The organism is Streptomyces diastatochromogenes (genome assembly GCF_002242805.1).
Taxonomy (GTDB): Bacteria; Actinomycetota; Actinomycetes; order Streptomycetales; family Streptomycetaceae; genus Streptomyces; species Streptomyces diastatochromogenes.
Genome location: NZ_MCGQ01000034.1, coordinates 57672 through 113539 on the forward strand (window position 1 = coordinate 57672; position 55868 = coordinate 113539).

A 55868-nucleotide genomic window follows, 5' to 3' on the forward strand; every position below is an offset into this window, starting at 1 on the left:
GGACCAGGGCGTGATGCAGATCGTCGCCGTCACGGACCCGCTCACCGTGGGCTTCCGCAGGCAGGCGATGGTCGGGATCAACGTCGAGGGCGATGTCGAGTCGATCGCGGATGTGCTGACCGGCATGTCGGAAGTCGAGTACGTGGTGATGACCGCGGGCTCGTTCGACATCCTCGCCGAGATCGTGTGCGAGGACGACGACCACCTGCTGGACGTCATCAACAAACGCATCCGGGCACTGCCCGGCGTGCGCTCCACCGAAAGCTTCGTCTACCTGAAGCTGAAGAAGCAGACCTACATGTGGGGAACCCGATAACCGTGACCGAGAAGGACCTCAGCCGCAGCGCGTACGACCACTTGTGGATGCACTTCACCCGCATGTCCTCGTACGAGAACTCCCCCGTCCCGACCATCGTCCGGGGCGAGGGCACCTACATCTACGACGACAAGGGCAGGCGCTACCTCGACGGTCTCGCGGGTCTGTTCGTGGTCCAGGCCGGTCACGGCCGCACGGAACTCGCCGAGACCGCCTTCAAGCAGGCCCAGGAGCTGGCCTTCTTCCCGGTGTGGTCCTACGCCCACCCCAAGGCCGTCGAGCTGGCCGAGCGCCTGGCCGACTACGCCCCGGGCGACCTGAACAAGGTCTTCTTCACCACCGGCGGCGGCGAGGCCGTCGAGACCGCCTGGAAGCTCGCCAAGCAGTACTTCAAGCTGCAGGGCAAGCCGACCAAGTACAAGGTCATCTCGCGTGCGGTCGCCTACCACGGCACCCCGCAGGGCGCCCTGTCCATCACCGGCCTGCCGGGCCTGAAGGCCCCCTTCGAGCCGCTGGTGCCGGGCGCGCACAAGGTGCCGAACACCAACATCTACCGCGCCCCGCTCTTCGGTGACGACCCGGAGGCCTTCGGCCGCTGGGCCGCCGACCAGATCGAGCAGGAGATCCTCTTCGAGGGCCCGGACACCGTCGCCGCGGTCTTCCTGGAGCCCGTGCAGAACGCCGGCGGCTGCTTCCCGCCCCCGCCCGGCTACTTCCAGCGGGTGCGCGAGATCTGCGACAAGTACGACGTGCTGCTCGTGTCGGACGAGGTCATCTGCGCCTTCGGCCGCCTGGGCACGATGTTCGCCTGCGACAAGTTCGGCTACGTCCCGGACATGATCACCTGCGCCAAGGGCATGACCTCGGGCTACTCCCCGATCGGCGCCTGCATCGTCTCCGACAAGATCGCCGAGCCGTTCTACAAGGGCGACAACACCTTCCTGCACGGCTACACCTTCGGCGGCCACCCCGTGTCGGCCGCGGTGGGTCTCGCCAACCTCGACCTGTTCGAGCGCGAGGGCATCAACCAGCACGTGCTCGACAACGAGGGCGCCTTCCTGCAGACCCTGCAGAAGCTGCACGACCTGCCGATCGTCGGCGACGTCCGCGGCAACGGCTTCTTCTACGGCATCGAGCTGGTGAAGGACAAGAACACCAAGGAGTCCTTCAACGAGGAGGAGACCGAGCGCGTCCTGTACGGCTTCCTCTCCAAGGCCCTGTTCGAGAACGGCCTGTACTGCCGTGCCGACGACCGCGGTGACCCGGTCATCCAGCTCGCCCCGCCGCTGATCTCCAACCAGGAGACCTTCGACGAGATCGAGCAGATCCTGCGGGCCACCCTCACGGAGGCGTGGACCAAGCTCTGATCATCCGACTGGATGATCAATACCGGCCCCGGTGCCGTCCGTTCGAGTGAGAACGGCGGCCCGGGGCCGTGTGCTGTCCGGCCTCCCGGTACCGGCTGCCTAGCGTTCCAGTGACCGATCGGCCCAGCCTTCGTTCCCCCGGACGGGGGATGGAGCACGGGAACAACGGATCAGAACCGAGGTGTACGCCCATGGAGGCCCCGCCGGACAACGACGTGATGTGGGCACGCTCCCTGCACTTCACGCACCGCGACGGCTCGCCCGGCCTGGCCGGTGTCTCGCTCGAGGTGCGGCAGAGCGAGATCCTCGCCGTCAGCGGCCCGCGCGGCAGCGGCAAGACCACGCTCCTCAGGTGTCTGTCCGGTCTGGTCAAGGCCCAGCAGGGCGAGGTCTGGTTCAACAGCGCGCCCATGCACACGCTGGGGCCGATGGCCCGTGAGCGGCTGCGCCGCGACCGCTTCTGCTGGATCGACCCGGCCCCCGTGCTCGTACCGGAGCTGAACGTCTGGGAGAACGCCGCCCTCCCGCTGATGCTGCGCGGCACCAGCCGCCGCCGGGCCAAGGTGGCCGCGCTGGAGTGGCTGGAGCGGCTGGACGTCGGCGACCGGGCCCGCAGACGCCCGCACGAGCTGCGGCAGGCGGAACGCCAGCGCGTGTGCATCGCCCGCGCGCTCGCCCCCGGGCCCACGATCCTCTTCGCGGACGAGCCGACGGCCCCGCTGCACCGCGCCGACCGCGCCCATGTGCTGCGCACGCTCACCACGGCGGCCCGCTCGCACGGCATCACCGTCGTGCTGGCCACGCACGACTCCGAGACCGCGGCCCTCGCCGACCGTGCGGTCTCCCTGCTGGACGGGCGGCGCGTGAAGACCGTGCATCTGCCGGAGAGCCCGGAGACGGAGGGCCGGGCCGCGTGCTCGCTCTCCGTCTGACCCGCGCGGCCCGGCCCGCCGTCCAGCTGCGCCGTCTGCTGGTGGCCGCCGCCTCGGGGGGCACCGGCTTCCTCCTGCTCGGCGCCCTGGGCTACGCGCTGGGCCACCCGCAGACCCCGGGCGCGGCCGTGCTGCGGCTGGCCTGGTGCCTGGTTCCGCTCGCCGCAACGGTGTACTTCGCGCTCGCGGTGGCGCGCACGGACCCCGGCACCCGACCCCGCCCGGGCCTGTCGGCGGTGGGCCTGGGCCCGGCCCGCCTGATGGCGATCTCGGCCCTGACGACGGCGCTGTCCGCCACCCTGGGCTCGATGCTGGCGCTGCTGGTCTTCCTGCACCTGCGCGGCGACCTGACGGGCATGCCCTTCGACGGGGCGGCGGCCCAGTTCCTGGCCGCGGACCAGCCCCTCCCGCTGCCGGCGGCCCTGACCCTGCTGACCCTGGTCCCGGTGATCGCCTCGACGACGGTGGCCTTCGCCCTCCGCCCCAGGGACCCCCGCCCACCCGCCAAGGCCACCCGCGCCTTCGGCCGCTTCGGCGCGTACGGCCACTCGGCACAGCGGGAGACGTTCGGGGCGTACGGGAGGTTCGGGGCGCGGTGGCGTACGGCGGCGGGGAGGAAGGGGACCACGCCGGAGCCTCCGCCCGAGGTCACCGATCCCCGGGTCACCGACTCCGGGGACGCCGGCTCCGTGGGCGCCGGCTCCAGGGGCATCGCTTCTCGGGTCACCGGCTCCGGGGTCATCGACTCCCGGGCCACCGGCCCCGGGATCACCGGCCCCGGGATCACCGGCCCCCGGCTCACCAACCCCAGCACCACCAACCCCCGGCTCACCAACCCCGAGGCGCCGGAACAGGACGCCGACCAGGCCGACACCCCCACCCACCTCCCGCCGCCCCGCGAAGCCCCCGTCGGCCTCCCCTGGGGCATCGCCACGATCGCCGCGGGACTCGCCGTGCAGGCCTACGCCGGCCGTACCACTCCCGCCCCCGACCTCACCGACCTCCCCGTCGAGGCCTTCACCGTGCTGGTCGGCTGGGTCCTGACCGCCCTCGGGCTCGTCCTCGCCTCCCCCGGCCTCACCCATCTGTGCGGGCGCCTTCTCCAGGCCGTCCGTCCGGGCGCCCTCAGGCTGCTCGCCGGCCGGGTCCTGATGGGCGAGGCCACCCGGATCGGCCGCCCCCTCGGGGTGGTGTGCGCGGTGGCGTCCGCCACCTACGCCATGACCGCCCTGTACGACGGTCCCACCCCCACCTTCGGCCCGCTGACCACCCTCGGCGCGCTCGTGGTCACCGGCAGCACGGTGGCGACCCTGCTGACGGCGGCCACCGAGGCCCGCCAGTGCCGCGCCGACACCACCGCCGCCCTGCTGCGCCTCGGCGCCCCCGGCTCGATGCTGCGCAGTGCCGCCGCCCTCCGCGCCGCCGCCCTGCTCGCCGTGTTCGGCCCGCTCACGCTGGTGATCGCCAACCTGGCGGCCCTGCCGATGGCCCACTGAGCACCGTACGAGAAAACCCTCCCGGGAAATCTCCCGAGAAAAATCTCCGGCCGCCGATGAGTTCCGCGACGACCCGGCGTCTACCCCAGCGAACCGCAGCAAGCGCACGGACCCGAGGGAGAGACCCCATGTACCAGCAGATGATCTTCGTGAACCTGGCCACTGCCGACGTCGAGGCGTCCAAGAAGTTCTTCACCGCACTCGGCTACACGATCAACCCCCAGTTCAGCAGCGACGACTGCGTCTGCGTCGTGATCAGCGACACGATCATCGCGATGCTGCTCAGCAAGCAGCACTACGCCACCTTCACGAAGAAGGAGATCGTCGACTCGACGGCGTCCAGCGAGGTGCTGGTGTGTCTGAGCGCCGAGAGCCGCGAGAAGGTCGACGAGCTGGTGGACAAGGCGATCGCGGCGGGCGGGAAGCCCAGCGGCGAGACGCAGGACCACGGCTTCATGTACGGACGTGCCTTCGACGACCTCGACGGCCACACCTGGGAGGTCATGTGGATGGACCCGGCGGCGGTTCAGGGCTGACCCCTCCCGGACCGAACATCCGTGCCTAGCATGGGCGGGTGCAACCGACACCCGCCCAGCCACACCCGGCCGCCCGCGACCGCGAGATCGAGTCACTCGCCGAGTTCGACGAGGTCGTCGCCGCGCACGGGTCACTGGCCCAGTTCCGTGTCCAAGCCGTCGATCTGACGGGCCGTACGGAGGCACTGCTCGGCCTCGACACCACCGGCGCCGTCTTCCTCGGCTGCCCGATGGACCCCGAGGCAGCCGCCCGCGTCCGGTCGTCCGGCGCCCTGGTGTTCCCGCCGGTTCCGGGGCTCCCCTTCGACCCGTACCGCGGATTCGTCTACACACCCGACGAGTTGTTCGAGTCGCTGGAGGAGGGCTACGAGGCGACACCGGACGCGCAGGCGTACGCCTGGTTCCAGCGCACCAAGGCCGACGGTGACATCTACGCCTCGATGCTGCGCGCCATCCACGACGACGCGGTCTCCGACGCCCTGGACGAACTCCTCGTCGGCGCCCGGGTGGTGGGCGTCATGGGCGGTCACGCGATGGCGCGGGGCACGGCCGAGTACGCGGGAGCCGCCCGGCTGGGCCGGGAGCTGACGCGCGCCGGGTTCACGGTCGCCACCGGCGGCGGACCCGGCGCGATGGAGGCGGCGAACCTCGGCGCGTACGCCGCCCCCTTCGCCGACGGCATGCTGGAGGACGCGCTCCAACTCCTCGCCAAGGCGCCCTCGTTCCGGCCGTCCGTCACCGACTGGGCGCGGGCGGCCTTCGAGGTGCGCGAACGCTGGCCGGGAGGTGCGGAGTCGGTGGGCATCCCCACCTGGTTCTACGGCCACGAGCCGCCGAACGCCTTCGCCGCGCACATAGCCAAGTACTTCGCCAACGCCACCCGTGAGGACGGCCTACTGGCCCGCTCCACCGCCGGGGTGGTGTTCCTGCCGGGCGCCGCCGGCACCGTACAGGAGATCTTCGACAACGCGACGCCGAACTACTACGAGTCGCGGGGCGAGCCCACGCCCATGGTGCTGGTGAACGAGGAGCACTGGACGCGGGAACTGCCGACCTGGCCGCTGCTGCGGTCGCTGGCCCGGGGGCGGTCGATGGAGTCCCGTATCGCCCTCGTTGACCGGATCGACCAGGCTCCGGAGGCGTTGAAACGTCTCGGTGGTTAATAAGCAGGCAAAGCCAACCGCCGTCGTGGGCATATGCATTGACACTCCTTATGGAGCGCTTATAAACCTGTGAGCCTCTTGGGGGTGCTGGGGCTTCACCTCATCCGTCGCCCCATCTCCCCTCTCAGCCCCCCGCAGTTCTGCACTCTGTAAAGGACAAACGTTGTCCATAACCCGCCGCAGCGCACGCCGTTCCGTGCGCGTCCTGGGTGTCGCCTCCGCCTCCGCCGCACTGGCCCTCGGTGTCGCCGGCCAGGCGCTCGCCTGCAACATCACTGAGTTCTCCGCCGAAGCCCAGTGCGACGGCAACAAGGGCGTCATCGTCGTCACCGACAAGGACGGCTCCGGCACCCCGGCCACCATCACCGTCTTCTCGAAGAACGCCGCAGGCGTCGAGAAGCAGGTCGGTGAGCCGCAGGACGTCAAGGGCTCCGCCCAGGGCACCACGGTGACCTTCCAGGAGGACTGGAAGCCCAACGCCACCTACCGCGTCCACGTCAAGGCCGGCAACCTGGTCGACGAGGACGTCAAGCCCGACCTGGTGACCCCGTCGACGGCCTGCAAGAAGGAGGAGTCCCAGACTCCGACTCCCCCGGCCACCCCGACGCCGAAGCCGTCGGCGTCCACCTCCACCCCGACTCCGTCGGCCTCCGAGAGCAGCTCCGCCCCGGCGACCACGCCGAGCAACGCGCCGTCCCCGGCTGCCGGTGACGGCAACCTCGCCGAGACCGGTGCCAACTCCAACACCGGTCTGATCGCCGGTGTCGCGGGCGCCCTCGTCGTCGCCGGCGGTGGCGCGGTCTACTTCGGCATGCGCCGCCGTGGGGCGAACAGCAGCCGCTGACGCCTCACTTCGCACATCGCCGCGGCCCGTCCCCGTATCCCCGGGGGACGGGCCGCGGTCGTGTTCGGCGTTCAGCACTCGGCGTTCAGCACTCGGCACTCGGCCTTCGGCCGTCAGCCGAAGCTGGTCCGCTCCAGCCAGAACTCCAGCACCTCGCGCTCGCCCAGCACCTCCAGGCCGGGGGTGTCCAGCGGCAGCCGCCGGAAGAAGGCGAGCATCACCGGGGTGAGCGGGCCGCGCAGGGCGACCGTGGCCTTCTCGTGGCCCCGGCGCCAACTGACGCCCTCCTCGCCCAGCTCGACGAGCCACTCGGCGTTCAGGGCCGGGGCGGTGTCCGTGGCGTGCAGGTGGATGCTGCGACCGTCTCCGCGCAGCTCCCCGGCCGCCGGGAGCGCCGCGTTCCGCTGCACCCACTCCACGAGCTGCAGCCACTCGTCCAGGGCGTCGGCGGCGATGTCGGGCGCGACCTCGTAGAGCAGCCCGGCCGTGAGCGCGGCGTCGGCGCGGTGCACGGTGATCTCGTGCGTCATGCGCCGGGCCCAGAAGCCGGAGTCGAGGATCCCGGCCCAGGCCCAGACCGTGGTGTCGGGCCCGGCCTCGCGCAGCGCCGCCACGACCAGCTCGCCGGTCTCCGCCAGCCACTTGTCCAGGGCCGCCGCGTCACCCCGCTCCTCGGGTCCCGCAGCGAGCGGGATCTGCTCCTGCGGGATGTTCTCCTGTGCCCGGCTGCGCACCAGGGTGTCCACCCAGCGCAGGGCGCCACCCATATGGCGTACGAGGTCCTCCAGCGACCAGTCCGGGCAGGTCGGCACGGTGGTGGCGAGGTCCGTGCCGGAGGTCAGCACGGCCCTCAACTGCCCTACCTGAAGGGCGATTTCGTCGCAGTAACGGTCATGGGCGAGCAAAGTCATGCCTTCACCCTAGGCGCGGGGTGATCAGCCGAGCACGACGATTTCGGCCACGTCGAACTCGACTCCCACCTCCGCCCCGGCCTCCGGCGCGTCCCGGAGTGCGCAGGCCGCCTCCAGGCGCGGGCCGCCGTCCCGGGGCCGGAGGTGGACGGTCACATGGGTGCCCTTGAAGGTGCGGGCGGTCACCGTGCAGGGCAGGCCCTCGTCGGACGCGACGAGCCGGACCCCGGCGGGCCGGACCAGCAGCGGGCGGCCGCCCTGGGGCGAACCGTCGGGCACGGGCAGCTTGCCCCAGGGGGTGTCCGCCGCCGTGTCGGCGACGGTCGCCGGGACCACGTTGTCGAAGCCGAGGAAGCGCGCCACGAACTCGTCGGCGGGCCGCTGCCAGACCTCCAGCGGCGTCCCGGACTGGGCGATCCGCCCGTCCCGCATCACCACCACCCGGTCGGCCAGTGCGAAGGCCTCGCCCTGGTCGTGGGTGACCGCGAGCACGGTCGTACCCAACCGGCCGAACAGTTCGCGGAGTTCGACCACCAGGCGTTCGCGCAGCGAGCGGTCGAGCTGGCCGAGGGGTTCGTCCAGCATGAGCAGCCGGGGCCGGGGTGCGAGCGCCCGGGCGAGGGCCACGCGCTGCTGCTCGCCGCCGGACAGCCCGGCGACGGCCCGCCCGGCGGCGCCCGGCAGCCCGACCAGCTCCAGCAACTGCCCGACCTCCGCGTCCCGTCCGCCCTTCGGCACGCCGTGCATGCGCAGCCCGAAGGCCACGTTGCCGCCGACGTCCCGCTGCGGGAAGAGCTGGTGGTCCTGGAACATCAGCCCGACGCCCCGCCGGTGCGCGGGCACGCCCGCCTGGTCCCGGCCGTCGAGCAGCACCCGCCCGGAGTCCAGGGGCTGCAGCCCGGCCACCGCCCTGAGCAGCGTCGACTTTCCGCTGCCGCTGGGCCCGAGCACGCACACCACCTCGTGCTCGGCGACGTCGAGGTCGACCGTGTCGAGCACCGGCCGCCCGCCGAAGCGCACGGTCGCGGCCGCGAGGCTCAGCAGCATCAGAACTCCCCCGTCCGGTCGGTGCGCAGCCGCTCCAGGACCAGCAGCGCGGCCGCGCAGACCACCATCAGAATCGTCGACAGGGCCATCGCCTGCCCGTAGTTGAGGTCCCCGGGCCGGCTCAGCAGCCGGGCCACGGCGACCGGGAGCGTCGGGTTGTCGGGCCGGGCGATGAACACGGTCGCCCCGAACTCCCCGAGGGAGACGGCGAACGCGAACCCGGCCGCGATCAGCAGCGCCCGCCGCACCAGCGGCAGGTCGACCTCCCGCCACACCCGCCAGGGCGAGGCCCCGAGCACGGCCGCCGCCTCCCTGAGCCGTCCGTCCACCGCCCGCAGCACGGGCAGCATGGTCCGTACGACGAAGGGGGCGCCCACCAGCGCCTGCGCGAGCGGGACGAGGATCCAGGACTGGCGCAGGTCCAGCGGGGGCTTGTCCAGCGAGATGAGGAAGCCGAAGCCGACCGTCACCGCGGAGACGCCGAGCGGCAGCATCAGCAGCGCGTCGAAGCCGCGCATCAGCCGGCCCGCGTCCCGGCGGGCCAGCGCTGCCGCGGCGAGACCTCCGATCAGCACGGCGACGGCGGTGGCGGCGACGGCGTACTCCAGGGAGGTCCACACGGCGTGCAGCGGCGCGACGAGGAAGGTGCCGCCGTCGGCGTCGGTCAGGGCGCGGTAGTAGCCGAAGCCGGGCGCGTCGAGGGAGCGCTGTACGAGCACCGCGAGCGGCAGAACCAGCAGCAGGGCGATGGTGACCAGGACCCCGGCGAGCAGCGCCCACTGCCCGGCGCCGCGCGGCCGGCGGGCGGTCACCTTCGGGTCGACGAGCCGCAGGGCGGTCTCCCGCCGCCGTACCGTCCAGGCGTGCACGGCGAGGATCGCGCCCACCGCGACGAACTGGACGAGGGTGAGGACGGCGGCCGTGGACAGGTCGAAGACCTCTGAGGTCTGGCGGTAGATCTCCACTTCGAGGGTGGAGAAGGTGGGCCCGCCGAGGATCTGCACCACGCCGAAGGAGGTGAAGGTGAACAGGAACACCATCAGCGCGGCGGCGGCCACGGCGGGTGCGAGGGCGGGGAGCGTCACCTTCCGCCAGGCCCGCAGCGCGGACGCGCCGAGCATCCGGGCGGCCTGCTCCTGCCGGGGGTCGAGCTGGGCCCACAGGCCGCCGACCGTGCGGACGACGACCGCGTAGTTGAAGAAGACGTGCGCCAGCAGGATCGCCCACACGGTGGTGTCGAGCCGTACGCCCCACAGGTCGTCGAGGAGCCCGCCGCGGCCGACGAGCGCGAGGAACGCGGTACCGACGACGACGGTCGGCAGCACGAAGGGGACCGTGACGACGGCCCGCAGCAGCTGTCTGCCGGGGAAGTCCAGGCGGGCGAAGACGTAGGCGGCGGGCAGGGCGAGCAGCAGGGTGAGCGCGGTGGAGGCGAGCGCCTGCCAGGTGGTGAACCACAGCACGTGCCGGATGTCGGGCTGGGTGACGACGTCCGCCATCCGCCCGAACTGCCAGACGCCGTCGACCTTCAACCCGCGCGCGACGATCGCGGCGACGGGCCAGGCGAAGAAGACGGCGAAGAACGCGACGGGCAGGGCCATGAGCCCCAGCCGCGCCGCGCTCCCGCGCGTCCGTCTCGTGGCTACTTCAGTACGAGTGACGTCCACGACTTGACCCACTGGTCGCGGTTGGCGGCGATCTTGGCGGGGGCCATGGTCTCGGGGTCCTTGGCGGCCGGCCCGTACTCGGTGAAGTCGGCGGGCACCGCGGCGCCCTTCACCACCGGGTACACGAACATGTTCAGCGGCATGTCCTGCTGGAACTCCTTGGAGAGCAGGAAGTCGATGAACGCCTTGCCGCCCTTGGTGTTCTTCGCGTTGCTCAGCAGCCCGGCGAACTCGATCTGCCGGAAGCAGGTGCCGGTGGCCACACCGGTCGGGGCGGTGCTGGGCCGCTTCTTGGCGTAGATCACCTCGGCGGGCGGGGAGGAGGCGTACGACACGACGAGCGGCCGGTCACCCCCCGCCTTCTTGCCCTCCGACGACCCGGAGAACTCCTGGTAGTAGGCCTGCTCCCAGCCGTCGACGACCTTGACGCCGTTGGCCTTGAGCTTGTTCCAGTAGCCCTGCCAGCCGTTGTCGCCGTACTGCGCGGCGCTGCCGAGCAGGAAGCCGAGGCCGGGCGAGGAGGTGGCCGCGTTCTCGGTGACGAGGAGGTTCTTGTACGCGGGCTTGGCCAGGTCGGCGAAGGTCTGCGGCGGGGTCAGCTTGTGCTCGCTGAAGTACGCCTTGTCGTAGTTGACGCAGATGTCGCCGTAGTCGATGGGCGTGACCCGGTGCTTGTCCTGGTCGAGCTGGTAGGCGGCGCCGACGGTGCCGAGGCCCTTCGCCTCGTACGGCTGGAAGAGACCGTTGTCGAGGGCCCGGGACAGCAGCGTGTTGTCGACGCCGAAGAAGACGTCGCCCTGCGGGTTGTCCTTGGTCAGGATCGCCTTGTTGACGGCCTGGCCCGCGTCGCCGCCCTTCAGGACCCTGACCTTGTACCCGGACTGCTTCTCGAAGTCCTTGAGCACGTTCTTCGAGACGGCCCACGAGTCGTGGCTGACGAGGGTGACGGTCTTGGAGTCCGCGGAGCCCTTGGTGTCCGTCGATCCGCACGCGGACAAGGTGAGCAGGCCGAGGCCGACCGCCGCGGCCACGAGGGTCTTGGTGTGCACGTGAGTGTCCTCCTGGGGTTGGCCAGGAAGAACGCGGCCCCGCCCGGTCCTTCGGGGAAGGATCCGGGCAGGGCGCAACAGCATGAGTGGTGACCGAACTTCCTACCCAGAATGACCTGGGCGAGGTTCAGAGGGTCTGCGGCCCGCTTGCCGCACTCTCAGCGCTGTGGCGCTCCCCTGTCGGAATATGAAGATGTGATTGACGTGGCCAGATTACCGCTCGGTGGCCGCGAGCTGACCACAAGCCCCGTCGATCTCCTGCCCCCGCGTATCCCTGATGGTGACCGGCACGCCATGGGCGGCGATCGCCTCGACGAACGCCTTCTCGTCCTCGGGCCGCGAGGCGGTCCACTTGGACCCCGGCGTCGGGTTCAGCGGGATGAGATTGACGTGCACGGGCTTGCCCTTGAGCAGCCGTCCGAGCCGGTCACCGCGCCAGGCCTGGTCGTTGATGTCGCGGATGAGCGCATACTCGATCGACAGCCGGCGCCCGGACTTCTCGACGTACTCGAACCCGGCGTCCAGCACCTCACGCACCTTCCAGCGCGTGTTCACGGGGACGAGGGTGTCGCGCAGTTCGTCGTCGGGGGCGTGCAGGGAGACCGCGAGCCGGCACTTGAAGCCCTCGTCGGCGAACCGGTGGATGGCGGGCACGAGCCCGACCGTCGACACGGTGATCCCGCGCTGCGAGAGCCCTAGCCCGTCCGGCGCGGGATCGGTGAGCGCGCGGATGGCTCCGACGACCCGGTTGTAGTTGGCGAGCGGCTCGCCCATCCCCATGAAGACGATGTTGGACAGCCGTGCCGGCCCACCGGGAACCTCACCGTCCCGCAGCGCCCGCATCCCGTCGACGATCTGATGGACGATCTCGGCGGTCGACAGATTCCGGTCGAGCCCCGCCTGCCCAGTGGCACAGAAGGGACAGTTCATCCCACACCCGGCCTGTGAGCTGATGCACATGGTCACCCGGTCCGGGTACCGCATCAGCACCGACTCCACGAGCGTGCCGTCGAACAGCCGCCACAGCGTCTTGCGCGTGTCCCCCTGGTCGGTCGACAGATGCCGCACGACGGTCATCAGCTCCGGGAACAGCGCCTCACGCAGCCTGTCCCGCGAGCCGGCCGGGATGTCGGTCCACTGCTCGGGGTCGTGCGCGTACCGCGCGAAGTAGTGCTGCGAGAGCTGCTTGGCGCGAAACGGCTTCTCGCCGATCTCGGCCACCGCGTCCTTGCGCTGGGCAGGCGTGAGATCGGCAAGGTGCCGCGGCGGCTTCTTGGCTCCGCGCGGGGCGACGAAAGTGAGTTCTCCGGGCTTAGGCATGGCTGTACCAGTGTCGCAGATCCAATCGGGTGACCTGAGGGGGTCGCTCGCTACGACTGCCGTCAGTAGGCGTCACCGGTCGTCACTGAGCGGCGTCGGACGGCCCAGGGACGGCCCGGAGAGGGCGCGGGATAACGCGTTGACCTGGCTGTGGAGGTGGGGTGTGATCACCCTATGGGTCCTGACGATAGCGAGACGGATGCGGGCGTGGCCGACGACACGATCGTCGCTGGGCGGATCGTCCTCGGGATAAAGACGCTACGCGATCACCTCGGCTGCTCTCTGCATGAAGCCCTCGACGCCTACGTCGCACGCTACGAGGTGCTGCGACGGGAACGTCCGGCCGACTTCACCAAGAGTCACGACGAGTACTGGGCGAACTTCTACTCATGACCCAATAGACGCGATCTTGAAAACCGTCGTGGCAGCGATGTCACCGTGGGTTCACACGACGGTATCGAGCGGGGACGGCAGTAGCTGTTCAGCAGTTGGTTGCGCCGGTTTGTCCGCGGCTGGGGTTCACACAGGTGTTGTGGCCCGGGCCGCCGTCATTGGTGTTGGTGCCCTGCTGGCCGTTGAGGCTGTCGTTGCCGGCTTCGCCGAAGCTGTTGTCATTGCCGGTGCCGCCGAGGATGGCGTCGTTGCCCGCATCCCCGTGGAGGGTGTCGTCGCCGGCGTTGCCGTTGATGGCGTCGTTGCCGTTGCCGCCCTCGATACGGTCGTTTCCGTCACCGCCGTTGAGAAGGTCGTTGCCGTCACCGCCGCACAGCAGGTCGTTGCCGCCGAGTCCGTTGATGGCGTCGTTGCCGCCGAGACCGAAGATCGCGTCGGGGCCGGGGGTTCCGTTGAGGGTGTCGGAGCGGTTGGTACCGGTGATGATGTTGAACCCTTGTGGGTTGGCCGAGGTGACGTTCGCGCACGTGGGCGGGGCCGCCACCGTGTAGGAGAGGGTGAAGGTCGGGACCCCGGTGGTGTCGGCGGTTGCAACCGCGCCGGACACGGCGGCCGATGCGAACGACGATCCCGCACCACCGCCCCCGCCGTTGCCGGCGCCTCCCCCGCCGAAGTAGCCGCCGCCACCGCCACCTCCTTGTACGACCCCGGCGCCGCCGGCACCGGCGCCCCCAGAAGCTCCATTGCCACTGGGGTGAACTCCGCCGCCGCCCCCGGTGGAGCCGCCGCCACCGCCACCACCACTGGTGGCGCCGCCGCCCCCTCCACCGCCGGCCGTGTCAGGGCTGGCACTGCTGCCGGCGCCCGGAGCGGAACCTGGGGTGACTCCTGTGCCACCGGCACCACCCGGGCTGTTGAAGCCGCCCCCGGTGCTGCCTGGTCCACCGCCCAATGCGCCAGCGCCTCCTGGGCCGCTGCCGTTGCCTCCGCCGGCGACGGCCGCCGCTCCGCCGCCACTGGCAACGAGAAGGCGGGGCTCGCTTGTGGTGCCATAAAGGCTCGTGCAGGCACTGCCCGCCTTGGCGGCACACGTTTGCACGCTCGTAGCACCTCCGCCCCCGCTGCCACTCGTGTCGGAGCCGCCGCCGCCGTTGTAGCCGCCGGTGTTGTTGGCCATCCCGCCGGCGCCTCCGATCTCGAAGTACAGGGGCAGCCCCGTGGTGACGCCGAGGGCGGTGGCTGTGACGGTGCCGCCCTTGCCGCCGGTGCCGAGCAGGTCGCCGCCCGGAGCACCGGTGGCGGTGATGTTGTCGAGTTGGCTGACACCGCTGGGTGGGGTGAAGGTGAATTCGCCGCCTGCGTTGCCACTGACGGTGTAGGTGCAGGTGACGGTGTTGCCGTTCTGGGTGGCCGTGATTCCCGTTGTGCTGTTGTCGGCCGTGTTGGTGCCGCAGTAGGGGGTCTGCGCATGAGCGGCCGTGGCCAGGGCGGGCGTGACACCGGCTGTGGACAGCACCACCGCCGCGGCTGCCAGGACGGTACGGCGGAGGGAGGCACCGGTCCGCTCGGAAGCCGAGGTACTGATCCTGGGCATGACTCTGTCGCGTGTCATAACGTCAGGCCTTTCTCGGGCCTTCTGCCACACACGATGCATGGCGCAGAACGGTTCGGGCCCGCAGCTACTGCGGCTACCTTGGATTACCGAGCCTCAGTCACAGCGAAGCCAGAGTTGACGACACGTCAGAAATACCCGGACGGATTCGCCCGGCGGAGCGGAGCGCAGCCGGGGCTTGATCGCGGAGGCCGGGGCGGACGGCAAGCACGAGTCCGCTCGTGAGCACGGCATGCACGCCCTGATTCACAGGCCAGGATCATCGAACTGGTCGAGAAGAAAGTCGACCGGGGCGAGGCCCAGGGCGGCGGATGCGCCGTCCTCGAGAAGCTGCTCCGTCCAGATGACCTTGCCGTGCGTGGTGTACCGCGTCCCCCATCGCTGGGCGAACTGCGCCACCAGGAACAGCCCCCGCCCGCCTTCGTCGGTGGTCGCCGCCCGCCGCATGCGCGGCGAGGTACCGCTTCCGTCCGACACCTCGCACATCAGACAGCGTCCGTGGAGCAGCCGTACGCTGACCGGCGGCGAGCCGTACCGGACCGCGTTCGTGACCAACTCGCTGACGATCAGCTCCGTGGCGAATGCGGTCTCCTCCAGCCCCCACTCCAGCAACGTCTCCCGGCAGCGCGCCCGCACCGAGGGAACCACCGCCGGGTCCGGCGGCACGTCCCACATGGCCACACCCGAGCGCGGGAACCTCCGGGTACGTGCCGTCAACAGCGCGATGTCGTCGGAGGAGTGTGACGGCTTCAACGAGTCGATCACCGCCTGACACGTCTCCTCCGGCGTGCGGCCCCCGGACCCACCCAACGCCCGGCGCAGCCGCTCCATCCCGACGTCGATGTCCTGGGTACGGTCCTCCACGAGGCCGTCGGTGTACAGCACCAGTTGCGAACCCTCCGGCAGGGACAGTTCCACGGTCTCGAAGGGGTAGCCGCCCAGGCCGAGCGGCGCCGAGGCCGGCACGTCAGCACAGGTGACCGTCCCGTCCGGGCGCACCACCACCGGCTCCGGATGCCCCGCACGAGCCATCGTGCAGGCCTCCGTCACCGGGTCGTAGACCGCGTAGAGGCAGGTCGCCCCGGTCACGCCTTCCCCCTCGTGGCCCTCTCCGGCGTCCCCCGTGTGCTCCTCGTTGTCCATGCGGACGACCAGGTCGTCCAGGTTCCCGAGCACCTCGTCCACCGGCAGGTCCAGGGTGGAGAAGTTGTGCACGGCGGTGCGCAGCCGGCCCATCGTCGCCGCCGCGTGCAGCCCGTGACCGACGACGTCACCCATCACCAGAGCCACACGGGCGCCCGGAAGCGGGATGACGTCGAACCAGTCCCCGCCCACCCCCGCCTCCCCGGGCAGATACCGCCAGGCCACCTCCAGCGCGTCCTGCTCCGGTTGCCTCCGCGGCAGCAGACTGCGCTGCAACGTCACCGCCATCGCGTGCTCCCGGGTGAACCTTCTGGCGTTGTCGATGGCCACCGCCGCCCGCGCGGCCAGTTCCTCCGCGAAGGTGAGATCGTCCGGCTCGAACGCCGGGGAATCCGCCGTCCGGTAGAAGTTCGCCACGCCCAGCGGTACGTTCCGCGCCTGCAGCGGCACGGCCACCAGCGAACGCAGCCCGGACTCCAGGGCCCTCCTGGCACGCTCCGGATCCTGTTCCCGCCAGCCCTGTGCCTGCCGCAGGTCCGCCTCGAGCATCACCCGCTGCTCCTGGAGCGCCCGCATCTGCGGCGTCAGGCGCGAGAACGAGATCATCTGGCCCAGCGGATACACCGGAATCATCCGCCGGTCGCCGCCGATCGCCGCCCGGCGCAGATGCCGCCAGCCCTCCGCCGTGGGCTCCCACCCCCGCAGCACCGCCTCGAGCAGGTCCACCGTCACGAGGTCGGCGAACTGCGGCACCGCCACGTCGGCCAGCTCCTGGGCCGTACGCTCCACATCCAGCGTGGTCCCGATTCCCACCCCGGCCTTGTACAGCAGCTTCAGCCGCACCCGCGCGACCTCGGCCCGCCCCGAGACCGCCGCCAGCTCCGTGGTGTCCCGCAGAGTCACCACGCTGCCCTCCGGGTCGGCCTGCGGGTACGTCGGCCGCTTGTTCACCACCAGCAACCGGTCCCCCGCGAGACGGACCTCATCAGTGGCTGCCTCCGGCGACGACAGCAGACGCGTGATCGGCTCCGGCAGTCCCAGCTCCCGCACCGGGCGCCCCCGCACGTCCGCCGGCAGTCCGAGCAGCCGTGTCGCCTCGTCGTTGGCCAGCAGCAGTCGTCCGTCGGCGTCGGTGATCAACACTCCTTCCCGCACCGCGTGCAGGACCGCGTCGTGGTGCTTGTACAGCTCCGCCAGCTCCGCCGGGGCCATGCCGTACGTCTGCCGCCGCAGCCGCCGGGACACCAGCGTCGTTCCCGTCACGGCCAGCGCCAGCGCGGCCGCACCGCTGCCCAGGATGATCGGCAGCTCCGGCAGCCACAGCACCGCCACGTTCCTGACCGTGATTCCGGCGGAGACCAGGCCGACCACCTTGCCGTGCGCGTCGGTCACCGGGACCACCGCCTGCACGTCCGTCCCCTTGCCCGCGGGCAGCGGCGGCCCGCCGGCCTGCTCGACGACGGTACGGCCCTTCAGCGCCGGTTCGATGGTGCCGACGAACTTCTTCCCGATCTCCCGCGGGTAGGGATACGTATAGCGAATCCCGTCCGTGTTCATGGCGATGACGAAGTCCACGCCCGCGCGCTTCCGTGCCTCCTCGGCCCGAGGCTGGAGCACCGCCGTCGGATCCGGGCTCTGCAGCGCCTCGGCCACGCCAGGAGCACTCGCGAACGACTGCGCCGCGATGATCGACTCCCTGCGCCCCTGCTGCAAGGCGTCACTTGCCGCCTGGAGCACCATGGCCCCCACCGCGGCCACGACCAGCAGGACCACGATCACGACCTGGAGAAGGAACACCTGACCGGCCGCACTGCGCAGGTCCAGCAGAGAAGCGCGACGTGCGCGCGAGCCCCCGACGGGCGGATGACGTTCCGGACCCCGAGAGCGCCCGGAAAATACTTCCATACAACCTTGATAGCACCGGTTCGAGGAAGCCGACGCTGATGCCGACGTCCCGGGCCGAATCTAGACTGAATGAAGAGTTCCGAATCAGGGAGATGTGCACCATGGCCAAGCGAGGGAACAAGCGACGCGGCCGCAAGAAGAAGAAGGCCAACCACGGAAAGCGCCCCAACGCCTGAGCGAACCATGTGAATTCCCGAAGGCATCCGGGAAAGATGACGCGATCATTCTCGGGGCCGGGTGCCGGAAACCGGCTTGGCCGGGCTCCCGGGCCTCCCTAGTCTGGCCGCATGCCTGCCGCCAAGACGTCGTACGTCTGTCTGTCCTGCCGGGTCTCGTACAAGCAGTGCTACGACCCCTGGCGGGAGCGGACCTGCCCGCGCTGCACGGGTGCGCTGACGTACGCGGGCTCGGCCTTCGCGGCGCCCCCGAAGCGGGACAGAGCCGCCTGGCGGACGCTCACCGTCCTGCTGAACGCGGGCGTCGGTTTCCACAAGAGCTGCTGCGGCGGCCCGGGCTACCGGCCGCGCACGCTGCGCGAGGTGCGCGAGCGGATGGCGTACGCCCGCCGTACCGGTGAGCCGGCCGCGACGGCGCTGCGCCGGGTCGATCTGCCGTGACGGGCCTGAACGCCCTGGTCCGGGCCGTGCCACCGCCGGCCGACCCGGTCGACGCCCGCGGGGACTGGTCCGAGGTGGAGGCGCGGCTCGGGGTACGGCTGCCCGGTGACTACAAGCTGCTGGTGGAGACGTACGGGTGGGGTGAGTTCTGCGACTACCTGTACCTGCGCACACCCTTCGGCACGAGCCCCCACAACGGCCCGGAGTGGCACGACGGCCTGCTGGTCTGGGGCACCACGATGGACGCCGACCGGCTGTGCTGGCGTACCGAGGGGGACCCCGAGGAGTGGCCGGTGGTCATCCGGGGCCGGGGCGTCCGGCAGCGGGAGGAGTTCGGACCGGGTGCGGCCGGGTTCGTCGAGGGCTGGGTGACGCGACAGGTACGCTCCGCGGTCCTGGCCGACATGGAGCCGGACCTGGCGCCCTGGTTCAACGCCTTCCGGCCCCGGCTGCACCGGTGCCTGCGCCTGTCCGAGGGCCCCCGGCCGTACACCGAACGGCTGCGCATACTCCGGGACGTGCTGGCGCCGACCGAGGACCGGGGATCGTGGCAGGACGAGGACGGTGTCCACGGCCAGGACCACTTCGCGACCGTCGACACCGACTGGCACCTCACCTACGACCGCTCCCACCCCCACCAGATCCGCGTCTCCTTCCCGCCCGAAGCTCGCACGCAGGCCCGCGACCGCCTCTTCGCCGCCGTACGCCTCATGGGCTGCACGGTCCTGGAGATCACCTCGACCACGGGCCGGCCATTGCCGGACTGGGACGCCGACGACTCCGACGACTCCGAGGATTCGGACGGCTAGGCGGCCGAGACCGAACGGGCCCCCGTCGGGTACGACAACGGGCCCCGCCCTGTGTTCAGGACGAGGCCCGGAAGTCATAGCGCGGGTCAGCCGCTCCCCACGAAAATCACCAGGAGGAGCCACACCACCGGAGCCGTAGGCAGCAGCGAGTCCAGCCGGTCCATGATGCCGCCGTGCCCGGGAAGCAAGGTGCCCATGTCCTTGATCCCCAGGTCGCGCTTGATCATGGACTCGCCGAGGTCGCCCAGGGTGGCGCTGGCCGCGACCGCGAGGCCCAGCAGCAGGCCCTGCCACCAGCTGCCGTCGTCGATCAGGAACTGCATGCACAGCGCACCCGCGACCATCGCGAACAGCACCGCGCCGAGCAGGCCCTCGCGGGTCTTGCCGGGGCTGATGCGCGGGGCGAGCTTGTGCTTGCCGAAGCGCCAGCCGACCGCGTACGCACCGGTGTCGCTGACGACCGTCAGGAGCAGGAAGGTGAGGACGCGCCAGGGGCCGTCGGCGGCGGTGAGCATCATGGCGACGAACGTCGCCAGGAACGGCACGTAGAACGCCGCGAAGACGCCGGCCGTGACGTCCTTGAGATAGCCCTCCGGCGGTTCGGTCATGCGCCAGACCAGGACAGCCAGCGCCGTCAGGGCCATGGCGACCCAGGCGCCCTCGGCACCCCGCACGTACCCGGCGACCACCATCGCCGCACCGCCGACCGCGAGCGGCACGAGCGGCGCCTTGATGGCCTTGCGCTCCTGCAGCCTGCTGGTCAGCTCCCACAGGCCCACGACCACGGCGACCGCGACCACACCGACGAACACGGCCTTGTAGATGAACAAGGACGCGATGATCAGCACACCGAGCCCGACACCGACCCCTATGGCCGCGCTCAGGTCACGGCCCGCGCTCTTCTTCTGCGGCGCTGGCGCCGGCTGCGGGGCGTCGGGCATGGGCTCCGGATTCTGCGTGTCGGCTCGGAACGTGTCGTCGGGGAACGCGTCGCTGCGGAAGGAGTCGTTGCGGAACGCGCCGTTGTGGAACGTGTCGCCTTGGAACGTCTCGTCTCGGAACAAGGGACCGCCCAGCCGAGCGGCCCCCCGGTCGTTGTCCTGGTCTCCGCCATACGCGGGTACGTCGGGCACGATGGGCATGGGGCGAGTGTGCTGCGCCTCAGGCGCATCGTACGCGGGACCCGCCGGGGCAGCCCCCTGGACAGGCCCACCCTCGGTGGGCCCCCAGTACCCGGCCTGCCCCGCCGACGGCGGTGCCCCCCAGGAAGAGTCGTTCATCAGACTTCGAGCAGCTCCGCTTCCTTGTGCTTCAGGAGCTCGTCCACCTGCGCCACGTACTTGTGGGTGGTGTCGTCCAGCTCCTTCTCCGCACGGCGGCCCTCGTCCTCGCCGATGTCGCCGTCCTTGACCGCCTTGTCGAGGGCGTCCTTGGCCTTGCGGCGCACGGAGCGGATGGAGACCCGGGAGTCCTCGGCCTTGGCCTTGGCGACCTTGATGTAGTCGCGACGACGCTCCTCGGTGAGCTCCGGGAACACCACACGGATGATGTTGCCGTCGTTGCTCGGGTTGACGCCCAGGTCGGAGTCGCGGATCGCCTGCTCGATGTTGCGCAGGGCGGTCTTGTCGAACGGGGTCACGACCGCCATGCGCGGCTCCGGCACGGAGAACGAGGCCAGCTGGTTGATCGGCGTCAGCGCACCGTAGTAGTCGGCCACGATCTTGTTGAACATCGCCGGGTGCGCACGGCCGGTGCGGATCGCGGCGAAGTCCTCCTTGGCGACCACGACGGCCTTCTCCATCTTCTCCTCGGCCTCGAGGAGGGTCTCTTCGATCACCACTTGCTCCTGCGTGTCTTGAGTAAGGCCCGGCTGCGGTTCCTCGTCGGAGCGGCGGCCGGCTGCGTCGCGTCTTCTTCCTGCACGGTTCCCGACCGGCAGGACATTGTCCATCCCCCGGCCAGGGTGCTTCCCGTCCGTCCCCCGGACAGGTGGCCTACCCCGGGTGACGGGGGTGCCGGTCAGGCCCGGCTGTCCTGGTCACCCACCAGCGTGCCGATCTTCTCACCCTTGACGGCCCGCGCGATATTGCCCTCCGCCAGCAGCTCGAACACGAGAATCGGCAGCTTGTTGTCGCGGCACAGCGTGATCGCGGTGGCGTCGGCGACCTTGAGGTCGCGGGTGATGACCTCGCCGTAGCCGAGGGCGTCGAACTTGACGGCGTCGGGGTTGGTCTTGGGGTCGGAGTCGTAGACCCCGTCCACGCCGTTCTTCCCCATGAGCAGTGCCTCGGCGTCGATCTCCAGGGCACGCTGGGCGGCGGTGGTGTCGGTGGAGAAGTACGGCATGCCCATACCGGCGCCGAAGATGACCACGCGGCCCTTCTCCAGGTGGCGCACGGCGCGCAGCGGGATGTACGGCTCGGCGACCTGCCCCATGGTGATGGCGGTCTGCACCCGGCTGTCGATGCCCTCCTTCTCCAGGAAGTCCTGGAGGGCGAGGCAGTTCATCACGGTGCCGAGCATGCCCATGTAGTCGGAGCGGGCGCGGTCCATGCCGCGCTGCTGGAGTTCGGCGCCCCGGAAGAAGTTGCCGCCGCCGATGACGACCGCGATCTCGGCGCCGTCCCGGACGACAGCCGCGATCTCGCGGGCGATCTTGTGCACCACGTCCGGGTCCACGCCCAGGCCCCCGCCACCGGAGAAGGCCTCTCCGGACAGCTTCAGCAGAAACCGGCCGCGTACTTTGCCGTCGTCGCTCTTCTGGGCCTTGGTGGTCATGGAGATCCCGCCTCTTTCACGTGTTGCACATACGAAGAAGGCCATTGCCGGTGGGGTCGCTTTTCGCTCCCATGCGCGGCAATGGCCTCCTCGTCAGATCTGCTGCCGTCCGCCACGTGCCTGGGTGTGGCGGTGTGCGCGGACGACTGCTGTCGACCCTATCGAGAATTCTCCTCGGGTCGCGCGCCGATCGTGGTACGGACTCAGATGCCGACCTTGATGCGCGTGAAGCGCTTCAGGGTGACACCGGCCTCGTCCAGCACCTTCTGGACCGACTTCTTGTTGTCCAGCGCGTAGGGCTGGCCGAGCAGCGTGGCGTCCTTGAAGAAGCCGTTGACGCGACCCTCGACGATCTTGGCGATCGCGGCCTCGGGCTTGCCCTCGGCGCGGGTGGTCTCCTCGGCGACGCGGCGCTCGGTCTCGACGACCTCGGCCGGCACGTCCTCCTTGGAGAGGTACTTCGGCGCGAAGGCGGCGATGTGCTGGGCGATGCCCTTGGCGACCTCGGCGTTCGGCTTGTCCAGCTCGACGAGGACACCGATCTGCGGGGGCAGGTCGGGCATCGTGCGGTGCATGTAGGCCAGCACGAAGCCGTCGGCGAACTGCGCGAAGCGGTCCAGGACGATCTTCTCGCCGAGGTTGGCGTTGGCCTCGTCCACGAACGCCTGGACGGTCTTGCCGGCCTCGATCTCGGAGGCGAGCAGGGCCTCGAGGTCGGCCGGGGAGCTCTTGGCGACGTGCTCGGCGATCGCCGTGGCGACGGCCTGGAACTTGTCGCCCTTGGCGACGAAGTCCGTCTCGCACTTCAGCTCGACCAGGACACCGGAGGAGTTGTCGTCGGCGATGATGGAGACCACGGCGCCGTTCTCGGCGGAGCGGCCCTCGCGCTTGGCGACGCCCTTCTGGCCCTTGATTCGCAGCGCCTCGACGGCCTTCTCGACGTTGCCCTCGGCCTCGTCCAGCGCCTTCTTGCAGTCCATCATGCCGGCGCCGGTCAGCTCACGGAGCTTCTTGACGTCGGCGGCGGTGTAGTTCGCCATGAGTCTGTGAGTCTTTCTCGAAGTCTTGGGAGATCGGAGATCGGTACGGTCTGCGGTCCACATGTGAACGTGGACCGCGGACGGCGTGTCGACCTACAGGTGAACAGCGGGGGCGGACTTCATGTCGCCGCCCCCGCCGTCAACACTGACGTCAGGCCTGCTCGCCCTCGGTGGCCGTCTCGGCCTCGGCCGCGGGGGCCTCGGCGGGAGCGGCCTCGGCGGCCGGAGCAGCCTCGGCCGGAGCCTCGGCAGCGGGAGCCTCGGCAGCCGGAGCCTCGGCGGCCGGAGCCTCGTCCTTCTTCTCACCCTCGAGCAGGTCGCGCTCCCACTCGGCGAGCGGCTCGCCCGCGGCCTTCTCGCCCTTGTCGCCGGTGGCGACGCCGGAACGGGCGATGAGGCCCTCGGCGACGGCGTCGGCGATCACACGGGTGAGCAGGGTGACGGAGCGGATCGCGTCGTCGTTGCCCGGGATCTTGTAGTCGACCTCGTCGGGGTCGCAGTTGGTGTCGAGGATGGCGACGACCGGGATGTTGAGCTTCCGGGCCTCACCGACCGCGATGTGCTCCTTCTTGGTGTCCACGATCCAGACGGCGCTGGGCACCTTCTGCATCTCGCGGATACCACCGAGGGTCTTCTCCAGCTTGGCCTTCTCGCGCGAGAGCACGAGAAGCTCCTTCTTGGTCAGACCGGACGCGGCGACGTCCTCGAAGTCGATCTGCTCGAGCTCCTTGAGGCGCTGCAGACGCTTGTAGACGGTCGAGAAGTTGGTGAGCATGCCGCCCAGCCAGCGCTGGTTGACGAAGGGCATGCCGACGCGGGTGGCCTGCTCGGCGATGGCCTCCTGCGCCTGCTTCTTCGTGCCGACGAACATGACCGTGCCGCCGTGGGCGACGGTCTCCTTGACGAACTCGTAGGCGCGGTCGATGTACGACAGCGACTGGAGCAGGTCGATGATGTAGATGCCGTTGCGCTCGGTGAAGATGAAGCGCTTCATCTTCGGGTTCCAGCGACGGGTCTGGTGACCGAAGTGGACGCCGCTCTCCAGCAGCTCCCGCATCGTGACGACGGCCATGGCCGTATCTCCTTGAAGTTCTCGGTTGTGCCGCGGATGCCGGACGGCTCCCGCGCCTGACGCCCACCTGCGCCGTGCCACAAGGACCGAGAGGCGCTGACACCGGCTTGTGATCACCAGATGTCGGGGCGTGCGAAGTCGACCCGGTGACCCGGATCGCCAGAAGAAGTGTACGGGACCGACGAGGCACCGGGTGACGCCGCTCTCCACAACCGGTGAGTAGTCCACAGATCCCGGCCATGATCGGCGGGGGTGCGGGAGGGTTCTCGCATGCGACGAGTGATGCGATGCGTGGGCGTGTGGGCGGTCTTGCTGCTGGTCTCGGCGGCGACGGCGCCGGCTCCCCCGGCCTGGGCCGCCCTGCCCCCACCGGCCCGTGAGGCACCGGTTCCGGCCATCGCCCGCACCTGGCCGGTGGGCGTCCGCCCACTGGTGCTAAGGGGCTGGCAGCCCCCGGCGACGGTGTACGGCCCCGGCCACCGGGGCGTCGACCTGGCCGCACCACCCGGTGCCCCGGTACGAGCGGTAGCGGCCGGCCGGGTGACCTTCGCGGGCCGCGTGGCCGGGCGTGGCGTGGTGTCGCTCCAACTGACGGGGACGAACCTGCGTACGACATACGAGCCGGTCAGCCCGTCGGTGCGAAAGGGGGACGCGGTGGGGGCGGGCGAGACGATGGGCACGGTCGAGGCAACGGGGTCACACTGCTCCGACACATGCGTGCACTGGGGCCTGCTCAGCGGCGAGACCTACCTGGACCCCTTGTCCTTGCTACCGCCGTGGCTCCTGCAGAGGGGTCCGTCGAGACTGCTGCCGGTACTTACTTAGCTGCGGGCAGTCGTGCCGCTAGGGGCGGCACGGGTGGGCGATGGGGGTCCCCCGCTCGAGCGAAGCCGAGAGTGGGGGAGGCACCCCGCAAGCGCGGGCAAGCGACCCCACCCCCGCCCAGCCGCAGCCGCAGCCGCAGCCGCAGCCGACGTCAGCCCCTCACACCCCGCAGAGCCATAGCCACCGCAGCGTCCGTCACCACAGAAGGATCCTCAGCGGCACCCAACTCGATCCGCCGCACAGCCGCATCCACAACCCCCTGCAGCAACATCGCCGCCAGCCGAGGCTGCCCGTGCCCCATGTCCCCCAACGCCTCGACGACCATCGCGACCAGCCCCCCGTGCGCGGCCCGGATCTTCTCCCGCGCCCCCGCGTCCAGCTCGCTCGCCGAGATGGCCACCACAGCCCGGTGCCGCCGGTCCCCGACCAGCGCCAGCTGCTGCCGCACATACGCCTCGACCTTGCCCTCGGCCGACGGCGCCCGCTCCATCGCCGACGCGACCTCCGCCGCCCAGACGGGGAAGTCGACCTCGCACAGCTCCTCGACCACGGCGGCCCGCGAGCGGAAGTACTCGTACACGGACGACCGCGCCAGCCCCGTCCGCTCGGCGAGGGCCGGGAAGGTCAGCGCCTCCGTCCCGCCCTCGGACAGCAGGGACCGAGCCGCGTCCAGCAGGGCGGCTCGCTGCATCGACCGGTGCTCGGCCACGGAGGCCGCTCGAATCCTTGGCACGTCAACCACTTTACGGACCACCCACCCCGGAAGGGAGGAGTCAGCGCCCGAAGCTCGCCAGCTTGGCCCGCAGCTGCAGCACCGACTTGGTGTGGATCTGGCTGACCCGGCTCTCGGTGACCCCGAGCACGTTGCCGATCTCGGCGAGGGTGAGCCCCTCGTAGTAGTAGAGCGTGACGACGGTCTTCTCCCGCTCGGGCAGCGTGTTGATCGCCCGCGCCAGGAACCGCCGCAGCTCCCGGTCCTCGGCCACCTCCACCGGATTGTCGGCGGCGGTGTCCTCCAGCGTGTCCATGAGGCTGAGCCGGTCCCCGCCCTCGCCGCCGACATGCAGCAGCTCCTCCAGGGCGACCACGTTGGCCAGCGACAACTGGCTGAACACGGCATGGAGTTCGTCGACCTCCATGCCAAGCTCGGTGGCGACCTCCCCTTCCGTCGGCGTCCGCCGCAGCCGCGCCTCCAGGGTGGCGTAGGCCCGCTCGACGTTCCGCGCCTTCTGCCGGACGGACCGGGGGATCCAGTCCAGCGCCCGCAACTCGTCGATCATCGCGCCCCGGATGCGGGTGATCGCGTACGTCTCGAACTTGATCTCCCGGTCGATGTCGAACTTCTCGATCGCGTCGATCAGCCCGAACACCCCCGAGGAGACGAAGTCGGCCTGCTCCACATTGGGCGGCAGGCCGACGCTCACCCGGCCCGCCACGTACTTGACGAGCGGCGAGTAGTGCAGGATCAGCTGCTCCCGCAGCCGGTCGTCCCCCGTCGCCTTGTACGACCGCCACAGCTCGTCGAGCGTCGAGGGAGCGGGCGGCCGCACGCTGCCACCGTCGCGGACGGCTGGGGGGATCGCCGCCCGGTCGGACCCGGAGGTGTGCTGGGGCATTCGTCGCCTTGTGCCGTTCTGCCGTACCTGAGTGAGCTGTCGGTCTGATGTCGAGTTGGCGCGGTCTGCGCCGGGGCTTTCGTGAGCGTAGCGTGACCGAGGAGTCGCGGTGTGCGAACAGTGAGGGTCCACCCCTGCGCGGGCCCCTTCCATTGCTCGCACCACCGCACTCCGCAGCTCGCTCTGCGTGACCGGGCAAAGGGGTCAACTCCGGGAAATCCCAAGGGCGTAGGGGATTCCCCCGGACGGCCGAACCCGCTCGGTCAGCACGGACCGTGACGGCTCCGGGCCGAGATCATCGCCTGGCGTGTCAACTTCCAGCCGTCGCCGTGTCGTTCGACGTAACCAAGTGCTCGGAGTTCGTACAGCCTCGCGATCGCGTCGTCGGGCGTGGTGCGCGCGCCGCACGCGATCTCCCCGACGGGGGCCGCACGGCTGCCGGGCAGGGCGGCGAGGACGGCCCGGGCGGCCGGTTCCAGCAGGTCACGCGGGAGTACGGGGCCTCGTCTGGGCGGGGCCAGCTCGCCGATGTCGCCCACGAGTTCGACGACGTCGGCGGCGTCGGTGACCAGGACGGCCTCGCCGCGCAGCAGCTCGTGCACGCCGGCGGAGAGTCCGCTGGTGACGGGCCCGGGCACGCCCATCGTGTACCTCCCGAGGCGGGCGGCGGCCCGAGCGGTGACCAGCGAGCCGCTGCGGCAGGCGGCCTCCACGACGACGGTGCCCCGGGTGAGCGCCGCGATCACTCTGTTCCGCAGGATGAACCGGCTCGGGGTCGGATGATCACCGGGCGGCAACTCCCCGACCACCAGCCCCTGTTCCGCGATCCTGTTGATCAGGGCGGTGTGGCCGCGGGGGTAGGGCCGGTCGACGCCGCAGGCCAGGACGGCGACGGTGGCTCCGCCGGCGGCGAGGGCGCCGCGGTGGGCCGCTCCGTCGATCCCATAGGCGCCGCCCGACACGACGACCCAGCCCCGCTCGGCCAGCCCGGAGGCGAGGGTGGCCGCGACGTGGGCGCCGTACTCGGTGCAGGCGCGTGCGCCCACGACGGCGACGGACCTGAGCGCCCACATCCGCAGACCGGCCGGCCCGCGCACCCAGAGCCCCGTGGGCCGGGCGTCCCCGAGATCGTCGAGCTGCCTCGGCCACTCCGCGTCCCCGGGACAGACGAACCGCACCCCGGCCGCCCGCGCCACGTCGAGATCACGCTCCGGCTCGGCCCGCCGGGCCCGCCCGACCAGCCCGCCCCACCGGGTCCCGCTCACCCCCGGCAACGGCTCCCCACCGTCCCGCAGCCGCCGCACCACCTCCCCCACCCCGTACTCCCGCAGCCACCGCCCACCGACCTCGTCCCCGGGCTCGATGACCCGGGCGAGGAAGACCCGGGCCATCAGCTCACCCTCTCCGGTCATGTCAGGGCCCCGAGGGCCATGGGCACGCCCCTCGGCACTCCGGTGCGCAGTTGCAGGGCGAGGCAGACGTCGGCGGCGTCCGGGCGGTCGTGGCCGACAAGGTCCGCGACCGTCCAGGCCACGCGCAGCACCCGGTCGATCCCGCGGGCCGTGAGCACGCCCCGCTCGAGGTTGCGTTCGGCCTCGTCCATCGCGCCGGCGGCGGCATGGAAGCGGCTGCGCAGCTCCCGTCCGGGCACCTCGCTATTGGTGCGCCAGGGGGTTCCGGCGAGCCGGACGGCCGCCCGCTCCCGGGCCGCCCCGACCCGGTCGGCGACGGTCGCGGTGGACTCGCCCCGGGCACCGGGTTCGGTGAGCTGGGCGCGGGTGACCGGGTCGACCTCGACCCGCAGGTCGACCCGGTCCAGCAGCGGGCCGGACAGCCGGGCCTGGTAGCGCCGGATCGCCGACGGCGGGCAGTCGCACAGGGAGTCCCGTTGCGAGAAGCGTCCGCAGGGGCAGGGGTTGGCCGCCAGGACCATGAGGAACCGCGCGGGGAACCGGACCACGCCCGCGCTGCGCGCGATCACCACGTGTCCGGACTCCAGCGGCTGCCGCAGGGCGTCCAGGGTCTGGCTGTGGAACTCGGGCGCCTCGTCGAGGAACAGCACGCCCCGGTGCGCGAGGGAGACCGCACCGGGCCGTGCGATGCCCGGGCCGCCGCCGACGAGTGACTGCATCGTGGCCGAGTGGTGCGGGGCGCAGTAGGGCGCGACATCGAGCAGCGGCTTGCCCGGAGGCAGCAGCCCGGCCACCGAGTGGACCGCGGTGACCTCCAGGGACGCCTCCCGGGTGAGCCGGGGAAGGACGGCGGGCAGGCGTTCGGCGAGCATGGTCTTGCCCGCGCCCGCTGGTGCACACTGTTCGAGACAGAAAGGCTCCGTCAGTGATCCCAGCTCAATCCCGCCCGCTTCGCGCCGCTATCTATTGTCGTCTGTCCCGTGACGACGATTCCTCTACCTCTATTACTACGCAGGAGTCTGACGCCCGCGCATGGTGCCAGCTTCGCGGCTATGAAGTGGTCATGGTCCGGCATGACGTCGGCGTGAGCGGCAGTGTCCGGCCGGAGGACCGTGCAGGGTTCGGGGAGATCGTTGGCGCACTCAGCGGCATTGATGTAGTCGTTGCTCGCAGCGTCGACCGCTTTTCGCGCGTTACTTCGCACTTCGCTTCTCTGGTCGAATTGCTCGACAAGCGCAGCACCACCCTGGCCGACGTTCAGGGGCAAGCAGACCTCACGTCGCCGTACGGCCGGTTCGTCGTCACGCTGATGGTTGCCTTTGCCCAGCTCGAACGGGAAACCATCCAACAGCGCATCCTGCGTAGCCGTGTGGAGCTGCGCCAGGGTGGCAAGTGGCTGGGTGGCGCTGCCCCCTACGGGTTCCGCGTGGTACCGGACGGCGAAGGAAACAAGCGGCTCGACGTAGACGAGACTGCCGCCGAAGTGCTCCGCAACGTAATCGAGCGAATCAACGAGGGACACACGCTCAGCGCCGAAGTGGACCGGCTGAATTCGTCCGGCGTGCTCTCCCCGGGCGACTACCGCAAGGTTCAGCGGGGCGAGGCTCTGCCGGAAAAGCGCGCCCAGTGGACCTATTCCGCGATCTATCAGCACCTGCGAAGTGAAGTGCTGCGCGGTTATCGGGTACAGGGCAAGCGCGATTCCCGCCGTGTCGTCCGAGACAGCGAAGGAAAGCCCGTTCGTGTCGGTCCGGCGCTGATCGATGACAAGACATGGCGCACGCTGCAAGCCACGCTGAATGCGAACGGCGTTGAAACGAAGCGCCCGCGCAAGAAAGCAACCATGCTCCTGCACGTCGCCTGGTGCACGGCATGTGACGATGTCATGCACTACAACACGCGCGTCTATAAGGACCGGCGCATGGACCAGTACGCCTGTCCGGCAGCGCGAGACAAGAGCCGTCGAGACAAGTGCGCAGGAATCAGCGTGAATGCCGAACGGGTCGAGGCCGAGGTAGAAACCTGGTTGCTCCGCAACTTCGGCCACATGCCCTACACAGAGCGCGTGCTGATCGGTGGCAACGACACGGCGTCAGTAATCGAAGAACTAGAGGGCGACATTGCCGAACTTGCGGCGAGCCTGGTTGGCCTGCGTGGCGCTGCGAAAGCTGCCGTACTCGCCCAGCTCGAATCCCGCCAGGAAGCGCTAGAAGAGGCACAGGCAGAGCCAGCCAGCGAGCCTGAATGGCGCTGGGTGCCGACCGGCGAAACGGTGGCGGAGCGCTGGCACAACGCCGACACGGCCGGTAAGCGGGTACTCCTGCTATCCATGCACATTCGGGCGGGCATTGCTCCGGCGACAAAGGGACGGCGCTGGGACCCGGAGCGCGTCAGCGTAGGCGTGCACATTGATGACCCAGCGGCTGAGGCTGCTGACGCTGTCCTGCGGGAAGAGTTCTTGTCCGACATGGTCTAGGCGCCCCCGAGCACCCGTACAGACCACTAGGGACGTCCCTATGAAAGGAAGACAATGGAAAACGACCGCGCACTTCCGTACATGCTCACCGCCGAAGGCTGGGATAGCTCGGGCGACACCCACGCTGCCTATGACCAGCGGGCCACGCTGTGCGCCCTCCCGGCGCCGAGGCTGTGGGACGGCCCGGAGCAGGGCGTGCCGACATGCCCGGAGTGCCGGAAGGTACTGGCGGCCGTAGGCAACTGAGCGCCCCTCTGAGCCCCGCTGAGCGGTCCCCTGGTGGATCTGCCCGGCGGGGCTCTTTCATGCCCGCAGACAGGCGCCCAGTAATCGACACGACCGAGGAACTGCGAGCGGGCCGCTAGTCCCTGCTCAGCGCTACGGCCCGCCACTGGGTCAGCAAGTGACCTGGCTCACAAAGTTACCTGGCTGTTATGTGCGGCGAGCCGCTGACCAGGCAAAACAGCAGCCGCGACGATCACCGGTAATCGACTCGACAGTAGAACTATGTGAGGGCAGCGCACGGCGCTAATCGACTCGACAGATAACTAGTGAGGGCAGCGCACGCCCCTCCCACAGATTTCCCCCTGAGCAGGGACACAGAGCAAGGCACTCCGCCTAAACGGCTGGGGTGCCTTTGCTTTGCCCTGCTCACTGCAACACGCATTGCACGAAAGGAGGTAACCACATGGATGACGTCGTACAGCGCATGCGATCAATCGGCGCGCGTCGAAAGAGGCTGCGAGACGAACTCCAGGCCGCTGAATCCGAACTACTCGCGCTCGTGCCTGCCGCTCGTCTGCGCTGCACAGCGGAAGAGATTCGGGGATTCACCGGGCTCAGCCTGCCGACAATCCGCCGGTACACCACTGGCAACTAATCATCTCTGCTCAGGAGGAAACGACGTGCATGACCTAGACACCTACCAGCCGCGCGTAGCTGCAACGCTGGTCCAGGACTACTTCCCCAACGGCAAGTTGGCCGGTGAATCCCGCGTAATCACGTGCCCCTACTGCCGGTTGCAGCACAGCCATGGCGCCGTTCTCGGTCATCGTGCTCCCCATTGCCTTGACGTAGTCGCCAAGCGCAATCAGGTGGTGGACCCGCGCGATACGCGGAGCACCCCGGGATACGTCCTGTGCGAGCCAGACGAGCCGGTGAACTGGCAACTCGAATACGTCTACGGACAGATGGTCGTCCTACGCAACAAGTACCGGCGCCTAAGTGCCGAGCACGAGCGCATGGACCCCTGGACAGCGCGAGAGAAGCGCGTCAAGCAGAACCTACGAGCGGAAATCGACGGCATCGCCACGGTGCTACGAAAGGCCGGAGTGAGCCTCTAATGGACCTGAACAACATTGACCTACAGGCAGTGCTCGGCGCGCTGCTACAGGCGCAGGGAGAGTCCAGCGCGAGCGACGTCGGCACCATGGCGGACGACGACCTAGCCATACACGCGCTCAACAATCGCTTCGGCGGAAACCTGACGTTCGGCAAGCAGCGAGGATGGGCCCACTTTCCGAGCGACGGACACCGCTGGACGGTCGACCTGGACGGGTTCGGCATTACCGCTGAGGTGCAAAGCATGCTCCGTGAGTTGCGGCGCAGCGAGAAAGACCAGCGACGCAGCCAGTACCTGGGCAGCAAGACTCGCCGTGACGCCGTGGTGGACATGCTGAAGGGTCTGCCTGAGACGCGATTCAGCGGGGAATGGGACGCGAACCCGGATCTACTCGCCGTGCCCAATGGCGTGGTGAATCTCCGTACGGGTGCCCTGGACGATGGCCAGCCGGACCAGCGGATTACGCGCGCTGCAACGGTGCCGTACGACCCGGACGCCGAGTGCCCGCGCTGGCTTCGCTTTCTCGAAGAGATCTTCCCCGATGACCCGGACATGCCCGCGTACATTCAGCGACTACTCGGGTACGGAATCACCGGCCGGACGAGTGAGCAGTGTTTCGCTGTGTTCTACGGCGCCGGGTCCAACGGCAAGTCCGTTCTACTGACCGTGCTGCGCAAGATTCTCGGCGAGCACGCTGCCACCGTGCCATTCGACATGTTCACCACTACCGGCGCCAAGCGTGGCGGTCCGGACGCTGAGCTATTGGTAGGCGCACGGCTCGCGCTCGCCAGCGAAACCAACCGATCTGCCGTCCTGGATTCCGCAGCGATCAAGAATGCGACCGGCGGCGAAGAGATGAACGTGAACCCCAAGTACCGGGATCCGTATTCGTTCAACCCACAGGCGCTCATTCTGCTCGCCACGAACTACAAACCCAGCGTGCGCGAGCAGGACACCGGCACCTGGCGCCGTATCAAGTTGATTCCGTTCAGCCGGTACTTTGCGCCGGACGAGCGTGACAACAACCTTCACGAGACGCTTGAGGCCGAATACCCCGGAATTCTCGCGTGGCTCGTACGCGGCGCAATGGACTGGTACCGCGAGGGACTCGCCGACCCTGACAGCGTGCGAAAGGCCGTGAGCGCCTACAAGGACGAGTCAGACACGCTCGCTGGGTTCTTCCCTGGGGCGTTCGTCCTGGATCCCGGTAAGCGGGTGTTCCTCAGTGAGGTATGGACCGAATACCAGGCATGGGCGGACGCTGAAGGGGTCGACCCGTACCGGCAGAGTTCCACGCTGAGTAAGGCCATTCAGGAACGCTCGGGCGGAGAGGTGACCAGCCAGCGCGGAGCGAAGGGTAAGGCCGTCCTGGTGGGCATCCGAAAGGCCAGCGAGCAGGAGCGGAACGGGCCGGGCATCTTCGCTGCCGACTGAGTGCCTCACCCCCTCACCCGAGTTACAGCGCGGTAGGGGGTTCAGAGGCCAGTAATCCCAAGGGTGGGTTACGAGGTGAGGTGAGGTGAGCCTGTTTTCAAAGACCTACAGAAACACAGACATGGCTAAGAGAGTTCCGATAAACAGGCTCGCTCACCCTCACCCCCTCACCCGCTGCTCACGCAAATTCCCACCATTCGCCGGCTCCGGCATCCTGCCTGGTCGGCGTGCTGTAGCGCGTTCCCGCGTCCGTTCACGAAGGTACACATGAGCACCAAATCCGAACCCACCCCGCGTGACATCTATGACGAACTGGTCCTGCTGCGCGAGGCAATCGCAGACCTGATAGGCGCCAATCGCGCTGTCCTTGATTCGCAGACAACCATCATCAAAGCGCTGCCCGTTCGCCGGGTGCGCCGATAGCCCCGAAGGGCACACAATGACGATTCCCACACCAGCTGATCTGAATTCGCCGACTACCAACCGCCCACAGCGCGAACGTCAGATCATCAGCGACCTGATCGAAAAGGTCGGTAACGAGCTGCTCGACCAGGACAATCCCAGCACCGAAGCACTCGGCGTATTCGCTGATCTGGTGCAGGCTCACGCTGACCTACTCGCTGCCCGTACCGGCGCCCAGTCCGCCTATTTCGCCAGCCGGTGACTGCCCATGCTGTACGCCCTATCCGTACCTCTCATGGCAATACACAGCGCTGAGGACGCACCGGCCAATGGGGCGCCATTCATGTGCCCTCGCTGCCATTCCCGCGTAATCCTGCGCCCTGCGTCAGCAACTCAGCGCCCCCACTGGTCGCACGGAAACACCCACACAGTCCCCTGCGCACTGCGCCGTGACGCTGTATCCGGCCCCGGCCACGCCAAGCGAACTGCCGCTGAAATCAACACCTATGCGCCTACCGGCGCCCCCTGATCGGAGATCAACAATGGATATCAACCACCTACCCGCTGGCATCACCATTCCGGCGGCTGTTACCAAGGCTCAGGCCGCCCTGGACAAGCTCTGGGACGCCTACGGAGACGCCCAGATCGAATATGCCGATGCGCTCGGCGAAGGCTGGCAGGAGCGGGCTCAGGCCCGTGACGCTGCTGCCGCCAAGGCTGCCGTCCTGGCTGGCAAGCCTGCCCCCAAGTCCACGGAGATTGCCCGCGTAACTGCCATGCGCGGTACGGCACTTGGCGTCATTGAGGCGTATGAGCAGCAGATCCGGGCCGCTGGTGCTGTCGTGCATCGAGCCTGGGCGGCGAGCATGCCCGAGGTGCGCGAGCAGGTTGTGTCGGCGCTCAAGGCTGCCGAGAGTGACTACGACGAGGCGGTGAACCGCTTTTACGCGGCCCGTGGCGCTGTCCGCCGTGCCGTCTCTGCGCTGGCTGCTGTCGACCACATGGAGCGCGGGCGACCCGGTAATGCGCCTGCATTCACCGAGCGGCACACCGACGACTTCACGCTTGTTCAGTTCGGCCGTGCCTGGCTCGCTGACCATCGCGTGAGCGTCGACCCCGGGGACATCGTCAAGGTGCGCGTTCACGCCGACGAGTGGGGCACGTCGAAGGTCGTCAAGGAATTCCCAGCGGAGGACGCTGAGAGGTTCATCGCTGCCGGTATCGCCGAGCGGGTCTGATCGCATGCCCGATAACCCAACTGAATTCCCGCCGCCCGGCATCACGCAGAGCGAGTGGTACGAGCTGACGCCATCCGAGCGCGCTGCTCTGGTCAATCAGCCTGAGCCACACGACGACGTGCAGCACTGACGCTTGCCTGTTGGGGCCGGTCACCTACCAAAACCGGTAAGTGATTGGCCCCGTGGCGCTGAGAATCGAGGGAATCCCATGGTGCGACTACGCGTTGCCACCTTTTATCAACTGTTCTTCAACGGCGCGCAGTACAACGCTGGCGACGAATTCGAGGTGCCGGACGAGAGCGCCCCCCAGTGGCTGTCCACGGGCCGAGTCATTCCCGCTGACGGCGATTGGCGGGGCGTTGTGCCCGGCCAGCCTGAGCCTGCCCTCAGCGCGCCAGCAAAGCGTCAGCGCAAGCCCAAGGGACGCCGACCAGCGCCCGAATGCCCCTGCCCTGCGCCTGCTCGTCGCAATGGCCGTGCGCTCGCTGTGTGCGCTGTTCCTGGGTGTGGCTGTCAGGTGGTCAGCGGGAAGTGCCGTGCTCACGCTCGAACGTCTACGACCACGGGCCAGGAATACGGCACCGGTCACAGGAATGTGTCGGCCGACCTGCGCCGGAAGTGGGAGCGCGTACGCACTGAATACCTGCGCACCAATCCGTATTGCGAGTGCAGCGAGTGTCTCGCCATCGCTGAACCTTTGCGCCCTGCTGCTGCCGAGGTGGACCACATAGACGGACTCGGCCTGCTCGGGCCTAAGGCATTCGACTGGTCCAACCTGCAAGCACTCACCAAAGGTCATCACTCACGCAAGACAGCGCGCGAATCTTTCGGCTTTTGATTCACGCTGAGTGACATAGGGGGAGGGGAGTAACCCCTAATGATCTTGGGGACCCGAGACGCGGGGGAGGTCTCTGCCTGGTGCGCTCGGGGAAAAATACGCTCCGTGTTCAAAAACTCGTGTCCGCAATCAACCCGTAACCAACTGGAGGTAACTCACCGTGGCCAATTCTGAAAACCTGCGTCGTGGCCGTTCTGCCCCTGGCCAGCGACGCACGACCCTACCCGCTGAATGCACCCTGCCCGTTCCACTACCACCCGCCCGCGCAGAGTCCTGGACCGATGACCAGATATCCCGCTGGGCCGAATTGTGGCGTGGCCCGTCCGCTGTTCTCTGGGACGACTCCTGCCGGGGAATGGTCGCGCTACTGGTCGAGCTAGAGGCACTCGGCACCAACGTGAATGCAGCGCAGCTAACCGAGGTACGCCGCATTTCCGAGACTCTGCTACTGACTCCCGGCTCGCTGGCTGCTGCCGGTTATGCGCTGGAGGGGTGGCCGGTATGAGCCAGGCTCGACGTCGAGCAGCAGCGCAGCAGGATGCGCCGCAATCCGCTGTCCGGCGCCCTCGATTCGGCCCCTGGAACGAGCGCGATAGCTCCGGCTGGACCATCTGCCAGCGCCACAATTACGGCGTGATGCCGGGCGGAACCTGCCTGCGCTGCCGGATGCTAGCTGACGGATTGTCAGATGGCCTTGAAGAATAGAGACCTACTCGGCGCACTCGCCCTGCTCGCTGCCCTGATTGCAACGGCTTCCGCCGAGTACGAGCTAGCCCGTGCTGCCGGATACGGCCAATGGGTCGCCGGATGCATCCCGGGTGCACTCGACATCTATGCCCTGCGTGCATTCAGCGTGAAGCGCGACGTATCCGCTGTGGTGGTTGCGCTGATCGCTACGAATGCACTTGCGCACCTGGTGAGTTCGGGCCTGATTCCCGTATCCGTTCCGCTGGTCGTTGCAGTCAGCGCGATAGCGCCCCTGGTGCTCTGGCGCGTAAAGGCGCTGAGTGCCCCTGTGGGCGCCCCTGAGCCTGCGCCGGTCCCCGAGCCTGCCCCGACCCCTGAGCGCCCCGCACAGCGCCGTACAGCCATTCCCGCCCCTGCACCTGTGGCGAAGCCTGCGCACTCCCCTGACCCGCTGCTTCCCCAGGTGCGCCAATACATCGCCGAGTGCGACAAGGCGCCGAGCCTGCGCGAACTGCAATCGCACTTCCGCATTGGTCAGGCACGCGCCCAGCGCATCCGAATGCAACTAGCTGCGTAAAGGAGCAACACCAAATGCCTATCCGACGTATCCGAGTCCGACTACATGACGACGAGTTCAACGCGCTGGCCCGCATCGCTGAGGCGTCTGGGCGCAGCTTCAACAAGGTCATGCGCGAGGCACTGCGCAGGCTGGCCGACCTGGACGACAGCGAGGAGTGACCACCATGGGAAAGCGACCGGCGCCCCTGGCCGACAAGCGCACCAGGCTGGCCCGCTGAGAGCCTCTGAGAACGACTAAGCCCCGTAGAGACCTGGGAGATATCCCGGAGCCTCTACGGGGCTTCAGTGCGTTCCGGCGCCTACTCGCTGTCGAGCCGTTCCCCGCGCATGCGCGCAACGTCGATGACAGCCGCCAGGGACTCAGCGGTACGGCGCAGCATGAACACGGCTTCCGCTGCTGTCAGTCGAGCTTCCGGCCCGTACATCGGCTCGACCAGACCCAGGATCGTGGAAGCGTTCGTCAGGTGCTGCTCTTCGATCTGATCGGCCATCAGAGACAGCATGCTGTTCGGGTCGTCGGTCGCGAGGAACGCAGGCTTCCCGCTGTCGGTCTTCCAGGGCAACCGGCGGAGCCCGGAAACAGCTTCGGTAGTCTCGCCCATAGGACACGCTCCGTTCGTGTCTCAGCCCCTGAACTGTCCCAGCCCGGATGGTTCAGGGGCGTTTCTGTTTGGCCCTCTCAGACTACCTAGGTACCTGACTACCTCGATAGCCGAATAGCCGATTACGTCGCAGGCTGACTAGGTGGAGATCAACAGGGCGGAACCGCACTGGCCCCAGGTAGCGGCGGAAATCCGGCGACGCATCGAGAACGGCACCTATCGCGCTGGCGAGCGGCTACCGGGCAGCGTCGCTATTGCTGCCGAGTTCGACGTGCCCCAGTCGACAGCATCCCGCGCGCTGGCCAGCCTCCGCCCTGATGGCCTGGTGTACGTGGTCAGCGGACGAGGCTACTTCGTTTCGGGTACATAAGCCCAGGTCAGATGGGGTGCAGCCGTCCCCTGATAGTCTGTCTCCTTCACTGTGTACCGGCGCCCGGCGGGCCTTCGAGGAACAGATGGTGCCCGCCGGCGGCGGCCACCTCCACGGCCGTACGCGCCGAGGTCTGGCCCACGACATCGGCCAGGTCGTGATCCTGTTCGTGCTGTGCGGCACCGACGCTGTGCATACCGGTGGCGGCGCCCGTGCCGGGCATCCGCAGGCCGGCCAGCAGGGGGTCCGGGCGTCCCAGGTCGTCCGGCTCTTCCTCGGGCACGGGCCCGTCGGTCAGCACGGCGATCAGCTGGCGGAGGCTGCGGATGCCGAGCACCGACACGCCGGGAACGAGCGAGGCCTCGGCGGCGGCACACTCCGGTACGACCACCTGTTCGTAGCCCGCGTCGGCGGCCGCGAGGACCGCGGGCAGGATGCCCCGCACCGGCCGCACCCGGCCGTCCAGTCCGAGTTCCCCGATCATGACGATGTCGGCGAGAACCCGCGGGTCGATGCGCTCGGCGGCGCCGAGCACCGCGCAGGCGACAGCCAGGTCGAATCCGGAGCCGGCCTTGGGCACGGACGCCGGGCTGAGTCCGACGGTGAGCTTCTTCTGCGGCCACTCGCCGCCCGAGTTCACCACCGCCGCCCGGACCCGGTCCCTGCTCTCCGTCAGGCTCTTGTCCGGGAGGCCCACCAGGGTGAAGGCGGCCACTCCGGGTTCCAGGTCGGCCTGGACCTCGACGACCACGCCCTCGACGCCGACCAGGGCCACGGAGCACGTACGGGCGAATCCCATCTCAGGCCACCCCCCGCGCGTGCTCGACCACGGGGGCGCCGCGGTCGGGGAGGACGACACCGATCAGGTCGATGCGGACGCCGCCGGGAGGGGCTCCTCCGTGGGTCTGGATCCAGCGTTCGGCGAGGCCGCGCAGCCGCTCCGCCTTGTCCGGCGTCACCGCGGCCATGGGGTGTTCGAAGCACCCGCCCCTGCGGGTCTTCACCTCGCAGACCACCAGGACGTCGCCGTCCTGCGCGACGATGTCGATCTCGCCCGTCCTGCCGCAGCGCCAGTTGCGCTCCAGGACGGTCATTCCGGCCTCGGTCAGCCGCCGCGCGGCCAGTTCCTCGCCGTACTTGCCGAGTGCACCTCGTGCGTTCATGTCGGCACCACCTCCGGCGCCAACCGTCACGCATCCCACCCGGAGAAGTGGATCTTGGTGGATTACTCAGCGGTTGTGGATAACTCCGTCACCCGCCCGGAAGCTCCAGGTCGCTCTTGTTCAGCTCCTCGATGTTCACGTCCTTGAATGTGAGGACACGGACCTGCTTCACGAAACGGGCCGGCCGGTACATGTCCCAGACCCAGGCGTCCGCCATCGACACCTCGAAGAACACCTCGCCCTGGACCGAGTGCACCTGCATCTCGTAGTCGTTGGTGAGGTAGAAGCGCCGCTCGGTCTCGATCACGTATTTGAACAGACCGACGACGTCTCGGTACTCCCGGTAGAGCTTCAGCTCCATCTCGGTCTCGTACTTCTCGAGGTCCTCGGCGCTCATGGCATGTTCCCCTTCAGCCGTGCGATCCCACCATTGTGCGCCAGTCCGACGAGCCCTCAGACGATTTCCGTGTCAAGGGTCACGGGCCTGGCCGGGGGACCTTCGTCGAGCAGCGTACGCAGCAGCTCGGCGAGTCTGGTCGGATACACCGTCTCATGTGCCCGGGTCAGTTCCCGACACGTCCACCAGCGCGCTCCGGCGACGCTGCGCCGCTCCAGCTCCGTGAGCCCCACGGCTTCGGTGGCCGTCTGGGTCGTACGGGCCAGGTAGTACCACTCGTCCTGGTCCCAGCGGCGGCCCGCGAACGGGAAGGAGCACCGCCGGCGCCACAGCACGGGACCGAGTTCGACGTCGGTGATGCCGGTCTCCTCGGCGAGTTCCCTGAGCGCCGCCTCTTCGCGTGTCTCGGTGCCCTCCAGGCCGCCACCGGGGGTGAACCACCAGTCGTCGGCCGGGTCCTCCGGCTCGTGGCCGTGCAGCAGCAGGATGCGGTCCTGGGGGTCGAGCAGGACCACCCGGGCGACCTTGCGCAGACCGCCCTCGTAGGTGTCCTCGCCGGTCCGCGTGGTCTCAGCGGACACCGGCGGGCTCCGTGCTGGTACGGCTGCGGGAGCGCCCCAGCAGCTTGGCGATCGGACCGTAGGCGCCGCCGCCGAGGACCAGGACGGCGCCGGCGACGATCATGAGTTCGATGATCTGGAGCGGGCCCGGCTGGGAGAGGGCACCCAGGGTCTCGAAGCCGGTGGGCCGCTTGAGCATGCCCTTCATGGGCCAGACGACGGAGTCGACGCGGGCGGAGACGGCGTCCCGGGACACGGTGCCCTTGGCGGCGTCGGTGAGGTGGGCGGTGGAGTCCAGGGAGCCCTGGCGTTCGTCGCCGAGGAGGAAGAGCCGGCCCTCGGGGACGGTCACGGTCGGGAAGTTCTGGTTCTCGGCCAGGCTGCCCGCGGGCAGGTACGGCTCGTCGATCTGCTTGCCGTTGACGGTGAGCTTGCCGTTCGTGCAGCAGGAGACGGTGTCGCCGCCGACCGCGACGACCCGCTTGACCACGTTGGCGTCGGTGACCCAGCTCTTGTCCCGGAAGACGACGACGTCACCGCGCCGGACGTCGGTGCCGTCGACGCGCTGGGCCAGCACCCGGTCGCCGATGGCGATCGTGGGGCTCATCGAGCTGGTGGGCACGGTGTACGGCCGGTAGACCAGCGCTGCCCAGCCGAAGCCCGCCAGGAACAGCACCAGGCCCAGCGCCATGGCCACCCCGGACAGCCGGTGCCCGATCCGGCTGCCGCCGGCCTGTGCCGTGCCTGTGCCCGCGCTGCGCGGGGCCGTACGCGTCGTGCTCTCGCCACCCATGGACCCGCACCCTACCCGGCGGTACCGAGCAGGGGCAGCCCCTCTTTCGCGGCCTGGGCCACTGCTTACCGCTTCTTGGACTCCGGGCGGTCCGCCCGCCTGCGCCGCCACACCGCCACCGGCAGGACCGCCGCCACCGCGACACCCTCCGGCGCGACCGACAGGGACGCCGCAGCCGAGGACTTCTGGTCCAGGCCCTGGTCGAAGGTGTCCGGGACGGGCAGGGTGCCCCAGCGGTTGATCGGCCAGGCCTTGACGATGGCGCGGCCGACGACCTTGTCGACGGGGACCATGCCGTGGTGCTTGTCGGACTGGTTGTAGCGCGAGTCGCGGGAGTTCTGGCGGTGGTCGCCCATCACCCAGATGTAGCCCTTGGGGACCTTCACCTTGAACTGGCCGCCCTGGTCGTCCTGGCTGCACGGCGTGTTGCCGGGGTACACGTACGGCTCGTTCAGCGCCTTGCCGTTGACCGTCAGCGGGCCGGTGCCCTTGCACTGGATCGTGTCGCCGCCGACCCCGATCACCCGCTTGATCAGGTCCTTCTCCTCCGCTGACGGCATCAGGCCGATCCAGCTGAGCACCTTCTGCACCGGGTTCGGGTTGGGCGCCGGCTCGCCCGCCAGCCAGTTGTCCGGGTCGTGGAAGACGACGACCTCACCGCGCTCGGGCTCGGAGCCGAACCACGGGGTGAGCTTGTCCACCAGGACGCGGTCACCCTGCTGGAGGGTGTTCTGCATCGAGTCGGACGGAATCGAGAACGCCTGCACCAGGAACGTCTTGATCAGCAGCGCCAGGACCAGCGCGATGACGACCAGGATCGGCAGCTCTTTCCAGAAGGAGCGCGGCTTCTTCGGCGGGGGTGCGGCCTCGTCCGCGCCCTCACTCTCCGTCTGCGCCTGCTCCCCGGGAGCGCCGTCGTCGGCCGCCGAGAAGTCCGAGGTCACGGCTCCGTCCGGAGCCGGAACGTTCCCGTCCCCGGGGTGCCCGCGGTGCTCCTCGCCGTCGTGTCCCGACCGTGCGCCAACCGCCACATCCCCCACGCCAACTCCTTACTCTGTGCCGCCGCCTGCCCCAAGCACGGTGCAGGCCCACCACTCCCATAACGAGCGGGAGTTCCGCAGGGGTCGGGAGTTGGGTCATTGCGTTCGGATCGTCGGAGGCAACCCTATGCGACAGCGGAGGAGCCGCGGACGACCCCGACACGGAGTTGGCAACGCTTGCGAAGGTTTTAGGTTCGTCGAGGCTGGTCCAGTGGCCGACGGGCCAGCCGATGACCATGGCACGGCCGACCACGGAGTCCTCGGAGACCGTGCCGCCGTACGGGGTGTTCTGGTGGGCGCGGGAGTCCGCGGAGTTGTCGCGGTGGTCGCCCATGACCCACAGCCGCCCCTTGGGCACGGTGATGTCGAACGGGGTGGAGGAGGGGTTGTTGCCCGGGTACAGGTAGTCCGCTTCGGTCAGCGGCACGCCGTTGACGGTGACCCGGCCCTGCGCGTCACAGCACTTGACGTGGTCGCCACCGACCCCGATGACCCGTTTGATCAGGTCCTTCTCGTTGTCAGAAGGCAGCAGACCGATGAAGGTCAGGCCCTCCTTGACCTGCTTGACGACGACGGGGTCGTGCTTCTTGGCGGTCTGCTCGTCGGCCAGCCAGCCGCCCGGGTCGTGGAAGACGACGACGTCCCCGCGCTGCGGCTTGGAGCCGAACCACGGGGTGAACTTGTCGACCAGGACCCGGTCGCCGATCCGGATCGTCTGCTCCATGGAGCCCGACGGGATCACGAACGCCTGGACGAGGAAGGTCTTCAGGACCAGCGCTATGAGGACGGCGACACCGACCAGAAGGGGAATCTCCCGAACAGCGGACCGCCTGCGCTTGCGCTTCACCTTTTGCTGGAGCTTGCGCCGCTCCGCGCGCGTGCGGCCACCACCGGGCGTGGAGGTACGGCGCGAGCCGGTGGGCAGCAGGTTGTCGGCGGGCGTGCTGGGCACCCCGCGCGGTTTGCCGCGGTTACCCATGCGCGCCCTCCGCGGAGGCCGCGGGCACGCGCGCGTAGGCGGACGGCCGCGTCAGGTGCGTCCAGTGGTCGTACGGCCAGGCGATCCAGTCGGCCCGGCCGATGACCTCGCCGACGGGGATCATGCCGCCGCCGGGCGAGCCGAGGTGGTCGCGGGAGTCGCTGGAGTCGCTGCGGTGGTCCCCGAGGACGAACAGGCGGCCCGCGGGCACGACGACGTCGAAGGGGACGGAGGACGGGGTGTCCCCGGGATAGAGGAACGCCGTCTCGTCGACCGGCCGGCCGTTCACCTGGAGCCTCCCCTCCTTGTCGCAGCAGACCACATGGTCTCCGCCCACCCCTACAACGCGCTTGATGTAGTCGGCGTCCCCGAAATACCCGGTGCCGTCGAAGACAACCACGTCACCGCGGCGCGGCTCGGCACCGAAACGGTACGCCAACTTATTTACGAGAACGCGGTCGCCGATCCTCAATCCCTGTTCCATGGATCCGCTCGGAATCTGGAACGGTTGCACCACGAAAGTGTTGAGGAGCAGCAAAAACGCCAGGCAGGCGAGGAGGGTGAGGGTGATCCTGCCGCCCGGCAGCCACTCGGCGAGCCGCGACACCAACGCGAAACGCGACCGGCCCTCCGTCCCCGGAGTACCGGGGTGGGAGGAGCGGTCGCGTTCCGTCGGCTGTGCTTCGGTGTCCATCGGGGCCAGATGTTATCCGGCCCCGCTGTGACTCCGGGAAAGCGCTCAGCTCTCGCGCTTCTCCTTGATCTTCGCGGCCTTGCCGCGCAGGTCGCGGAGGTAGTACAGCTTGGCGCGGCGCACGTCACCCTTGGTGACCAGCTCGATCTTCTCGACGATCGGGGTGTGCACCGGGAAGGTGCGCTCGACGCCGACGGAGAACGAGACCTTGCGGACCGTGAAGGTCTCGCGGACACCGGAGCCCTGGCGGCGGATCACAACGCCCTTGAACTGCTGCACACGGGAGCGGTTGCCCTCGATGACGCGGACGTGGACGTTGACAGTGTCACCCGGGCGGAAGGCCGGGATGTCGCTGCGCAGCGACGCGGCGTCGACGGTGTCGAGCAGGTGAGACATTTCGTCTGCTTTCTTCGCTGATGCCACAGGTCATCAACGGGAACTAGGTGTACAAGAGGTCTGCCGTGCGGGTCGGGGCGGGCGTCGTGTCCCCCTGCGGCAGGGGCGCACGCCGGACGGACGCACAGCAACGGCCTATTCTTCCACGCCGTCGGCCCGGCGCCAAAATCGGCCGAACGGCCGACCGCCGGGGTCCGGCTCCCAGCCCAGGATGGAGAGCATCTCGCGGTCCTTCTTGTCGAAGGCCTTGGGGTCGCAGTGCTCGATCAGGTCGGGCCGGTTGGCGGTCGTACGCTTCAGGGCCTCGTCGCGGCGCCAGCGGGCGATCTTGCCGTGGTGGCCGCTGAGCAGCACGTCCGGGATGTCCCGGCCACGCCAGACGGGCGGCTTGGTGTAGACGGGGCCTTCCAGGAGGCTGGCCATCGCGCCGGGCGCGAAGGAGTCGTCCCGGTGGGACTCGGCGTTGCCGAGGACGCCGGGCAGCAGCCGGGCCACGGCCTCCGTGACGACCAGGACGGCCGCCTCACCGCCGGCGAGCACGTAGTCGCCGATGGAGACCTCGTAGACCGGCATCCGGGTGGCGTACTCGTCCATCACACGCCGGTCGATGCCCTCGTAGCGGGCCGGGGTGAAGATCAGCCAGGGGCGCTCGGAGAGTTCGACCGCGAGTTCCTGGGTGAAGGGGCGGCCGCTCGGGGTGGGCACGATCAGCGCGGGGGCCTGGGCACCGGTCTCGTAGCCGTCGGCGAGGACCGTGTCGAGGGCGTCGCCCCAGGGGTCGGTCTTCATGACCATGCCGGGGCCGCCGCCGTACGGCGTGTCGTCGACGGTGTTGTGCCGGTCGTAGGTCCAGGACCGCAGGTCGTGCACGTGCACGTTCAGCTGTCCACGCGCGCGTGCCTTGCCGACCAGGGAGACGTTCAGCGGTTCCAGGTACTCGGGGAAGATCGTGACGACGTCGAGGCGCATCAGGACTCGTCCCGGTTCGAGTCGATCACCGCGCGGTCGTCGATCAGGCCCGGCGGAGGCGCGATGACCGCCTTCTGCTCCTCGAGGTCGATCTCGGTGACGATCTCCTCCACGAAGGGGATCATCACCTCGCTGCCGTCGGGGCGCTCCACGATGAAGAGGTCCTGGGAGGGCAGGTGGGAGATCTCGGTGATCCGGCCGACCTCCGTGCCGTCCTCGGTCACCACGTCGAGGTCGATGAGCTGGTGGTCGTAGTACTCGTCCTCGCCCTCGGGGAGTTCCTCGGGGTCGATCTCGGCGATCAGCAGGGTGTTGCGCAGGGCCTCGGCGCCGGTGCGGTCGCTGACGCCCTCGAAGCGCAGGAGCAGGCGGCCGCTGTGGACGCGGCCGGTGGCGATGGTGAGGGGCCCGGTGGAGGCCGGGTCGGTGGCCAGAACGGCGCCCGGGGCGAGCCGCAGCTCCGGCTCGTCGGTACGTACCTCGACGGTGACCTCGCCCTTGATGCCATGGGCGCGGCCGATCCGTGCGACTACCAGCTGCACGAGTACAGATCTCCTGTCATACGACTGCGGGCCGGGGACGGCCCAGTGGCCCTCCCCGGCCCGAGCCGGTTGCGATGAAGCGTCAGCGGACGTGGTCCACGTCGACGAGGTCGACGCGGACACCGCGGCCGCCGATGGCGCCCACGACGGTACGCAGAGCGCGCGCGGTACGGCCGTTGCGGCCGATCACCTTGCCGAGGTCGTCGGGGTGGACCCGGACCTCCAGCACGCGCCCGCGGCGCAGGTCGCGCGAGGCGACCTGCACATCGTCAGGGTTGTCGACGATGCCCTTCACGAGGTGCTCAAGCGCCTCTTCGAGCATGCTGCTCAGGCCTCGGTCGACTCGGACTCGGCAGCGGCCTCGTCCTTCTTCTCAGCCTTCTTCTTCTGGGTGATCGCCTCACCCTTGCCCTCGTCGTCACCGCCGAGAGCCTCGAACGACGGACGCGCGGCCTTCGGAGCGGCCACGAGCAGCGGCGCCGGGGCGGGCTCGCCCTTGAACTTCTGCCAGTCGCCGGTCTTCTTCAGGATGGCGAGGACGGGCTCGGTCGGCTGCGCGCCGACACCCAGCCAGTACGCCACGCGGTCGGCGTCCACCTCGATGACCGACGGGTTGTAGGTCGGGTGGTACTTGCCGATCTCCTCGATCGCACGGCCGTCACGGCGGGTGCGGGAGTCGGCGACGACGATGCGGTAGTGAGGCGAACGGATCTTGCCCAGACGCTTCAGCTTGATCTTGACTGCCACGGGAGTGGATTCTCCTGGTTTTGACGTGGTTGGGCACGGCGAGACTGCCGCGTGGGGTTGCGGTACCCGAGTGCCCGATGGACGCGTCAGCCGGAGGAGAGAGGGGTCCTGTGCGGCTGTCGAGTACAGCTAGCCATTGTGCCACACCCTGCGGGCCGCTTCCGGCCGAGGGGGTCGGACCGCGTCCGGGCACGCCTGGGGCGCACCCGGCGTGGAGGTGACCTACGTCGGGTGCGCTGCCCGGCGCTGTGAAGTTGCCGTCCGCGCGCACCGCGGCTGCCACGAGCAGCCGCGGTGTCAGCTTGCCGCCGCCCCCACGACCTCCGGGATGCGGAACGGCTTGCCGCAGCCGCCGCACACGATCGGGGCCTGGGCCAGGACCGACGGGACCACCCGGACGTTGCGCCCGCAGTCGCAGACGGCCTTCACGCGGACGCCGCCGCCGGAGGAGCCGTGCCGGGCTGCCGGGCCGCGGAAGGTGCGTGAGGTGTCGGCGGAGGTGGCCACCGTGTGGGCCTTCAGGGCGCGCTGGAGCCGCTCGATGGTCGGGCGGTAGCGGCGCTTGGCCTCGGGGTTGAGCGTGACCAGGGAGAAACCGCTGCTCGGGTGCGGTTCCTCGGGGTGGTCCAGGCCCAGCTCCTCGGCGATCGCGAGGAATCTGCGGTTGTGGTAGCGGCCGGCCCGGGAGGTGTCGCGCACGCCGCGGGCAGCGGCGATGCCGTGGACTGCTTCATGGAGCAGTCGCTCGAAGGAGAGTTCGTGACCGCACGCGGACGACGACTCCCCGATCAGGGACTCTGGCGCGGCAAGGTCCGGCAGCTCGGGGTGGTACCGCTGAATGTCGGCCCACGCCTGCGCCAGCTCTGCGGCGAGAACAGGTGGTGTCTGTGTCGTGCTCACGTAATGACAACGAGCGGGGGTGCCGCTGTGTTCCTATTCCGGGCCATCCCAAATAATTTGCACGTACCCGTCAGTTGCCACTGATGCGTCCTGACGAGGGCGGGTGCGCTGATCTGCGGAGAAGACGCACAGCTCATACCAAGCCGGTGCGTAGTCTGACGTACGGCCCGCCCTGTAGCGGCGAGGACAGCGGTGCCCGGCGGATGCGCAAGAAGTGTTTCGGTCGCTCTCGCACGAGGCCGTCACCTCATACAGCGTCCGTGACGATCGTGACGTTACCGGGTATGCGCGCGCGCCCGGCCACCGGCCCGTCCCGGGCGAGTGGACACCGTACGGTCACCCAGATTGCGTGGATGTGAAATCTCGCCACACTCGGCACCGACCCCCAAGCAGGGGCCCACGACCCCTGGACGGCACCGCGAGCCGGGAGTTACCTGACATACGTGGATAGTGCGAGCGCACGGCATCGGGGGCCACGCAATCGGGCACACGGCGAACTGTCGGCGGAATGGGGCGCTTACCTATGACACCTACGCTCGTGCGGGAACACCTGTCTCACCCGGGCTCCGTACCTCCCCGGGCGAGCCTGTGCGCACGCGCGCGTGACTGGTCCGAGATCCAGGAGCGGATGCTGGTGCCGCTCTACGAGACCGTCTACGAGCGACTTGAAGTAGGCCCTGCCACACGGCTGCTGGGCCTGCGCTGCGGTTCCGGGCTCGCCCTGCTGATGGCGGCCTCCAGAGGTGCCGCGGTCACCGGTGTCGACACCTGCGCCGAACGGCTCGCCCTCGCACGCGAGCGCCTGCTGCCGGACGTTCCGCGCGGCACGCGCGCGCGTACGGGCGCGCGACTCGTCGAGGGCGCCCCCGGGGACGCGGCCGACCCGGACACGCCCGGGTACACCCTGGTGACCGTCTTCGAGCCGATCGGCTCCCTGGCGGGCGACGCCGAGGGGCTCGGCGAGCTGCTGGCGGCCGCGCTGCCGACGGCCGTGCGCGGAGCGGCCGTGGTGCTGGCCGGCTGGGGCCCGCCGGAGCGCTGCGCGACCTCCTCGGTGCTGCGGGTGGCGACGAAACTGGCCGATCCCCTGCGCAGCGCGGGCAGTTGGCGCCCCGCCCGCCGTGACGACCTGGAGGAGGTCGCCCAGCGGGCCGGTCTGAAGCCGGACGGCTCGGGGCGGGTGGCCTGCCCGTTCGGGTACGCCGATCTCGACAACGCCGTACGCGGTCTGCTGTCGACGGGCCTGTTCGACGCGGCGATCGCGGCGACCGACCGCAAGCAGGTGGACAAGGAGCTGACGGAGGCGCTGCATCCGTACCGGCGCCCGGACGGCACCGTGTGGATGCCGAACGTCTTCCGCTACCTGATCGCCCGCGTGCCCTAGGGCTGATCCGCCGGACAGGCCCTAGGCGTCAAGGTCCTTGGTGAGGCGTGTGATGCCGGCGACGCGGTAGGCGTCCGCCTCCTCCAGGGTCTCGTTCTCCAGCAGGGCCTGGGCGAGGGCGTCCAACTGGCCGCGGTGGTCGCGGAGTTTGCGGCAGGCCTCCTCGTAGCACTCGTCGACGATCCGGCGCATCTCGCTGTCGATCACGTCGAGGGTCTGCGGGGCCGCGGCGAGGCCGTAGGCCTGCTGGGCGTCGTTGGGCAGGGCGGAGAGGCGGCCGACCTGGTGGCTCATGCCCCAGCGGGAGACCATCCCGCGCGCGATGTTGGTGACCTGTTCCAGGTCGCTCTCGGAGCCGGTGGTGACCACGCCGTAGACGACCTGCTCGGCCGCCATGCCGCCGAGCGCGCCGATGATCCGGCCGCGCAGGTAGTCCTCGGTGTACGCGTACCGGTCCGCCTCCGGCGTGGACAGCGTGACACCGAGCGCCCGGCCGCGCGGCACGATGGTGATCTTGCGGACCGGGTCGGCGCCGGGCTGGAGCATGCCCAGCAGGGCGTGGCCGCTCTCGTGGTAGGCGGTGCGCCGGCGTTCCTCCTCGGGCATCACCAGCGGGCGTTCGGCGCCCAGCTGGACCTTCTCCAGCGCCTCCGAGAGGTCGGTCTGTGTCACCTGCTCCTGCTGGCGCTTCACGGCGAGCAGGGCGGCCTCGTTGGCGAGGTTGGCCAGTTCCGCGCCCGTCATCCCCGGGGTCGTACGGGCGACCTGGGCGAGGTCGACGCCCGGGGCGAGCGGGATGTCACGGGTGTGGATCTCCAGGATGGCCTCGCGGCCGCCGCGATCCGGGGGCGAGACCTGGACCACCCGGTCGAAGCGACCGGGGCGGGTCAGCGCCGGGTCGAGGATGTCGGCGCGGTTGGTGGCGGCGAGGACGATGACGCCCTCGGCGCCGGAGAAGCCGTCCATCTCGGTGAGGATCTGGTTCAGGGTCTGCTCGCGCTCGTCGTGCCCGCCCATCCCGGAACCGCCGGCGCGGGCCCGGCCGATGGTGTCGATCTCGTCGATGAAGATGATGGACGGGGCGACCTTGCGGGCCTCCGCGAACAGCTCCCGCACCCGGGAGGCGCCCACGCCGACGATCATCTCGATGAACTCGGAGGCGGAGGCGGAGAAGAAGGGCACGCCCGCCTCTCCCGCGACCGCGCGCGCGAGCAGTGTCTTGCCGGTGCCGGGCGGGCCGGCGAGCAGCACACCGCGGGGCATCTTGGCGCCCATGCGACGGTAGGCGTCGGGGTTCTTCAGGAAGTCCACGACGTCGTTCAACTCGCCCGCGACCTCGTCGATGCCCGCCACGTCGGCGAAGGTGGTGCGCTTCTCCCCCGGGATCAGCTCCACCGGCTTCGGCGGTGCCTTGCGGCCGAGCATGCCGCCCGCGCCGCCCATCCCCGCGCTCATCCGCCGCGCGATGAACACCCACACCGCGATCAGCAGCAGCATGGGCGCCAGCGAGATCAGCAGGTTGGCGAGAAAGCTGCGGTGCTGGACGACGGGCTCGGCCGTGACGGTGACGTTGTGCTTGGTGAGGTTCGCCCACAGCTGGTCGTCGGCGAAGGACGGCCGCTGGGTGTTGAACTCGGTGTACTTCCCGCCGCTCGGGTTGCTCTGCTCCGTCTTGAGCTTGCCCTGGATGGCGTCGCCCTTGGCGTAGATCTTGCTGACGTTGCCGTCGTTCACCTGCTTGCTGAACTCGGTGTACGAGATCGTCGGCTCGTTGGCCTGGTCGAAGAAGGACAGCACCAGGTTGGCGATCAGGTACACGACCAGTGCGGTGAAGACAAGCCGCCACCAGCCCCCGCGCAGCTTGCGCCCGCCGGGCGGCTTCGGCGGCTCCTCGGGAGCACCCTCGGTACGCCAGGGCTGGTCCGGCGACTTGCGCGGCGGCGCAGGGTTGGTCATATCGGGACGTTACGACACCGGTCCGGCACCGGCACGCGCAGATGCGACTGGGGGCGCCCCTCCGAAGAGGAGCGCCCCCAGGGTCGTACTGACGTACTACAGGCCGTACTGACGTACTACGGCACTCAGCCCATGAACTTCTTGAACTCGTCCGGCAGCTCGAAGTCCTGAGCGCCCTGCTGCGGCAGCCCGAAGGCGCCTCCGCCCTGAGCGGCGGCCTCACGGCGCTGCGCCGCCTCCAGCTCCTGCTGCTTGCGCTTCATCGGGTTGCCGGAGCGCTGCTTGCCCTTGGCCTGCTTCGGCTGCTTCTTCTGCCGGCCGGGGCCGCCGCCCATGCCCGGGATCCCCGGCATGCCGGGCATGCCGCCGCCCTGGGCCATGCGGGACATCATCTTGCGGGCCTCGAAGAACCGCTCGACCAGACCCTTCACCGCGCTGACCTCGGCACCGGAACCCTTGGCGATACGGGCACGGCGCGAGCCGTTGATGATCGTCGGGTCCTGGCGCTCGGCCGGGGTCATCGACTTGATGATCGCGGCCATGCGGTCGACGTCCCGCTCGTCGACGTTGTTGATCTGCTCCTTGATCTGGCCCATGCCCGGCAGCATGCCGAGCAGCTTGGAGATGGAGCCCATCTTCCTGACCTGCTCCATCTGGGCCAGGAAGTCGTCCAGGGTGAAGTCCTGGCCCTTCTTCGACGCCAGCTTGGAGGCCATCTTGGCGGCCTCTTCCTGGCTGAAGGTCTTCTCCGCCTGCTCGATCAGGGTGAGCAGGTCACCCAGGTCGAGGATGCGGGAGGCCATCCGGTCCGGGTGGAACGCGTCGAAGTCCTCGAGCTTCTCGCCGTTCGACGCGAACATGATCGGCTTGCCGGTGACCTGGCGGATCGACAGGGCGGCACCACCGCGGGCGTCACCGTCGAGCTTGGAGAGCACCACACCGTCGAAGCCGACGCCGTCGCGGAAGGCCTCGGCGGTGTTGACGGCGTCCTGACCGATCATCGCGTCGACGACGAACAGGATCTCGTCCGGAGAGACGGCGTCGCGGATGTCCGCGGCCTGCTGCATCATCTCCTGGTCGATGCCGAGGCGGCCGGCGGTGTCCACGATCACGATGTCGTGGACCTTGGTCCGCGCGTGCTCGATGGAGTCCTTGGCGACCTTGACCGGGTCACCGACGCCGTTGCCCGGCTCCGGGGCGTAGACGGCGACACCGGCGCGCTCGGCGACGACGCTCAGCTGGTTGACGGCGTTCGGGCGCTGGAGGTCGGCGGCGACCAGCAGCGGCGAGTGGCCCTGCTCCTGGAGCCACTTGCCGAGCTTGCCCGCGAGGGTGGTCTTACCGGCACCCTGAAGACCCGCCAGCATGATCACGGTCGGGGGCTGCTTGGCGAAGCGCAGGCGCCGGGTCTCGCCACCGAGGATGGTGACGAGTTCGTCGTTGACGATCTTCAGCACCTGCTGGGCCGGGTTCAACGCCTTGGAGACCTCGGCGCCGAGCGCGCGCTCCTTGACGTTCTTGATGAACGTCCGGACGACCGGCAGGGCCACGTCGGCTTCGAGGAGCGCGATACGGATCTCGCGCGCGGTGGCGTCGATGTCCGCCTCGGAGAGCCGTCCCTTGCCGCGCAGGTTCTTGAAAGTCGCTGACAGGCGATCGGAGAGAGTGTCGAACACGGCGCTCGCGGTCCTCGGGGTCGGTGGTGGCTGCTGGGAATCGCCCTCCAGGGTATCCCGGCGGTGAACTCATCGGGGAAGGGTCATCCCCGCAGGGTCTCCTCGAGCACCCGGGCCAGCGAGTTCGCGTCCGGTGCGGGCAGGGGCGCGCCCGTGCCGGTGGTGACGTAGAACGCGTCGACGGCGTTGGCGCCCAGGGTGCTGACATGCATGCTGCGCACCCGCACCCCGGCCTTCTCCAGGGCCATCCCGATCCGGTGCAGCAGTCCGGGGGCGTCCTGGGTCCGCACCTCGATCACCGTGGCGTGGTGGGAGGCCGCCGGGGCCACCGTCACGCGGGGCGGCGGGGCCACCCAGCCGCGGCGGCGCGGGTAGGCCGCGTCCCGCTCGGCGAGGCGGCCCGCGATGTCGAGCGAGCCGTCGAGGGCGCGGACCAGGTCGGCGCGCAGCCGGGCGGCCTGGGGCAGGGAGCCGTACTCGGCAGCGACCCGCCAGTTCAGCAGCAGGACCGCGCCGTCGTCGACGTCGTCGGGCAGGGTCAGGGCGCTCAGCTCGGCCGTGCGGACGGTAAGGCGGTGCACGGCGAGGACGCCGGCGACGGCGGGCAGTACGGCGGGCTGGTCCGGTACGGCGATGAGCAGCTCCACGCCGAGTGGCTCGGGCGAGCCGGGGGCCTCCTCCTCCGGCACCGGCTCGGTCTGTGCGCGCAGGGCGAGGACCGGGCTGCCGGTGCGGAAGGCCTCGATGGCGAGGCGTTCCTGCTCGGCCGTGGGCGCGGCGGGCTCGGGTTCCTCGGGGGCGTCCCCGGCGAGGACGGCGGAGACGCGCCGCACCAGGTCGGCGACGAGGGAGCCGCGCCAGGACGACCAGGCGGCGGGTCCGGTGGCGAGGGCGTCCGCCTCGGTGAGGGCGTGCAGGAGTTCCAGCGTGCTCTGGGTGCCGACGGCCTCGGCGACCGAGCGGACGGTCGCCGGGTCCTCCAGGTCGCGCCGGGTGGCCGTTTCGACGAGCAGCAGATGGTGCCGTACCAGCGTGGACAGCACCGCCACGTCCGCGCGGTCGAAGCCGATCCGCGCGGCCACGTCCTTGGCGATGATCTCGCCGGCCACCGAGTGGTCGCCGGGCCAGCCCTTGCCGATGTCGTGCAGGAGGGCGGAGACGAGGAGCAGGTCGGGGCGGCCGACCCGGCGGGTCAGCTCGGAGGCACGGACGGCCGTCTCGATCAGGTGCCGGTCCACGGTCCAGATGTGGACGGCGTTGCGCTGCGGGCGGCAGCGGACCCGCTCCCAGTCCGGCAGGAGGCGGCTGATCAGGCCCTCCGCCTCCAGGGCCTCCCAGACGTCGACGGTCGGGCGGCCGGAGCCGAGCAGGGTCACCAGCTGTTCGCGGGCCTCGGCGGGCCAGGGCGTGGGCAGGGGGCGCGCGGTGGCGGCCATGCGCCGTACGGCGTGCAGGGAGAGCGGGAGTCCGGCCTGCGCGGCGGCGGCCGCGGCACGCAGGGGGAGCACGGGGTCACGTTCGGGGCGTGCGGTCCGGGCGAGCACCACCTCGCCGTCCTGCTCCACCACGCCTTCGGCCAGCGGGGAGCGCTCGGCGACCGGCTTGCCGCCGCCCAGCATGGCGCGCAGGCGCGGGCGGACGGCGCGCGAGCGCAGCACGCGCCCCACCTCGCGCCAGGTGACATCACTGGCGTACGAGATGACGCGCGCCGCTTCATAGACCTGCCGCAGCAGGGTGTCGGCGTCCAGCAGCCCCAGCTCGGCCGCCACCTGGTCCTGTTCCTGCAGCGCGAGCCGGTCGGTGGCCCGGCCGGTGGCCAGGTGCAGGGCGTCCCGGACGTCGAGCAGGCGCCGGCGCGCGTCCGCGAGGCCCTCGCGCGGGGCGTCGGCCAGCCAGGAGGCGGCCACGGCGCGCAGGGCGGTGGCGTCCCTGAGGCCGCCGCGGGCCTCCTTGAGGTCGGGTTCCAGGAGGTACTGCAGCTCGCCCTGGCGTTCGGCGCGGTCGGTGCAGAGTTCCTGGAGTTCGGGAAGGCGCTTGGGTGCCTGGTTGCGCCAGTCGGCCAGGACGGCCGTACGCAGTCCGGCGGTGAGGCCGAGGTCACCGGTGAGGTGGCGGGCGTCCAGGAGGCCGAGTTGGACTTTCAAATCCTCTGCGGCGGTCTTGCGGGCCTCCGCCGGGGTGCGGACGGAGTGGTCGAGGGCGAGGCCCAGGTCCCACACGGGGTACCAGAGGCGGTCGGCCAGGGCGGCGACCGCGCCGGGGTCGCTCCCGTCGTGCAGCAGCAGGAGGTCGAGATCGCTGCGCGGGGACAGCTCGCCGCGGCCGTAGCCGCCGACGGCGACCAGTGAGACGCCCTTGAGGCCGTCGGCCGCCGCCGTGAACAGCCCGGCGAGCCAGTCGTCGGTCAGTTCGGCGAGGGCGGCACGGCGCGGCGGCCCGGACCGCGCTCCTTCGGTGAGGAGGCGCAGCCGGGCCGCCGCGTAGCCGCTGGGTCCCGAGTCATCCGCTTCGTTCCGCACATCCGTACCCGTCACCCAGCGACTCCTGTCTTCTGTCGTGTCAGAGCGCGTCCGGGCCGCGCTCGCCGGTACGGACCCGTACGGCCGTCTCGACCGGCAGGGACCAGACCTTGCCGTCACCGATCTTGCCGGTGCGGGCCGCCTTGACGATGACCTCGATCAGCTGCTCGGCGTCGTCGTCCTCGGCCAGTACCTCGATACGGATCTTGGGGACCAGGTCGACGGTGTACTCGGCACCGCGGTAGACCTCGGTGTGGCCCCGCTGACGACCGTAACCGCTTGCCTCGGTGACCGTCAGCCCGTGGACGCCGAAGGCCTGAAGGGCCTCCTTGATCTCATCCAGCCGGTGAGGCTTGACGACGGCGGTGATGAGCTTCATGCGTCCACCTTCTTGCTGTGCGTGGCGGCCAGGGCCGGGGAGGCCGCGGCGGATCCGATGACACCGCCACCGGTGCCGCTGAAGTCGTATGCGGTCTCGGCGTGCTCGGCCTGGTCGATGCCCGAGACTTCCTCGTCCTCGCTGACCCGCATTCCGATGGTCTTGTCGAGGAGGAAGGCGAGGACCGCGGAGGCGATCAGCGAGTAGGCGAGGACCGCACCGACACCGGCGCACTGCTTCCACAGCTGGGTCCAGGTGTGGTCGCCGTAGAAGACGCCCGTGGCCTCGGACTGGCCCTTGCCGGTGGCGAAGAAGCCGATGAGCAGGGAGCCGATGATGCCGCCGACCATGTGGACACCGACGACGTCCAGCGAGTCGTCGTAGCCGAACTTGAACTTCAGCCCGACGGCCGCGGCGCAGGCGACACCGGCGATGGCGCCGACGGCGATCGCACCGAGCGGGGAGACCGCGCCACCGGACGGGGTGATCGCGACCAGACCGGCGACCGCACCGGAGGCGGCGCCCAGCGTGGTGAACGCGCCGTGCCGGATCTTCTCGTAGGCGAGCCAGGCCAGCATGGCGGCGGCCGTCGCGACCTGCGTGTTGACGAACATCAGCGCGCCGACGCCGTCGTCGTTGCCGAGCCACGAACCGGCGTTGAAGCCGAACCAGCCGAACCACAGCAGACCGGCACCGAGCATGACCAGCGGGAGGCTGTGCGGGCGCATCGGGTCCTTCTTGAAGCCGACGCGCTTGCCGATGACCAGGATCACGCCGAGGGCCCCGGCACCGGCGTTGATGTGCACCGCCGTACCACCGGCGAAGTCGATCACACCGAGCTTGTAGGCCCAGCCGTCGGCACCCCAGACCCAGTGGGCGACCGGGACGTAGACGATCGTGAGCCACAGGGCGATGAAGAGCGACCAGGCGGAGAAC

General features: G+C 69.6%; 57 protein-coding genes and 2 pseudogenes (2 of these 59 cut by a window edge). 23 read left to right on the forward strand and 36 right to left on the reverse strand.

All coding sequences use genetic code 11. From position 1 onward, the window contains the following. The 7 genes from BEK98_RS33305 to BEK98_RS33335 form a co-directional block, all read left to right on the forward strand. Positions 1-316 carry the 3' portion of an Lrp/AsnC family transcriptional regulator gene (locus BEK98_RS33305; RefSeq protein ID WP_094220469.1) on the forward strand. 203 nt of this gene lie to the left of the window's left edge, so 316 of the gene's 519 nt are visible here — the last part of the coding sequence; its start codon lies off the left edge, out of view; its stop codon occupies positions 314-316. Continuing rightward, complete coding sequence (locus BEK98_RS33310) at positions 301-1683, forward strand: aspartate aminotransferase family protein (RefSeq protein WP_167444312.1); 1383 nt, start codon at positions 301-303, stop codon at positions 1681-1683. Before BEK98_RS33305 ends, BEK98_RS33310 begins: the two co-directional genes overlap by 16 nt. 191 nt (positions 1684-1874) lie before the next feature. Further along, complete coding sequence (locus tag BEK98_RS33315) at positions 1875-2615, forward strand: ABC transporter ATP-binding protein (protein WP_094220471.1); 741 nt, start codon at positions 1875-1877, stop codon at positions 2613-2615. Then, positions 2597-4111 (forward strand): hypothetical protein, encoded by a 1515-nt coding sequence (locus BEK98_RS33320; protein ID WP_094220472.1) that lies wholly within the window; start codon positions 2597-2599, stop codon positions 4109-4111. The genes BEK98_RS33315 and BEK98_RS33320 overlap by 19 nt, the downstream gene beginning before the upstream one ends. 128 nt (positions 4112-4239) lie before the next feature. Then, positions 4240-4647 carry a VOC family protein gene (locus BEK98_RS33325; protein WP_094220473.1) on the forward strand — a complete coding sequence of 136 codons (408 nt, stop codon included), beginning with the start codon at positions 4240-4242 and terminating at the stop codon, positions 4645-4647. Positions 4648-4685: 38 nt separating this feature from the next. Beyond that, a complete protein-coding gene (locus BEK98_RS33330; protein ID WP_094220474.1) occupies positions 4686-5810 on the forward strand; it encodes an LOG family protein in 1125 nt (374 codons plus the stop codon). Positions 5811-5973: 163 nt separating this feature from the next. Then, a complete protein-coding gene (locus tag BEK98_RS33335) occupies positions 5974-6654 on the forward strand; it encodes an LAETG motif-containing sortase-dependent surface protein (protein WP_244202097.1) in 681 nt (226 codons plus the stop codon). A gap of 113 nt (positions 6655-6767) precedes the next feature. On the opposite strand, the gene BEK98_RS33340 is transcribed toward BEK98_RS33335, so the two are convergent. The 5 genes from BEK98_RS33340 to rlmN all read right to left on the reverse strand — a co-directional run bounded on the left by BEK98_RS33340 (position 6768) and on the right by rlmN (position 12648). After that, positions 6768-7565 (reverse strand): maleylpyruvate isomerase family mycothiol-dependent enzyme, encoded by a 798-nt coding sequence (locus BEK98_RS33340; protein WP_094220476.1) that lies wholly within the window; start codon positions 7563-7565, stop codon positions 6768-6770. A gap of 24 nt (positions 7566-7589) precedes the next feature. Then, the gene (locus BEK98_RS33345) at positions 7590-8612 is read right to left on the reverse strand and encodes an ABC transporter ATP-binding protein (protein ID WP_094220477.1); all 1023 of its coding nucleotides are present in this window, start codon (positions 8610-8612) and stop codon (positions 7590-7592) included. Then, positions 8612-10213 (reverse strand): ABC transporter permease, encoded by a 1602-nt coding sequence (locus tag BEK98_RS33350; protein ID WP_094220478.1) that lies wholly within the window; start codon positions 10211-10213, stop codon positions 8612-8614. The genes BEK98_RS33345 and BEK98_RS33350 overlap by 1 nt, the downstream gene beginning before the upstream one ends. Positions 10214-10254: 41 nt before the next feature. Further along, positions 10255-11328, reverse strand: a complete 1074-nt coding sequence (locus BEK98_RS33355) for a thiamine ABC transporter substrate-binding protein (RefSeq protein ID WP_094220479.1) — start codon at positions 11326-11328, stop codon at positions 10255-10257. Between the two features lie 213 nt (positions 11329-11541). Next, positions 11542-12648, reverse strand: coding sequence for a dual-specificity RNA methyltransferase RlmN (rlmN, locus tag BEK98_RS33360; RefSeq protein WP_094220480.1), 1107 nt, complete (start codon positions 12646-12648; stop codon positions 11542-11544). A gap of 207 nt (positions 12649-12855) precedes the next feature. On the opposite strand from rlmN, the gene BEK98_RS33365 reads away from it, so the two are divergent. Further along, entirely contained in the window at positions 12856-13041 is a 186-nt protein-coding gene (locus tag BEK98_RS33365; RefSeq protein ID WP_094220481.1) for a hypothetical protein, read from the forward strand. A gap of 88 nt (positions 13042-13129) precedes the next feature. Here BEK98_RS33365 and BEK98_RS50990 read toward each other — a convergent pair whose 3' ends face one another. Then, positions 13130-14635 carry a calcium-binding protein gene (locus BEK98_RS50990; protein ID WP_167444314.1) on the reverse strand — a complete coding sequence of 502 codons (1506 nt, stop codon included), beginning with the start codon at positions 14633-14635 and terminating at the stop codon, positions 13130-13132. 264 nt (positions 14636-14899) lie between these two features. Beyond that, positions 14900-17701, reverse strand: coding sequence for a SpoIIE family protein phosphatase (locus BEK98_RS33380; RefSeq protein ID WP_094220482.1), 2802 nt, complete (start codon positions 17699-17701; stop codon positions 14900-14902). A 101-nt stretch (positions 17702-17802) separates the two neighbouring features. Here BEK98_RS33380 and BEK98_RS51375 point away from each other — a divergent pair, with 101 nt between their 5' ends. The 3 genes from BEK98_RS51375 (at position 17803) to BEK98_RS33390 (ending at position 19127) form a co-directional block, all read left to right on the forward strand. Further along, on the forward strand, positions 17803-17877 hold the full coding sequence (locus BEK98_RS51375; protein WP_099504217.1) for a 50S ribosomal protein bL37: 75 nt from the start codon (positions 17803-17805) through the stop codon (positions 17875-17877). A 111-nt stretch (positions 17878-17988) separates the two neighbouring features. Continuing rightward, the gene (locus tag BEK98_RS33385) at positions 17989-18318 is read left to right on the forward strand and encodes a deoxyxylulose-5-phosphate synthase (protein WP_094220483.1); all 330 of its coding nucleotides are present in this window, start codon (positions 17989-17991) and stop codon (positions 18316-18318) included. After that, positions 18315-19127 (forward strand): SMI1/KNR4 family protein, encoded by an 813-nt coding sequence (locus BEK98_RS33390; RefSeq protein WP_094220484.1) that lies wholly within the window; start codon positions 18315-18317, stop codon positions 19125-19127. Before BEK98_RS33385 ends, BEK98_RS33390 begins: the two co-directional genes overlap by 4 nt. An 86-nt stretch (positions 19128-19213) precedes the next feature. Here the strand turns inward: BEK98_RS33390 and BEK98_RS33395 are convergent, their stop codons facing one another. The 5 genes from BEK98_RS33395 to rpsB all read right to left on the reverse strand — a co-directional run bounded on the left by BEK98_RS33395 (position 19214) and on the right by rpsB (position 24017). After that, positions 19214-20407 (reverse strand): phosphatidate cytidylyltransferase, encoded by a 1194-nt coding sequence (locus tag BEK98_RS33395; protein ID WP_094220485.1) that lies wholly within the window; start codon positions 20405-20407, stop codon positions 19214-19216. Next, complete coding sequence (gene frr, locus BEK98_RS33400; RefSeq protein ID WP_094220486.1) at positions 20407-20964, reverse strand: ribosome recycling factor; 558 nt, start codon at positions 20962-20964, stop codon at positions 20407-20409. Before frr ends, BEK98_RS33395 begins: the two co-directional genes overlap by 1 nt. Positions 20965-21146: 182 nt before the next feature. Further along, positions 21147-21905, reverse strand: coding sequence for a UMP kinase (gene pyrH / locus BEK98_RS33405; RefSeq protein WP_094220487.1), 759 nt, complete (start codon positions 21903-21905; stop codon positions 21147-21149). A 203-nt stretch (positions 21906-22108) separates the two neighbouring features. Next, positions 22109-22945 (reverse strand): translation elongation factor Ts, encoded by an 837-nt coding sequence (gene tsf, locus BEK98_RS33410; RefSeq protein WP_094220488.1) that lies wholly within the window; start codon positions 22943-22945, stop codon positions 22109-22111. A gap of 151 nt (positions 22946-23096) precedes the next feature. Next, positions 23097-24017: a 30S ribosomal protein S2 gene (gene rpsB, locus BEK98_RS33415; protein WP_094220489.1), complete on the reverse strand. Its 921-nt coding sequence runs from the start codon at positions 24015-24017 to the stop codon at positions 23097-23099. 270 nt (positions 24018-24287) lie between these two features. Here rpsB and BEK98_RS33420 point away from each other — a divergent pair, with 270 nt between their 5' ends. Beyond that, the gene (locus BEK98_RS33420; protein ID WP_094220490.1) at positions 24288-24842 is read left to right on the forward strand and encodes a murein hydrolase activator EnvC family protein; all 555 of its coding nucleotides are present in this window, start codon (positions 24288-24290) and stop codon (positions 24840-24842) included. A gap of 151 nt (positions 24843-24993) precedes the next feature. Here the strand turns inward: BEK98_RS33420 and BEK98_RS33425 are convergent, their stop codons facing one another. From BEK98_RS33425 to BEK98_RS33440, 4 genes and pseudogenes are all read right to left on the reverse strand, one after another. Then, positions 24994-25551 carry a TetR/AcrR family transcriptional regulator gene (locus BEK98_RS33425; RefSeq protein WP_094220491.1) on the reverse strand — a complete coding sequence of 186 codons (558 nt, stop codon included), beginning with the start codon at positions 25549-25551 and terminating at the stop codon, positions 24994-24996. 64 nt (positions 25552-25615) lie between these two features. Further along, positions 25616-26458 (reverse strand): RNA polymerase sigma factor WhiG, encoded by an 843-nt coding sequence (gene whiG / locus BEK98_RS33430; protein WP_094220492.1) that lies wholly within the window; start codon positions 26456-26458, stop codon positions 25616-25618. Positions 26459-26721: 263 nt separating this feature from the next. Next, positions 26722-27870, reverse strand: a complete 1149-nt coding sequence (dprA, locus tag BEK98_RS33435; RefSeq protein ID WP_094220493.1) for a DNA-processing protein DprA — start codon at positions 27868-27870, stop codon at positions 26722-26724. Further along, positions 27867-28763: pseudogene (locus BEK98_RS33440) on the reverse strand (YifB family Mg chelatase-like AAA ATPase); the annotation flags it as partial. The pseudogene BEK98_RS33440 and the gene dprA, both read right to left, overlap by 4 nt. 32 nt (positions 28764-28795) lie before the next feature. On the opposite strand from BEK98_RS33440, the gene BEK98_RS33445 reads away from it, so the two are divergent. The 9 genes from BEK98_RS33445 to BEK98_RS48125 all read left to right on the forward strand — a co-directional run bounded on the left by BEK98_RS33445 (position 28796) and on the right by BEK98_RS48125 (position 37025). Further along, entirely contained in the window at positions 28796-30346 is a 1551-nt protein-coding gene (locus BEK98_RS33445) for a recombinase family protein (protein ID WP_167444315.1), read from the forward strand. A 905-nt stretch (positions 30347-31251) separates the two neighbouring features. Further along, the gene (locus BEK98_RS33455; protein WP_094220496.1) at positions 31252-31689 is read left to right on the forward strand and encodes a hypothetical protein; all 438 of its coding nucleotides are present in this window, start codon (positions 31252-31254) and stop codon (positions 31687-31689) included. Beyond that, positions 31689-33122 carry a DNA primase family protein gene (locus BEK98_RS33460; protein WP_094220497.1) on the forward strand — a complete coding sequence of 478 codons (1434 nt, stop codon included), beginning with the start codon at positions 31689-31691 and terminating at the stop codon, positions 33120-33122. The genes BEK98_RS33455 and BEK98_RS33460 overlap by 1 nt, the downstream gene beginning before the upstream one ends. A 267-nt stretch (positions 33123-33389) precedes the next feature. Beyond that, on the forward strand, positions 33390-33545 hold the full coding sequence (locus BEK98_RS49180) for a hypothetical protein (protein WP_167444316.1): 156 nt from the start codon (positions 33390-33392) through the stop codon (positions 33543-33545). A 16-nt stretch (positions 33546-33561) separates the two neighbouring features. After that, complete coding sequence (locus tag BEK98_RS48695) at positions 33562-33786, forward strand: hypothetical protein (protein ID WP_143684194.1); 225 nt, start codon at positions 33562-33564, stop codon at positions 33784-33786. 280 nt (positions 33787-34066) lie between these two features. Continuing rightward, positions 34067-34762: a hypothetical protein gene (locus BEK98_RS33465; RefSeq protein ID WP_094220498.1), complete on the forward strand. Its 696-nt coding sequence runs from the start codon at positions 34067-34069 to the stop codon at positions 34760-34762. Between the two features lie 595 nt (positions 34763-35357). Next, on the forward strand, positions 35358-35600 hold the full coding sequence (locus BEK98_RS50275) for an HNH endonuclease signature motif containing protein (protein ID WP_244202098.1): 243 nt from the start codon (positions 35358-35360) through the stop codon (positions 35598-35600). 688 nt (positions 35601-36288) lie between these two features. Then, a complete protein-coding gene (locus tag BEK98_RS48700; RefSeq protein ID WP_143684195.1) occupies positions 36289-36864 on the forward strand; it encodes a hypothetical protein in 576 nt (191 codons plus the stop codon). Between the two features lie 14 nt (positions 36865-36878). Next, positions 36879-37025 carry a ribbon-helix-helix protein, CopG family gene (locus BEK98_RS48125; protein WP_107428308.1) on the forward strand — a complete coding sequence of 49 codons (147 nt, stop codon included), beginning with the start codon at positions 36879-36881 and terminating at the stop codon, positions 37023-37025. Between the two features lie 140 nt (positions 37026-37165). Here BEK98_RS48125 and BEK98_RS33475 read toward each other — a convergent pair whose 3' ends face one another. Continuing rightward, positions 37166-37468 (reverse strand): hypothetical protein, encoded by a 303-nt coding sequence (locus tag BEK98_RS33475; protein ID WP_094220499.1) that lies wholly within the window; start codon positions 37466-37468, stop codon positions 37166-37168. A gap of 142 nt (positions 37469-37610) precedes the next feature. On the opposite strand from BEK98_RS33475, the gene BEK98_RS33480 reads away from it, so the two are divergent. Beyond that, a complete protein-coding gene (locus tag BEK98_RS33480; RefSeq protein ID WP_094220500.1) occupies positions 37611-37838 on the forward strand; it encodes a winged helix-turn-helix domain-containing protein in 228 nt (75 codons plus the stop codon). Positions 37839-37893: 55 nt separating this feature from the next. Here the strand turns inward: BEK98_RS33480 and BEK98_RS33485 are convergent. The 14 genes and pseudogenes from BEK98_RS33485 to BEK98_RS33550 all read right to left on the reverse strand — a co-directional run. Beyond that, a pseudogene (locus tag BEK98_RS33485) lies at positions 37894-38637 on the reverse strand (magnesium chelatase domain-containing protein); the annotation flags it as partial. Position 38638: 1 nt separating this feature from the next. Beyond that, entirely contained in the window at positions 38639-39001 is a 363-nt protein-coding gene (locus tag BEK98_RS33490) for a YraN family protein (RefSeq protein WP_167444317.1), read from the reverse strand. 88 nt (positions 39002-39089) lie between these two features. Further along, the gene (locus tag BEK98_RS33495; RefSeq protein WP_003965949.1) at positions 39090-39398 is read right to left on the reverse strand and encodes a DUF2469 domain-containing protein; all 309 of its coding nucleotides are present in this window, start codon (positions 39396-39398) and stop codon (positions 39090-39092) included. 56 nt (positions 39399-39454) lie between these two features. Continuing rightward, entirely contained in the window at positions 39455-39979 is a 525-nt protein-coding gene (locus BEK98_RS33500) for an NUDIX hydrolase (RefSeq protein WP_094220502.1), read from the reverse strand. Further along, positions 39969-40751 carry a signal peptidase I gene (gene lepB / locus BEK98_RS33505; protein ID WP_094220503.1) on the reverse strand — a complete coding sequence of 261 codons (783 nt, stop codon included), beginning with the start codon at positions 40749-40751 and terminating at the stop codon, positions 39969-39971. The genes BEK98_RS33500 and lepB (BEK98_RS33505) overlap by 11 nt, the downstream gene beginning before the upstream one ends. 65 nt (positions 40752-40816) lie before the next feature. Further along, positions 40817-41695, reverse strand: a complete 879-nt coding sequence (gene lepB, locus BEK98_RS33510) for a signal peptidase I (protein WP_143684196.1) — start codon at positions 41693-41695, stop codon at positions 40817-40819. Then, on the reverse strand, positions 41631-42770 hold the full coding sequence (gene lepB, locus BEK98_RS33515) for a signal peptidase I (RefSeq protein ID WP_143684197.1): 1140 nt from the start codon (positions 42768-42770) through the stop codon (positions 41631-41633). The genes lepB (BEK98_RS33510) and lepB (BEK98_RS33515) overlap by 65 nt, the downstream gene beginning before the upstream one ends. After that, positions 42763-43464, reverse strand: a complete 702-nt coding sequence (gene lepB, locus BEK98_RS33520) for a signal peptidase I (RefSeq protein WP_094220505.1) — start codon at positions 43462-43464, stop codon at positions 42763-42765. The genes lepB (BEK98_RS33515) and lepB (BEK98_RS33520) overlap by 8 nt, the downstream gene beginning before the upstream one ends. A 45-nt stretch (positions 43465-43509) precedes the next feature. Continuing rightward, a complete protein-coding gene (rplS, locus tag BEK98_RS33525) occupies positions 43510-43860 on the reverse strand; it encodes a 50S ribosomal protein L19 (RefSeq protein WP_094220506.1) in 351 nt (116 codons plus the stop codon). 135 nt (positions 43861-43995) lie between these two features. Next, positions 43996-44829 carry a tRNA (guanosine(37)-N1)-methyltransferase TrmD gene (gene trmD / locus BEK98_RS33530; RefSeq protein ID WP_094220507.1) on the reverse strand — a complete coding sequence of 278 codons (834 nt, stop codon included), beginning with the start codon at positions 44827-44829 and terminating at the stop codon, positions 43996-43998. Then, positions 44829-45371, reverse strand: coding sequence for a ribosome maturation factor RimM (rimM, locus tag BEK98_RS33535; protein ID WP_094220508.1), 543 nt, complete (start codon positions 45369-45371; stop codon positions 44829-44831). Before rimM ends, trmD begins: the two co-directional genes overlap by 1 nt. An 82-nt stretch (positions 45372-45453) precedes the next feature. Next, entirely contained in the window at positions 45454-45693 is a 240-nt protein-coding gene (locus BEK98_RS33540; protein ID WP_005479813.1) for an RNA-binding protein, read from the reverse strand. A gap of 5 nt (positions 45694-45698) precedes the next feature. After that, positions 45699-46118, reverse strand: a complete 420-nt coding sequence (gene rpsP / locus BEK98_RS33545; protein ID WP_071370664.1) for a 30S ribosomal protein S16 — start codon at positions 46116-46118, stop codon at positions 45699-45701. A 297-nt stretch (positions 46119-46415) separates the two neighbouring features. Next, on the reverse strand, positions 46416-47018 hold the full coding sequence (locus tag BEK98_RS33550) for a hypothetical protein (protein ID WP_094220509.1): 603 nt from the start codon (positions 47016-47018) through the stop codon (positions 46416-46418). Positions 47019-47541: 523 nt separating this feature from the next. On the opposite strand from BEK98_RS33550, the gene BEK98_RS33555 reads away from it, so the two are divergent. Further along, entirely contained in the window at positions 47542-48402 is an 861-nt protein-coding gene (locus BEK98_RS33555) for a class I SAM-dependent methyltransferase (RefSeq protein WP_094220510.1), read from the forward strand. 21 nt (positions 48403-48423) lie between these two features. Here the strand turns inward: BEK98_RS33555 and ftsH are convergent, their stop codons facing one another. From ftsH to BEK98_RS33580, 5 genes are all read right to left on the reverse strand, one after another. Then, entirely contained in the window at positions 48424-50358 is a 1935-nt protein-coding gene (ftsH, locus tag BEK98_RS33560) for an ATP-dependent zinc metalloprotease FtsH (RefSeq protein ID WP_094220511.1), read from the reverse strand. A gap of 125 nt (positions 50359-50483) precedes the next feature. Beyond that, on the reverse strand, positions 50484-52034 hold the full coding sequence (gene ffh, locus BEK98_RS33565; RefSeq protein ID WP_094220512.1) for a signal recognition particle protein: 1551 nt from the start codon (positions 52032-52034) through the stop codon (positions 50484-50486). Between the two features lie 83 nt (positions 52035-52117). Next, on the reverse strand, positions 52118-54568 hold the full coding sequence (locus BEK98_RS33570; protein ID WP_094220513.1) for a [protein-PII] uridylyltransferase: 2451 nt from the start codon (positions 54566-54568) through the stop codon (positions 52118-52120). Between the two features lie 25 nt (positions 54569-54593). After that, positions 54594-54932, reverse strand: coding sequence for a P-II family nitrogen regulator (locus BEK98_RS33575; RefSeq protein ID WP_030990174.1), 339 nt, complete (start codon positions 54930-54932; stop codon positions 54594-54596). Continuing rightward, positions 54929-55868: the 3' portion of an ammonium transporter gene (locus tag BEK98_RS33580; protein ID WP_094220514.1), read on the reverse strand. It continues 404 nt past the right edge of the window; 940 of the gene's 1344 nt are visible here — the last part of the coding sequence; the start codon falls outside the window, past its right edge; it ends in the stop codon at positions 54929-54931. The genes BEK98_RS33575 and BEK98_RS33580 overlap by 4 nt, the downstream gene beginning before the upstream one ends.

What these genes read in the sequence shown, in the direction of transcription:
- BEK98_RS33315 (WP_094220471.1), top strand. Translation starts at nt 1,875, where the DNA reads ATGGAGGCCCCGCCGGACAACGACGTGATGTGGGCACGCTCCCTGCAC.
- BEK98_RS33325 (WP_094220473.1), top strand. Translation starts at nt 4,240, where the DNA reads ATGTACCAGCAGATGATCTTCGTGAACCTGGCCACTGCCGACGTCGAG.
- BEK98_RS33340 (WP_094220476.1), bottom strand. Translation starts at nt 7,565, where the DNA reads ATGACTTTGCTCGCCCATGACCGTTACTGCGACGAAATCGCCCTTCAG.
- BEK98_RS33345 (WP_094220477.1), bottom strand. Translation starts at nt 8,612, where the DNA reads ATGCTGCTGAGCCTCGCGGCCGCGACCGTGCGCTTCGGCGGGCGGCCG.
- BEK98_RS33350 (WP_094220478.1), bottom strand. Translation starts at nt 10,213, where the DNA reads ATGGCCCTGCCCGTCGCGTTCTTCGCCGTCTTCTTCGCCTGGCCCGTC.
- rlmN (WP_094220480.1), bottom strand. Translation starts at nt 12,648, where the DNA reads ATGCCTAAGCCCGGAGAACTCACTTTCGTCGCCCCGCGCGGAGCCAAG.
- BEK98_RS50990 (WP_167444314.1), bottom strand. Translation starts at nt 14,635, where the DNA reads ATGCCCAGGATCAGTACCTCGGCTTCCGAGCGGACCGGTGCCTCCCTC.
- BEK98_RS33380 (WP_094220482.1), bottom strand. Translation starts at nt 17,701, where the DNA reads ATGGAAGTATTTTCCGGGCGCTCTCGGGGTCCGGAACGTCATCCGCCC.
- BEK98_RS33385 (WP_094220483.1), top strand. Translation starts at nt 17,989, where the DNA reads ATGCCTGCCGCCAAGACGTCGTACGTCTGTCTGTCCTGCCGGGTCTCG.
- BEK98_RS33395 (WP_094220485.1), bottom strand. Translation starts at nt 20,407, where the DNA reads ATGAACGACTCTTCCTGGGGGGCACCGCCGTCGGCGGGGCAGGCCGGG.
- pyrH (WP_094220487.1), bottom strand. Translation starts at nt 21,905, where the DNA reads ATGACCACCAAGGCCCAGAAGAGCGACGACGGCAAAGTACGCGGCCGG.
- tsf (WP_094220488.1), bottom strand. Translation starts at nt 22,945, where the DNA reads ATGGCGAACTACACCGCCGCCGACGTCAAGAAGCTCCGTGAGCTGACC.
- rpsB (WP_094220489.1), bottom strand. Translation starts at nt 24,017, where the DNA reads ATGGCCGTCGTCACGATGCGGGAGCTGCTGGAGAGCGGCGTCCACTTC.
- BEK98_RS33420 (WP_094220490.1), top strand. Translation starts at nt 24,288, where the DNA reads ATGCGACGAGTGATGCGATGCGTGGGCGTGTGGGCGGTCTTGCTGCTG.
- whiG (WP_094220492.1), bottom strand. Translation starts at nt 26,458, where the DNA reads ATGCCCCAGCACACCTCCGGGTCCGACCGGGCGGCGATCCCCCCAGCC.
- dprA (WP_094220493.1), bottom strand. Translation starts at nt 27,870, where the DNA reads ATGACCGGAGAGGGTGAGCTGATGGCCCGGGTCTTCCTCGCCCGGGTC.
- BEK98_RS33460 (WP_094220497.1), top strand. Translation starts at nt 31,689, where the DNA reads ATGGACCTGAACAACATTGACCTACAGGCAGTGCTCGGCGCGCTGCTA.
- BEK98_RS49180 (WP_167444316.1), top strand. Translation starts at nt 33,390, where the DNA reads ATGAGCACCAAATCCGAACCCACCCCGCGTGACATCTATGACGAACTG.
- BEK98_RS48695 (WP_143684194.1), top strand. Translation starts at nt 33,562, where the DNA reads ATGACGATTCCCACACCAGCTGATCTGAATTCGCCGACTACCAACCGC.
- BEK98_RS33465 (WP_094220498.1), top strand. Translation starts at nt 34,067, where the DNA reads ATGGATATCAACCACCTACCCGCTGGCATCACCATTCCGGCGGCTGTT.
- BEK98_RS48700 (WP_143684195.1), top strand. Translation starts at nt 36,289, where the DNA reads ATGGCCTTGAAGAATAGAGACCTACTCGGCGCACTCGCCCTGCTCGCT.
- BEK98_RS48125 (WP_107428308.1), top strand. Translation starts at nt 36,879, where the DNA reads ATGCCTATCCGACGTATCCGAGTCCGACTACATGACGACGAGTTCAAC.
- BEK98_RS33475 (WP_094220499.1), bottom strand. Translation starts at nt 37,468, where the DNA reads ATGGGCGAGACTACCGAAGCTGTTTCCGGGCTCCGCCGGTTGCCCTGG.
- BEK98_RS33490 (WP_167444317.1), bottom strand. Translation starts at nt 39,001, where the DNA reads ATGAACGCACGAGGTGCACTCGGCAAGTACGGCGAGGAACTGGCCGCG.
- BEK98_RS33495 (WP_003965949.1), bottom strand. Translation starts at nt 39,398, where the DNA reads ATGAGCGCCGAGGACCTCGAGAAGTACGAGACCGAGATGGAGCTGAAG.
- lepB (WP_094220503.1), bottom strand. Translation starts at nt 40,751, where the DNA reads ATGGGTGGCGAGAGCACGACGCGTACGGCCCCGCGCAGCGCGGGCACA.
- lepB (WP_143684197.1), bottom strand. Translation starts at nt 42,770, where the DNA reads ATGGGTAACCGCGGCAAACCGCGCGGGGTGCCCAGCACGCCCGCCGAC.
- lepB (WP_094220505.1), bottom strand. Translation starts at nt 43,464, where the DNA reads ATGGACACCGAAGCACAGCCGACGGAACGCGACCGCTCCTCCCACCCC.
- rplS (WP_094220506.1), bottom strand. Translation starts at nt 43,860, where the DNA reads ATGTCTCACCTGCTCGACACCGTCGACGCCGCGTCGCTGCGCAGCGAC.
- trmD (WP_094220507.1), bottom strand. Translation starts at nt 44,829, where the DNA reads ATGCGCCTCGACGTCGTCACGATCTTCCCCGAGTACCTGGAACCGCTG.
- BEK98_RS33540 (WP_005479813.1), bottom strand. Translation starts at nt 45,693, where the DNA reads ATGCTCGAAGAGGCGCTTGAGCACCTCGTGAAGGGCATCGTCGACAAC.
- BEK98_RS33555 (WP_094220510.1), top strand. Translation starts at nt 47,542, where the DNA reads ATGACACCTACGCTCGTGCGGGAACACCTGTCTCACCCGGGCTCCGTA.
- ftsH (WP_094220511.1), bottom strand. Translation starts at nt 50,358, where the DNA reads ATGACCAACCCTGCGCCGCCGCGCAAGTCGCCGGACCAGCCCTGGCGT.
- BEK98_RS33575 (WP_030990174.1), bottom strand. Translation starts at nt 54,932, where the DNA reads ATGAAGCTCATCACCGCCGTCGTCAAGCCTCACCGGCTGGATGAGATC.